Raw genomic sequence first — 57,671 nt, forward strand, 5'->3', positions numbered from 1 at the left:
AAGCACTCAAAGGTTCTTCAAAGTGCCCACACAGTTTGTCTTCTATCTTCTTAATGAACCTGCCCCGAAGGCGTGCTGCGTATTCTACTGATTTCACTCTCAGTGTCAAACACTTTTTTCATTTTTTCTAAAAAAAATGATGACACTCTGTTTATTGTAAATGCAGCTTGGCAATTCTACGTTTACCAACTTGTATTATATAGGTCTTATTTGTTGATAATACAAGCGTGGGATCCTCAATTTTATCTCCATCTATTTTAACTGCACCTTGTTTTACCAGACGAATCGCTTCTGAAGTACTTTGGGTTAAATTCATTTGCTTTAATAATTGAGCTAAAGAAAGCGGCTCTTTGGTGGTTATGGTTTGTTCCTCTAAATCTTCAGGGATAATGCCTTTTTGAAATCGCTCTATAAATTCTTTGTGTGCATGTTCCGCTTGGGATTGGTCGTGGAAACGTGCAACAATTTCTTTAGCAAAATCAATTTTTACATCCCTAGGATTCGCACCATTCAGTACTGAAGTCTTTGAAGCCTGAATTTCCTTACCTGTTTTAAAGCTTAATAAATCTATATAGCGCCACATTAATTCATCCGATATCGACATAATTTTACCGAACATATCGGATGCTGGCTCACTAATACCAATATAATTATCCAGTGACTTAGACATTTTCTTCACCCCATCTAAGCCTTCAATCAATGGAGTCATCATCACAACTTGTGGCTCAAGCCCATAATGCTTTTGCAATTCACGGCCCATTAATAAATTAAATTTCTGATCCGAACCACCCAGCTCAATATCGGCTTTGAGCGCAACAGAATCATATCCCTGAAGTAAAGGATATAAAAACTCATGAATTGCGATGGGCTGACCTGTGGTGTAGCGCTTATTAAAATCATCACGCTCTAACATACGAGCTACTGTATGGGTAGCGGCCAAACGAATTAAATCTGTGGCATTAAATTTTGCAAGCCAATGAGAGTTAAATGCTACTCGTGTTTTATGAGGATCTAAAATTTTAAAAACCTGCTCTTGATAGGTCTTAGCATTATTAAGAACCGTTTCTGGGCTAAGCGGCAAACGAGTTACATTCTTCCCAGTTGGATCGCCAATCATCGCCGTAAAATCACCAATTAAAAAAATGACCTCATGACCATATTGTTGAAATTGCCGTAGTTTATTAAGTAATACAGTATGTCCCAAATGCAAATCAGGTGCAGTGGGATCAAAGCCTGCTTTTATTTTTAAGGGAGTTCCTTTTTGTAATTTTTTTTCCAATTCATGCTGGGGAAGTACCTCTTCACAGCCCCTTACAAGCTCGGAACAAACTGAATCTTCAACTATCATGACATCAAAACCTTTATAAATGATTGACCTATCTTCTCACACCGAGTATCTTAGCCCGGTTGGCAATTTCCTGCCATACCTAATAGGTGATTTAAGATAATTTGTCACCCGAAATTTAATAAATGCAGACAATAGCATGATTCCGGATGGCAATGTATAGGCAAACAATGGATAAAAAACCTTATATATATATCGAAAAAAGAAAAACGAATAAAAATAAAAAATCTAATCCATCTAAGGTATTAATGGGTTTTGCCTTGATTATTGCCTTTTCGCTACCCTATTTCCTTGTAAAAAAGTTTTCCCATAATCCACACCAGATCCCTACAACTCAGTCTATTGCCTTACCCGATCTTGATGAGGATGAAGAGTATCAAGATGAAACTTATTCAGAAAATCCATTTCAGAATGAAGCAGAACAAATTGTTGAAGAGTCAAAGCCCGATCTTACGGAAGAAACCGCTAAAACTGTTGTAGAAAACGCTGTTAAAACGGTTCAGCCCGTTAAAAAGATTACCAAGGACAATGAATGGCAAACCCTCAGGCCTCGATCTGGTGACTCCATGGCCACTATTTTTAAGCGTCTTGGGTTAACTGCCCAAAATCTACAATTAGTTATGCAAAAAAACCCCTATGCTAAAGCTCTAACCGCAATAAAACCCAGTCAAGAATTGAAATTTCTAATTAATAAGAATAAGTTGGAAAAATTAATTATCCCGATGAACACAATACAAACACTTACAGTGTATAGGGATGGAGCCGTTTATAAAACAAAAGTTGATTCCAAAAAAGTAAAAACCCAAGAGCGTTATGTTACAGGTGTAGTCAAAGGTTCCTTATTCGGCACAGCCCAACAGTTAGGGATCCCCAGAAAATTAATTCAGCAAATGACTACAATCTTACGTAAAGAAATAGATTTTTCGCGTTCTGTTCGTAGTGGAGATAAATTTTCTATTGCCTATGAAACGTTATATGTAGAAGAGAAAATGGTGGGTATAGGCGATGTTGTTGCCGTGAGCTATACCAACCAAGGTAAAACCGCTGAGGCTGTACGCCATATTAGTAGAAATGGTACGCGAGACTACTATACTCCTAAAGGAGAAAGCTTTAAAAAAGCATTCTCACGATATCCCATTAAATTTAGCCATATCAGTTCAACTTTTACCACTTCAAGATATCATCCCATATTACACTACAAGAGAGCCCACAAAGGAATCGATCTTGCAGCGCCCATAGGAACTCCTATTCAATCGGTTGGTGATGGGACAATTGTTAATATCGGTAGACATAATGGCTACGGTAATATGATTGAGGTCAAACATGATAAAACATATAGCACGCTTTATGGGCACATGCTTCGATTTGCAAAAGGTCTATCTAAAGGAAGCAGAATAAGACGAGGACAAGTTATTGGCTATGTAGGTCAAACTGGTCTTGCCACCGGGCCTCATTGCCATTATGAACTCCATGTCCATAATCAACCAAGAAACCCAACGACAACCTATTTGCCTACAGCATCCCCTGTTCCTGCGCGGGAAATGGCTCAATTCAAGGCAAAGGTGCGTAATGTGTTTGCTCATATGAAATCAATGGAAAAAACCAAGTATGCCCGCAAAAGCAAAAGTAAAGGCAAGAAAAAAACAAAAATGGGCTAATCTACAGAGCGCATGAGTCGGCGTGCGCCAACTCTTCGAGCTTGCCATTTAGCTCTGCATGGGGTGCTGTCAATGAAAAAACTCTTAGGGTTTCTCATCCGAATAAATAGCGACAAACTACTACTGACGCAATAATTCCGGCCAGATCAGCCAGTAAACCAGCGGGGATAGCATGTCGTGTGCGTCGGATTCCTACAGAGCCAAAATATACGGCAATAACATAAAATGTGGTTTCGGTACTTCCCATCATCGTTGCTGCAATTTTGGCAATGAGTGAATCTCCCCCATGTTGGTGAATCAATTCTGCCATCATCCCTGTTGAAGCACTTCCAGAAAAGGGCCGAATCAAAGCCAAGGGTAATACTTCTGGCGGCATGCCAATCATCGCTAAAAGTGGCGCCAGAAGATTGGCCATTAAACTAAAGAAACCTGAGGCCCTGAGCATACCTATAGCAACTATCATTGCGATCAAATAAGGTACTACGCTTAAAATCGTATCAAAACCTTGTTTCGCACCCACAATAAATGCGTCAAATACGTTAATTTTTTTTACTGCTGCAGCATATAAAGGAATTCCAACAACAAAAACTAAAAGCATCCAATTGGACAATTGATTGGCAAACCCACTCATAAGCTATTTTTCCCTTCAACACGAAACATCGGTAATTTTGCCAATTGTTTTACAGAAATAATGGCAACCAAAGTAGAAATGCTCGTTGCGATCAATGAACTGACTATAACGCTGCTTGGATTCGTACTTCCATTTGTCGCCAAATAGGCAATTGCCGTCGCAGGAATTAATTGTACGCTCGAAGTGTTTATTGCTAAGAAAGTACACATAGAATTTGTCGCAATTTTGGTGTGCTGATTCAGTGTTTGTAGTTCTTTCATTGCTTGAAGTCCAAATGGAGTTGCTGCGTTGGCAAGACCCAGCATATTTGCAGCAATATTCATAGTCATCGCCCCCATTGCGGGATGTTCCGTAGGAATATCTGGGAATAATCGTCTTAAAATCGGTCGAAGTATTTTTCCCAATAAGGAAACCAGGCCGGACTCATTTGCTATAGACATAATCCCCAGCCATAACGACATAATTCCTGCTAGACCAAGAGCGATTTCAAAGCCTATTTTTGCCGATTCTGTGACAGCACGTGCGACCTCATCAATACGTCCTTCAATTACGCCAACAACTACAGAAAGTAGTATCATTCCTAGCCAAATTAAATTGAGCATCCTTGCCTCCACACTTTGGAACGGGTTAAAATGTAGTCTTTACTTGGCTTGAGATAGAAATAACGAATGAAGTACACACTTACTCCCTTAAAACATCTGACAGTTATAGCCTGTTTTTTCATTTCTTTTCCAAGTCATGCTTTTGACTCAGATAGTACTCAAAAACAAGCTAACTCCTCAATAGAAGAACTATATCATAGACTGGGCAGCATGCCGAATAGTTCCATGTCTGACAGAATAGATTGGGTCAGTAGCCAATTTTTAGGCGTACCATATGTCCTTGGCTCCTTAGGGGAAGGACCAGAGGCTCGATACGATCAATACCCACAATACCGTGTTGATGCGTTCGATTGTGATACCTACGTTAACACAGTTGTCTCATTAGCGATGGCCAATTCGCTTACATCGTTTCAACAATGCATAAAAAATATACGCTATAAGAACGGGACTGTTTCTTATCTACAACGTAACCATTTTACCGGCCTGGATTGGAATCATAATAATCAGCGAAATGGAATTCTCAGAGACATTACACTTACTATAAAAGATCAAAATAACCAACCCGTAGCCAAAGTTGCTGATGCACTCGTTAATAAACCCAATTGGTATGCCTATAAAACTGTTGGAACCATCAGATTAGCAAACGGTGATAAGGGGAAAGAAGAGGAACGATTAGTTGAATTAAAAAGGAAGGGAGCCCAATTGGAAACTATTTCCGAAGAAGTTCCTTATCTTCCCCTCACTACTTTATTTTTGGAAAAAAATAAACCCAATATGTATTTATTCGCCCAAATTCCTAATGGTGCCATCATCGAAATCGTAAGACCAAATTGGGATATAAGTCAAAAAATCGGTACTGCATTAAATATTTCGCATTTAGGTTTTGCAATTCGAAATAAGGGTCAATTATATTTTCGACAAGCTTCGTCAGAATACGGAAAAGTAGTTGATGTTCCATTGATTGAATATCTTGAAAAAGTAATAGATAGCCCAACCATTAAAGGAATAAACGTCCAAATTGTTGTACCAGCACAACCATTAAAAGACTGTAAGCTGCCTGTTTGAAATCAAACATAATTTGAGTACACTATCCTCACTTTTTTTGTAGTATTTTTCGAGTTATTATAGGGAACATTTTTATATTAGTGTCATTGCTTATAGTGCCATTCCGCCCTGGCGGGAATAAATCCCACAAATTAATTCCGTACTTTGTTTTATGAGATATTCCCAGCCAGCGCGAAAAATGACACTGTGTTTAAAAAATGACGACAGTTCAGGTAAACTACAATCAAAACGTAGTCTGGGTGAGCGCAGCCCAGGTTAATTAAATTCCCGGGTTGCATTGCGCTTTACCCAGGTATCCAGACATCAGGGATCCATAAAATGAATTACGGATTAACGCAAAAACCAAATTTCTCAAGTAGTGAATGCCTTGTTCTTGGAGTATTTTCTGATGCTGAACTATCTAATCTTGCCCTAAGTAAGGAACATTATGGTTTAGTCAGTAGACTGATTAAAAAAACACCTGAACCGGGTGATATGCTATGGCATCATGATCTGGAGGGTAGTTTATTAATCATTCAATGTGGTGAACAAGCCAAATTTACGCCCTCTCAGCTTAAAAAAAGAGTTACTGAGATTACTGGAGCTTTAATCAAACATCGGGTTCGTTCTGCCACAATATGTTTGCCACAGATACCTCAATATTCAGCAGATTGGCAACTGGAGCAAATGATTATTCAGATCGACAATCAACGCTACCAATTACTCGATTTTAAAAAGAAAAAAGCCAAACCACATCAATTGGAAACAATAACTTTTTATTTGCCAAATGCGAGTGAAGAAGGATTAAAATTAGGTCAATCCATTGCAGCAGGTGTTGAATTAACCCGCCATCTGGCTAATATGCCCGCCAATATATGTACTCCTACCTATTTGGGGGAGCAAGCAATACAATTAGCTAAAGAATTTGCACAAAATATGAACTGCAAAGTGATGGGACCGGATGAAATGCATCAGATGGGTATGGAAACCTTATTAGCAGTAGCACAGGGTTCAGCCCAACCTCCAAGACTCATAGATATCCATTACAAAGGAGCAAATGATGCACCTCCAATAATTCTGGTAGGCAAAGGAATAACTTTTGATTCCGGTGGATTATCCATCAAGCCAGCCAATGCAATGGACGAAATGAAATATGATATGTCTGGCGCTGCCAGTGTGCTAGGTACTTTAAAAGCATGCGCTTTGCTAAAGCTACCTGTTCACGTGATTGGTTTAATTGCCAGCGCGGAAAATATGGTGAGTGGCACTTCCGTTAAATCCGGTGATATTGTTACCAGCATGTCGGGACAGACAGTAGAAATCATTAATACCGATGCAGAGGGTCGTTTGGTTTTGGCCGATGCACTGACTTATGCAGAGCGTTATCACCCGCAATTTGTCATCGATGTGGCAACGCTTACAGGCGGAATTATTGTGGCGTTGGGTACTGTTGCATCAGGTTTTATGACTCAGGATGAAGAGCTAGCAAAATTGATTGAGGATGCTGCTAAGGAAAGTAATGATAGAGTCTGGCGTATGCCTTTAGATGATGAATATCAAGACGCCCTGGATAGCCCTCTAGCTGATATGATCAATGCAGGCTTTGATCGTACTGCAAGTAGCATCACAGCTGCTTGTTTTTTGTCTCGGTTTACAGAAAAGTATCGCTGGGCCCATTTAGATATAGCAGGTACAGCATGGATTTTTGGAAAAAATCGTAATGCCACGGGCAGACCAGTTCCTTTACTAACTCAGATAATACGCCATGCCATCAATTCGCATTGATTTTTATTTATTAGCGAGCGACCAAAATGATCTACGTTGGTCGGTTGCTTGTCGACTTTTGGAAAAAGCTTATGCTAAAGGCCATAAGGTTTACGTATTGTGTAACAACAAACATGATGCAGAACTTCTCGATGAACTCCTGTGGACTTTTAAAGACGACAGCTTTATTCCACATAATTTACAAGGCGAAGGCCCTGAGCCCCCGCCTCCAATTCAGATCGGTTATGAACGCGAACCTCGAGGATTCAACGACATCTTGCTGAATCTTGCGGATTATATTCCAGATTTTTACTCCAAATTCAAACGAGTTATGCAAATTGTTGCCAATGTAGAAACGGAGAAAGAATTAAGTCGCGCACAGTACCGAGAGTATCGAGCTAAAGGATGTGAATTGCATACGCATCAAATTGAATTGAAGTAACGCTATCCTGTCATTCCTAGGGCTGGCGCAAGGGTAGCATCCACAAGTGGTGTCAGTATAATTCTAGTATGAGCATTTAGCCTGAGGTGAAGCGCAGGGACCGGCGGATGAAGAATTTCATCCAAAAAAGCTGGGTCCGCTGCTGAACCAAGGCCACACATAATTCACTTTAATCCCAAAGTACATCTTTATCTTTTTTTATAGCAGCTTGCAGTAAATTTATTAAAGGAACGGCTCGCTTTGACAAACTTATTTCCGGTTCATTTTCATCATCATCTTCGACAACTTTTTTTTCTTTTGTAAGTCCAGTCTGTAACTTTGCCAAAGCTTCAGGAAGATTTTCCGATTTGATAGCCCCAGGAATAGTACCGCTATGTCCCATTAAAGAAAGCAGACGCTTAGCTACCTCTTCAAAATAAGTTATATCTTCATAAGCATCTGTATGAAATGTTATTAACATCAAAATCTCCTTTTAAACTCAACTTTTACGTTATCCATAAACCTTTAGTAAATATTCTGCAACCGTATGTAAGCCCATTGCTTCCCCACCTTCGGGTTTTCCTGGTCGATTACCTAAATTCCATGCCATAATATCAAAATGCATCCAAGGTATAGATTTCCCTACGAAACGTTGCAGAAATAATCCTGCGACAATCGCCCCTGCATAAGGGTGATCACTAGAGTTCGCTAAATCAGCTACATTTGAGCGAAGCAACTCTTCATAAGGTGCAAATAAAGGCAATCGCCAGATGGGATCAACCACTTTATAAGAAGCCTCTGTTACTTCTGCAGCTAAGTGATCGTCATTCGTAAACAGCGCGGCAATCTCCGTACCGACTGAAACACGAGCAGCTCCTGTTAAAGTCGCAAAATCTATCAGTAAATCCGGTTGTTCTTCGCATGCTTTGACTAAAGCATCTGCTAAAACCAACCGTCCTTCCGCATCTGTATTATGTACTTCCACAGTTAAACCGTTACGCATGGTTAAAACGTCACCAGGCCTAAATGCGTCCGGTCCAATAGAGTTTTCTACAGCAGGTATAAACATTTGGAGGCGTATGGGTAAATTCCGCGTCATAATCCATTGCGCAAGACCTATCACATGGGCAGCACCTCCCATATCTTTTTTCATTAATCGCATCCCCGAGGCGGATTTAATATCCAGACCACCGCTATCGAAACAAACCCCTTTACCTACAAGAGTGATACGAGGATTTTTTTCCTCGCCCCAAGTTAATGACAACAAGCGGGGTTCTGATTTAGAGGCACGCCCAACAGCATGAATTGCTGGAAAATTATTCTTAAGTAATTCCTCACCGACCCATTGTGTGAATTGAGCTTTATGTGTTTCAGCTAATTGCTCAACCACCTCAGCTAATTCTTTGGGGCCTAAATCACTTGTGGGTTTGTTAATCAAATCCCTTACTAAAAAATGAGCCTGTGCTAATGCCAAAATTGGATTTAAATCATCTGGATGAACGATTAATCGACGTGGTTGAGTTTCTTGCTTTTTATATGCTTCAAAACGATATTGCGCCAAAGCCCAACTTATTGCTCCTTCTTGGGAACATACCCCTTGTACCTGATAAACATTAGGAGGAACAACTAATGCCGCATTGGCTAAAGCCTGGCTCTGATTCCCATCACCGGTGCCTATATAGACTTTATCAATCAAACCATCTGCATTCTGGATAAAACAAGAATCACATATTTTTCCTTTAAATTGGTACAAGGAAAGGCAATTCTGTATCGCCGGAGGAAGTATACAAAGCTCCTCTTCCCATTGACTTTGTGAAATCAAATAAAGTGGAATAGCTCTTTCAAATTGAGTCTCATAAAATAAGTTTGCTTGCATGTTTTATTCCTTCACTTGACCACGAAAATGGGCAGGTCTAAGCCCTGTTAATCCCAGAACGAACAAATAAATGATTACTGCAGTTACAACATGGGCAGACAGCACGCTTAAACGCATTACAGGCGAAAAACTAAGCCAGTAACTCACTGTACCACTCATTAAAATTAAATAAATGCCAATTGCTATATTAGCAATAAGTAATTGCATACTGTACTTTAACCATCCAGGAGAAGGTTTGAAAACCTCTCGTTTAATCAATAAATATAATAAAGTACCGCAATTAACATAACCTGCCAATGCGGAAGCTAAAGTCAGACCAGCATGGGCAAAATGCCAAATAAAAATAGAGCATAATACGGTATTTACGATCATAGATATCGCACCTACCTTAACTGGAGTGCTAATGTCTTGTCGGGCATAAAACCCAGAGGCCAATACTTTGACCATCATAAAAGCAGGTACACCGGCTCCCAGGGTAATTAAGCTTTTTTGAGTTTGAATTACGTCATAAGCAGTAAATTTTCCATAGGCAAAGCAACTCGCAATTAATGGCATAGAGAATAAGCACAAACCTAACCCTGCTGGAATTCCTATAAGCAAAATGGAACGCAATCCCCAATCTAAGGCACTTGAATATTGGCTAATACTTTGTTCCGTATGCCTCCGAGATAGATGGGGAAGAATCACAGTTGCAATCGCCACACCAAAGACTCCCAATGGAAAATCGGTAAGGCGGTCGGTGTAATATAACCAGGACACACTTCCAACTTTTAAAAAGGATGCAAAAATACTATCAACCATTAAATTAAGTTGAGCAATAGAAACACCAAACAAAGCAGGAATCATCAACTTAAGCACTTTATTCACTCCAGCATCATTTCTGACTAACTGAGGTTTTACTAATAAACTGCGTTGATGCAAAAATGGAATTTGAAAAAGCAATTGCGCAATGCCAGCAATAAGAACGCCCCAAGCCAAACCTATTACAGGTGTGGGCAAATGAGGACATAAATAGATCGCTGCAAGAATCATACTGATATTCAGTAATACCGGGGTAAATGCAGGGATTGCAAAATAGCCATAAGTATTTAATACCGCACCAGCCATTGCTGTTAGCGAAACGAGCATTAAGAAGGGAAAAGTTATACGCAACATTTCCGTAGCCAATACTGCACGGTCACTGTCATGACTAAAACCAGGAGCAAATAAAAAAATAATCACGGGTGCAGCAAATATCCCGATTAAAGTGACAACACTAAGAATTGTGCCCAAATATCCTGAAATACGCGCTATAAAAATCCGCACATCGGTGGGAGATCGAGTTTTTTGATACTCAGCAAGGACAGGAACAAACGCTTGAGCAAATGCTCCTTCTGCAAAAAGACGACGCATAAAGTTAGGAATGCGGAATGCGACAAAAAAAGCATCCATCCCAGCTTGAGCACCAAAAAAATTGGCGAGCACCATATCACGTACAAAACCTACAATACGTGAAATAAAGGTCATTACTGAAACCAATGTTGTTGAACGTAATAAGCTCTGCCTTTTAGGGACCATAATCTCTGTTTCTGTTGCGGACATAATTTTTTATACTGGGCAAATACCTTATAATATCCTAAATAAATCAACTGTCATAATTCTAAATGGTAAGTTTCGGTCATTAAACTGACTTTCCAGGGATAATTGGAACTTGCTATCGCCGCATTAATTTGAGCATAATTGACACATACCGTCATAGAGTGAATCAATTTATACTTTAGAAACAAAGAAGTCTATTGACAAATTCTAACTCATTGTGCATGATCATCATCTTTTTGTACCATCTGAATGAGTGGAGATTTTTAAGTGGCAAATATTAAATCAGCGATCAAACGTGCTCGCCAAAACGTAAAACTACGTCAACACAACGCCAGTGCACGTTCTATGTTCCGCACTTACATCAAAAATGTAATTAAAGCTGTTGAATCAGGTGATAAAGAAGCCGCGAATGCAGCATTCACCAAAGCGCAACCTATTATTGATAAAGCGGCTTGTAAAGGTTTAATTCATAAAAATAAAGCTGCTCGTATTAAAAGTCGTCTAGTAGCTCGTGTTAAGGCAATGGCTGCTTAATCAATAATCCGAATCTATCGAACTGGTAATTCCGGTTCGATTTCTTTTCCTCCTTCAATAATAGTGCAATCCTAATAGCGTCTCTTTTTATCTTATTCTATGATTTTATAGCAGACATATTTACAACACTGAATTACCCGGGTTATAGCATGCGCCTCACCCAGGGTCGGATCATGCTAATTAATAACAGATAATGTCACCATTTCAGGGGGTTCTTCATTCTGCAAATAAGATCTTCCAATTATCTTGCATAAACTGATTTTATCTTCGGTCGATAAATAAGCAGCTAAGGCTTCCAGCACATTATAATCTTCTGCGTCTTCTATTGTAGACGTCTCAGAAGGATATTCATCATAGATCGACCAATCATCTACTACTGCCATATAAAGAGAATTAAAAAGCAATTTCGCCCTCTTAATTTTATCTTGTAATTTTTTTTCTTCACAACTTCTCGGTAGAGAAAAGAAACTAAGAATTGAGCCTTGCCAACCTGTTGCTTTAGTTTCATTCTTGAGCTGAACAGTAGCAAATGCCTTATAACAGGAAATAATACGCTGGATTAAACTCTCTTGATATTCTTTGTACTTTTCAGGTAAAGATGCATTTCTTATTAACCACTCCAAACGCTGCAACCGACTGACAATGTTTTTCACTTCATCACGATATGTTTCATCTATTTTAAATAGATTTTCAGTATCCTCTGATAATTTATCAAAACATTGTGGGGGTACACTCCAATATAATTTAACTTCTTTATCTTGTTTCTTATCTCGATAAAAAACTTCTTTACCTGATGCTTTTTTATGAGTGTGTAAGGGGCCTTCGCTATGCAAAAGAATAGGTTCTAAACCGGGGATCAATCGTGGCAAAGAGGAGTTTTTAAATGGAGCAAGTTGTTCCTCAGATAATATTCCTTCCAAAAGCGAAACTGCCCTCGTTTTGCAGGTATTGGAATTTTTCAGACTGGGTCCTGCTAAATCAAAGGATAAACGGAAATCAAAAGGCTTGAGCCTAGAAGGACGTCCTTCAATTCTTGCTTTTATCTGTTCGATTTCAAAAATTTGTCTCGAATAGGCCTCTTCTTGATAAACTCTTCCTTTTTTTGAAGGATCTGTTTTAAAATTTTGGCCATCCCCTATTACTTCTTTAATAGCCGCCTCCTGCTCTGCTACAGCCTTTGCACATCTTTTTTGTAACAGTTCAAAATTATCCTGATCCAGCTCAAAAGTATATCCGTGTAATCCATGCCCAAGATCCATGAAACGTACTTCCTCGTTGATTAACATCCCATGATTTCCTTGAAAATCAACATCTAAATGGTATTTGTTTTTGAATTGCTCGAACCAACTACTTTTATCTCCAGTACTGGTAACTCCATAAAAGCCCCAAGCCTCAACAACCTCGAGCAATTGTTTGTTTTCATCCAGCATCGATAGAAAAAAAGAGCCATGCCAAAAAGGATTCCCGCCTACAGTATGATCAAATACGCAAAAAGTTATCGTATATTTCATGGTGACACTCCTGTCAATTGTTAGACTTTCTATTAAAAACTAGATAAATCAAAAGCTATTTTGAGTAAAATTTATAAAATTTGCAAGATTTTATCCCAAGGAAAGTAGAGTAAATTAAAGGGGCTTTTCTATTGAGAATAACGAGACAGTGTGTTCATAGACGATAAATAAAACTTCCCGGGTCATGGTAACGGCCCGGGAATTTAAGAATAGATTAACCATAAATACTGACTAATTTTGCCTGGTTCAACCGCTCAAAAGCTCGTTTTGCCGGTACAAAATTAGGATATTGAGTCACTAAACGTTGTAAAATCATTCGGGATAAAATCTCATCCCCCTGATTCCATTCATTTAATGCTTGCAGATACATAAAATCTGCATTTTGCTCCATAATTAAAGGAGCTTTATTCATTACCACAGGTTCAATAAAGCTTACACGAGCCTGATTTTGGGCTTCCATTCTTTGTAAAACTTTACGTGCCTGTACGCTGCCATTATCACTGGCTTGTTGTAATAATTCCTTGCCCTTAGCCAGAGAACGCTCACCAGCAGTACCTTCCAAATAATAAGTACCCAATTGATATTGCGCATAAGCGTTTTGACGTGCAGCCAGTTTTTCATAAAAACTTGCAGCCATTTTGGGGTTTTTCTCAACACCCACCCCGTAATGATACATCCTTGCTAAAGCCAACATTGCCTTCTCATTCCCTTTATCTGCAGATTGTTGGTAATAGTTAATCGCATCATTAAAATCAAGCTTGGTAATAACTCCTGTTTCTGATAACAAGCCCAACTGGTAAAGAGCATTGTCATTTCCTAAAGCCGCTGCTTTTTTATACCAGGCTAAAGCTTGTTGTGTATCACGAGACTGCCCGAGGCCATTGAAATAAATTGCCCCTAATTGATTCATTGCTTCATGAACTTGATGAGTTGAGGCTTCAACAAACAAATCCCTAGCTTTTTGATAGTTGACTGGCGTTCCTTTACCGTATAAGTACATTAACGCCAAATCATATATCCCTAAAGCATCTCCTTTTGCAGCCGCTTGCTGATAAGACTTTATAGCCTGGGAATAATTATCATTGACTGTTTCATCAATAAAACCTAACGCAACGGAAGCTTCAGGTAAGACTGAAGCAGCTTTCTCATACCACTGCTTCGCCAAATTATAATCTGGCTCACCATTTTCACCCAGCTGATAAAACTGCCCTAACTGATACTGAGCAAGAGAATTTCCTTGTTCTGCAGATGCAGTATACCAGCGTTGTGCCTCTGCTAGATTAGGTTCAGAGCCCAAACCTTTTTCGAGCATAAAAGCCAATTTCAATTGGGCATACTGGTCTCCTTTTTCAGCTAAACCGGTATAAATTTGTTTTGCTTCTTCCATTTTCTCTGGATCAGAATTTTCAGCCAAATAGAAATCTGCCAAAACGATTCCAGCATGACTATTTCCTAACTTATAAGATCGTATTAGATTAGGTAAGAAATCTTGTCCATTTTCTTTTTGCAAAACAGCCATATTAAAATCTGCATAAGAAAATTTGTCATCAACGGATTTTTGTAATAGTTCCATTCCCTTGGTCTTGTCTTGCGCAATACCCTTCCCTTCTGCAGTGTATGTCCCTAAGATAAAATCGCTCACTGAGTTTTGCCCCGCTTGCTGATACCAGGCGATCGCTTGTCCAGGATCCGCTTTTACCCCGACGCCTCGATCATAAAGTAATCCTAGCAATAATGCGGCGTTTTCATCACCAGAGGCTGCCTGATCCTTCGCAATCAGAAAAGCTTCGGCTTGTCTTGCTTTATCCTTATCCATAGCATTATAAAATGCAAGGGGCAACAATGCTTGAGAAATACCTCTATCTGCTGCTCCTTGATATAATTGTCGAATCATTGCTATTTTGTGCGCCCTAACGTTGACACTTAAACCGTTATCCTTTTGACGCGCCAAACTATCAGCGAGTTCATATTCTGCAGGGCCATAATTATTGGCCGCAGCTAGATATAACATAGAGGTTGCTTGTTCTGGATTAGGTTGGATGTATACGGTACCATCAGAACCCGTTATCCCCTGAGATAGGATTCTTGCCAAAACATACTGAGACTTTTTATTTCCTTTAAATGCTGCATCCGTTAAATCATTTAATGCGAGCTGATAATCATTTTTATCCTTTGCGTGTTGCAAATATAAAAGTCCCAAGTTGTATTCAGCGCCTAAATGTTGCTGTTGTGCCGCGTTTTGATAAAAAATAATGGCGGAAGAATCACTTTGTGCTACACCTATGCCATATTGGAACATTTGTCCTATTTGAAACTGCGATTGAGCATCACCTAATATAGCTCTGAAATATAAATGATTAAACATACACATATAGTTAAGTTGAGCTTGCCAACCCTGAGTCCACAAATCCATGAGGTTTGCCTGTGAGTGATCATCATAATCATAATAATTAGCATCTATATAAGGCACGGGTAAATTCAACTGGGCAAATATGGGTGAATTCGCCCGTTCTAATGCAGAAAGTTGTGGGTCTAAAGGATAAATAGGATAGGTCCATTGATTTGCCTGGAAGGTTGGGATTTTACTCAAGAGTGCATCGTAATAACTGGTGATTGGAACATCATTAGGTTGAACTAATTCAAATTGGGGCTGAAAAATAGACTGACGCAATATTTTTTTCAGTTGAGGTGCTTGATTATAAGCAAAATCGCCTAAAACTGCAGGATTGTTCCAAGCACTGAGTATTCCTTTCATTTGAAAATCAGTTTGTTCCAATTTATCGGTTGTACCGTTGCTTAACCACAAGGCGGCTTGCGCTAAAGCGGCCTCCTGATTTTTTGAACTTTCATCTTGATTCGCCTGAGCCAACCATTGTTTTGCCAAATTTTGATCCGCCTCAACGCCTATTCCTTTTTGATACATTTCGCCTAATTCACGTTTCGCTTGTGGCAACCCATCTTGAGCTGCTTTCAAAGTCCACATAAATGCAGTTTTCGGATCATAAATTGGACTTTTTTGCTGTAAATAAAGATGGGCCAAGTCCAAGTATGCTTCATCACTTGATTGATTACCGGCTTTATTAAACCACTGTAACGCTTGTTCTTTTTGATTTTGATCTAAAGCTAATTTCCCTAAAGCGACCATTGCAGGTGCAAAACCTTGAGCTGCAGCTTGATTTAATAGTTCTTCGCCTTTCTTCTCATCTTTATCGACTAGCTGTCCTTCAAGATAAAGCTCGCCCAATCGAGTTATGGCTTGAGGATTGCCATTAGCAGCTGCCTTATTTAACCAAATAAGACCTAATTTACGATTTGAGGAATTACGACTATCAATAAAATTCTTTGCTAAGGTAAATTGTGCCAGGGAATTACCACTTTTTGCCGCATTAATATAATATCGAGTTGCTGTATCGACATTTTTCTTAACTCCAACTCCATACATGTAAGCGGCTGCCGTAAACATTTGGGCATCTACATCCCCTGCATCGGCTGCTTTTTTAAACCAAGTAAAAGCTTGCTGGGGATCCTTTTCATGCAATAAGGTATATTTCGCCATCAGTTGGATTGCGGGGAGATATCCCTTTTGTGCGGATTGGGTAAAATAACGTATTGCTAACAAACTATTTTTTAACTGCCCATATCCATAGAGATAAATCCGTCCTAAGTAGTAATCAGCTACTGCATTTTTCCCTGATTGACTCATTAAAGGCTCTATCGCATTATTATAATTCCCTAATCGATAAGCACTGAAATCATCAGCAAAAGTATTTTGGCTAGCTGATGCAACGAATAAACATACCCAAGGTACTAGCGATTTCATGAAAATTCTCCCTCTTTGCATGGCAATTTAACCTGATTTTTATCATTATATTTTCAGATTTATACCCCAGGTATTATGCCATAATGCACGACTTCATTAACGGCCCCATTTCTCGTTGTGCCATCGACTATCCAAAAATTACCTTTATTATTCAAACCAAATTTAACATTAACGTATTCACAAACTTTGATTGTATCCGCGCAATCAATAATTTTGCCATAGGAAGTTTTACCATCTCCTGCAGTACAAATAAATTTGACTAAGGGTTCTCCTGTAGCTAATGCCGCCCATTGCCGACCACCTATTGAATGATTATATCGTGTTGTGTACTGGCTATTTTCATCACGCATTTGGTATAAACTGACCGTTTGTGGTGATTTGTTAAAGAAAAAATACAAAGATTGTAAAGCCCCTTCTTTCCCCGGATAAAGAGATAATACTTTTAAACTTTCTTTATATCCTACTGGTCTACATCCTATGGGAAATCGCGCCTCCTCTTTTTCCGCTTTGGCTTGCGCCTCTTGAGGATCATTTTTTTTGGGTTTGGCAGCTGCTTCAAGTTGTGCAGACATGAGTCCTAAAAAAAGCATCAATGAAATTGAAGTGATTTTATTTATTGTATTCATTATATTTCTCACTCACTGTCATTTATTGGGCGTACAATAATTGTTGTACCCATAAAATTATTTCGTTCACTTGATAATTCTACAAAGCTTTGATTTAACCATTTAGCATCTTGGGTGAACATTCGCACACATCCATGACTCGCTCTTACTCCTGGAATATCATCGGAGCCATGTAATGCGAAACCTTTATGGAAAAACATACAGAAAGGCATCTTTGCGCCACCTTTCCCTATAGGGAAAACATCGGAGACGCATTTTTCATTTTCTTTACTGAAAACCCGATAAATCCCAGTTAAAGTGCGGCAAGAACGATTGGCATCAGGGCATCGGTCTCTTCCTGATGAAATTGGGCCCCATTTCACCAGATTACCTTCAGCGTCATAAGCACCAAAGGCTAATTTATCCTGATCAACAATAATTTGCTTTTGGTGTTCATTCTGAATTTTTAATGGGAATGGTGCTACATCAAAAACAGTGAGATAAGCTAAATTTTTTGGAACAGCGATAATCTTGCCAGCCCATAAAGGGTTATAAGTACGATTGACCCTTTGAACAATATCGCGTTGATTTGGATCTGGGAATAAGGTTTCCCAGCTTTGACCCGATTCCACCTTAATACAATCGTATTGTGGGTATCCACATAATCCCGTGCCATAAAAGCTACCCGCATCCGCTATGGCAACCACGAGCATCATCACTGCAGCTGAAAGTAATTTATACATATGCCCCCCTCTCACCTTACTTTTTATTTTTACATGCAAGATTTGTGCTTAAATATCAATTTATTCTAATTATTATTCGAGCATATCTAAAATAAGTTTAGTACGAATATTAGAGTTTTTGCTAGGGTTATGAATAATATTCCGCTTTATTCATCGATAACTTAGGATTTGGAAAGGGAAACTTGAGGACTCGAACAGCAATAAAGCCCGGTCTTGCAACATTGTACCCAGAATCTAACCACTTTATGGCAATATGTTTTCGCCATGAAAAAATTGAAAAATACGTTTTGCTAAATGTTCACTAATTCCTGATACTTTGGCAATTTCTTCCAGAGGAGCCTTAGCAAGCTCGCGTATCCCTCCAAAACGATGCAGTAATGCTTGTCTTCGTTTTGCACCCACTCCTTCTATATCCTCAAGAGTAGATTCTAATCTCTTTTTTTGTCTTTTTTTCCGATGAGCAGTAATGGCGAAACGATGCGCTTCATTACGAATATGTTGTAACAAATGCAGGGCTTTGGAGTCATCTGGTAGCGTCAATTCGTGTGCTTCGTGTACTAAAATTAATTTTTCCCATCCCGCTTTGCGTGCAGGTCCTTTCGCTACTCCTAACAAGGTTACCGTTGCAACGTTTAATGACATAAGCACTTTCTGGGCCACCGCTACTTGCCCTTTGCCTCCGTCAATAATTAAAACATCAGGTAAAGATTGAGCTTCCACTAAACGCTTAAAGCGACGAGTAATTGCCTGCTCCATTGCAGCATAATCATCCCCTGGAGTAATGCCTTCGATGTTAAAACGGCGATACTCATTGGGAGTAGGACCTTCATGATCAAACACCACACAGGATGCAACGGTTGCCTCACCTTGAGTGTGACTAATATCAAAGCATTCCATTCGTGTTATTGGCTTATTCAGTCGCAAAAGCCGCTCTAATTCTTGGAAACGAGATTTCATTGTTGAATGTTTTGTAACATATTCTGCAACTGAAACACGTAAATTATTGCGTGCAAAATCCATCCAGCGAGACTTAACACCGCGAGGATTCACTTGAATTTTACACGATTTCCCACGCTGTTGAGATAAGGCCTCCTCTAAGGACTGATGATCATCTAAATTTTGATGGGTAATGATTAAAGCAGGAATTTTCTCTGGAGCATCCAAATAATAGAATCCTATAAATGCCTCAAAAGTTTGTTGCCACAAATCGTTCATATCCAGTTCATCTTCTAAACCTTTCTGAGGAACCGATGGAAAATAACAATGACTGGCTATTACTTGGCCTTCACGAATAGTCACGCATTGGACGCATGCAAATCCAGGACTAACCTCAATGGCAATAGCATCTGCATCCCCACGTAATTGTAAAACCCCCTGTTGTTCCTGCACCAATCGCAAACTTTTAATTTGGTCGCGCAGAAGCGCTGCTTCTTCAAAATTCAATTCGTTTACAGCTTTATCCATTCGCTTGGCAAGCTCATCAAGAATTAATTGAGATTTACCCTGTAAAAATCGCATAGCATCCTGCACTGAGCGCTTGTAATCCTCAGGAGTAATATAATTGACACAAGGTGCGGTACATCGTTTAATTTGGTACTGCAAGCAAGGTCTCGAGCGTGCATTAAAATAACTGTCTCGACAATTTCTGAGTTTAAAGACTTTTTGAATCGTTACTATGGTTTCTTTTACCCCGGCGCTACTTGGATAAGGTCCAAAAAAATCACCGGAAAGAGGTTTTTTTTTAGAGCGATAGCTCTCTATCCGCGGAAAATAAGGATGATTGGACAGATGAATATAGGGATAAGACTTATCATCACGTAATAAAACATTGTATTTGGGTTTTAATGTTTTAATCAGATTACTTTCTAATAATAAAGCCTCTGTTTCGCTACGGGTAACAGAAATTTCTATGGACGCAATTTGATTCACTAAAGATCGGGTTTTAATACCTGTATTTTGTTTATTAAAATAGCTTGTAACTCGTTTTTTCAGATTGGAAGCTTTACCTACATAAAGAAGATTACCCGTTCCATCAAGCATACGATAGACTCCGGGTTCATTAGGTATTTTAGTGAGAAACAAAGCTAATTCTGTAGAAATATTCATTTAATAATAATAGCAATCATTTTGGCTTAAAAAGTGTTTTCTGGGGACAATGCTGCACCTGTTACCAACTCAGAGAGTTTTGGAGAGAAGTCAGACACTGCGCCCAGGTACTAGAACCCTTTTAATCTTCTGACGTCAAGTCGATTGGATTTTCTATAATTCCATGTTTTAGAGCTAAATAAGTCAACTCTACATCATTTTTAATGCCTAATTTTTCAAATGTTCGATAGCGGTAGCCATTAATTGTCTTGGTGCTAAGAAAAAGCCTATCACTAATTTCTTGCACATTCATGCCACTAGTAATCATCAACATCACTTGCATTTCACGTTCAGACAATACATCAAAGGGTGAACCTTGTACTTCTTCCAAGCTATTAATCGCGACTCTTTGAGCAATTTCAGCGCTGAGGTACTTTTCGCCTTTGGCCACTTTACGTATCGCTGCAGCCATTTCTTCAGCACCTGATTCTTTAGTCAGATACCCCATAGCTCCTAATTGCAAAACGCGAGTCGGTAACAAATCAGAACACATCGCGGTTACAGCTATAACCTTAACATGTGGATTTGATTTTTTTAGGCGACGTGTTACTTCCCAGCCATCGATTCCAGGCATTTTCATATCTAAAAGGACCACGTCAGGAGAATGTTTTTTTACCAGTGCTAAAGCTTCTTCACCGCTTTCTGCATCAGCAACTACCTCTACATCCGACATATCTTCGAGTAATCGTCGAATACCCATTCGAACCAGTGCATGGTCATCAACAATTAGTACTTTAATCAAATAATGCTCCTTGACCTTAAAGCCAATGAACAAACTAGGTTGGTCGATGTTAACAAGACTAGCTGTTCATTACAATACATAGATTAACATGCCCTAATATGGATATTAGGGTTATCTGGATCCACTTTGAAAAAAGGTGGAAACTCCCCTAGTTCTCGAGTTCGAGCTAAGAGTTTACCTATGTCTGATAAAACAAAATCGTACAAAACCTGATAATCTTTGATTACAAAATATACTGGTTGCAACATATCGATGCGGTATGGCATTCGGAATGCTGCAACTGGCTCAAAAATCACTCTTAATGGAATATCGCTTTCTACGCTATATACTGTTTCACTAATGGAAGACAATATTCCGCCACCATAGGCTCGGAGTCCATTTGCGCTTCTCACTAAACCAAACTCCACGGTAAACCAAAACAACCGTTGGAGTAAGGGCCAATCTGATTCAGGAAACGTTAGTACTTTTTGAGCATAGTCATAAACAAACTCTGCATACACCGTATCAGTCAACATAGGACAATGGCCAAACACTTCATGAAAAATATCCGGCTCTTTAACATAATCCAACTCTTCCTCACTTCGAATAAAAGTAGCTACCGGAAAATGTTTGGTTGCCAACAGTTCAAAAAATTCTCGAGCAGAAATTAACGCCGCAACTGCAGACACTTGCCAACCTGTTTCAGCTTTAAGTCTTTGATTTAGATCAGGAATTTGTGGAATTTTTTCAGATGTTAAAGCTAAAGTTTTTAATCCAGCTATGAATTCATCACAAGCCCTTCCGGGTATTAATTTTATTTGTCTTTCAAATAAAATATTCCAGATCTTATGTTCTTCTGCAGAATAATTAACAAACCCTTGAGCGTCTGGAACATGCGCTACATAACGGCTTGAAAATTCCATAATTTCTCCTTTACATACAAATAATCATACACATCAATCGCAAGAATAGTATTTATCTTAAAAAAAAACACCTTTTCTAGTTATTAGGCAATTTCAGAATAAATGTCAATAACTATTACAGATTTTTCAAATTATGCTATAAAATCATACGAATATGATCCTAGGAAAATCAACTATGACAGTAGCCATTTTAGCAACCGGTGATGAAATTGTTCATGGTGATACTTTAAATACCAATGGGCGCGATATCGCCCATGCCCTAAGCTCAGAAGGTTTATCTTTAGGCTTACATCTCTCTTGCAGCGACAAGAAAGGTGATATAGTCAACTGCCTAAAGTTCTTGACCAAAAAGCATGACATTATCATTACCATTGGGGGACTCGGCCCAACGACCGACGATCTCACTCGTTTTGCCTTATCCCAATTTACAGGCGAGGCATTGGTACAACATTCAGAAGCTCTTGAACACATTAAAAAACGACTACGGGATGCAAATTTAATCCTCAATGCAGGAAATTTACAACAATGTCTTTTTCCTGAGCGAGCTCAACTTTTACCTAATCCAGTGGGTAGCGCCTTAGGATGCTATTATCAGTGGGATAATAAAATCTTTTTTTTATTACCTGGCCCTCCCCGCGAATGTTTGCCCATGTTTAATAATTATGCCCTACCTCTCCTGCAGCAAACCACCCATAGCCAAAAGCAAATACTCAAGTGGCGAATTTTTGGTTTAGCAGAAAGTGAAATAGCCCAAATATTAGAAGAAGCGCTCCAAGGAGTTGATTGTCATACAGGCTATCGCTTGGAATCACCTTATATTGAATTTAAGGTTCGTTGTGCCCCAAATTTGATGGATAAAATCAAAGCCATTGTCAATCCCATCCTCGAGCCACATATTATCAGTTCTGTAGAAAAAAAAGCTTCTGATCACTTACGTGAATTAATTGCGAGTATTAATGAACCAATAACAATAATCGACGAAGCAACAGGTGGATTACTGCAATTATTACTGACCAAACCTAACATCCATCACTTACTACATTTTAGTGGTTTACATCAAAATATGCTGTATTTCCATATACGTGGTTTAACAGAATATTGGCAGCAACAACCGACAAATGGGACAACACAATTAATCATTGATTATAGTAACCACTATCAAAAAGGTCGTGAAACCCATAACATACCCTATCGTAATGTTTCCGTAGTAGAACATGCTGCAGAATGGCTATGCTGCAGACTCTTTCATCTCATCAATCAACTGCATCAATGAATAGCATAATTGTTGTGTTCCCTCACCACTAATTGCAGAGATGGCAAACACCTTATCCTTCCAGTCCAGACCCTTTACGATTGTCTGTATTCTTTCTTCTCGACTCGCCACATCAGGTAACATATCCATTTTGTTCAACACCAGCCATCGAGGTTTTTGTAAAAGCTCAGGATTGTATTCTGCTAACTCATGAATAATAGCTTTAGCGGATGCAACCGGATCACTGCCATCTAAGGGAGCGACATCAATTACATGGAGTAACACACAGGTACGTGAAAGATGTTTTAAAAATCTATGCCCGAGTCCAGCTCCTGTAGAGGCTCCTTCAATGAGGCCAGGAATATCTGCCATCACAAAGCTTTTGTGCGCAGAAACACTTACAACACCCAAACCTGGATGCAAGGTTGTAAAAGGATAATCCGCTACTTTTGCTTTGGAACTTGACACTGCCCGGATTAAAGTAGATTTGCCAGCGTTAGGCAACCCTAATAAGCCTACATCAGCCAAAACACGCAATTCCATACGTAAATGCCGTGATTCACCTGGACTTCCTTGAGTAGTTTGTCTTGGAGAGCGATTCACACTACTTTTATAGCGGGTATTTCCTAGACCATGAAATCCACCTTGAGCGATCAATACGGGTACGCCTGGTTCTCTGATATCAGCAAGTAATTCTCCAGTATCTACATCATAAACCATAGTGCCAACAGGAACCTTTATCGTTAAATCATCGCCTTTTTTCCCAGTACAATTTCCACCCATACCGTGCTGACCATTGCGGGCTTTATAATGACGCATATAACGAAAATCAACCAAGGTATTTAAATCCGTACTGGCTTCAAAGTAAACGCTGCCTCCATCACCCCCATCACCCCCATCAGGACCCCCACGTGGTATGAATTTTTCGCGTCGGAAGCTTAGACAACCATTTCCACCATGGCCTGCTTCTACTTTTATCACTGCTTCATCAACGAATTTCATGACCAACCTCAAAATAAAAAAAAACCCCGTTGCCGGGGTTAAATAACGACATTGTGTTTGGGTATAACATATAGCCTGAATAAAGTACATCGTATTCAGAATATGTCAAAAACACCAAGCCGCTTTGAGCGGCAATCGGTTTCCAGTATGAATTAGTTAGCAGCTTCTTCTTTTGCTTCTGCAACTATAGTCACATACTTACGGTTTTTATCACCCTTGACAACAAATTGTACTAAACCTTCAACTAAGGCAAACAAGGTATGATCACGACCACAACCTACGCCAGGCCCTGGATGAAAACGTGTACCACGTTGTCTTACGATTATTTCACCCGCATTAACAAATTGACCGCCATAACGCTTTACACCAAGATACTTGGGATTCGAGTCGCGGCCGTTACGAGTACTACCACCTGCTTTCTTATGAGCCATTGCTATCCTCTCTTACTTGCTTATCGCAGTAATTTTAACTTGCGAATAATATTGTCTGTGCCCCATTTGTTTCATGTGGTGCTTACGACGACGGAACTTAATAATTTTAACTTTTTTGTGACGACCATGATCGAGCACTTCAGCTTTCACTATTGCCTTGGCAACTAATGGGGTACCACAAACGATTTTATCACCATCAGCCAACATTAATACTTCTTCAAATTGTATTTCATTGCCAACATCTTCAGGCAGTAATTCAATTTTTAATACATCACCTTCCTTCACGGTGTATTGCTTACCGCCAGTTTTGATTACCGCATACATAATATTTCTCCAATTCGCCTGATTGGCTATCACAAATTCAATAAAGTCGCATATTCTATGAAATTATGACTATGACTTCAAGTTCATTTTAAAATATTGTATACTTCGCCACCCTTTCCGAATATTTTAATTCATTATTCGGTGTTTAATCTGGTCGCGGATTAAATTTTAAAGGAACTGAAACGATTCGACACCTCTACTCTTGCAAAAAACAGGTTGAGTGAAATGTGCTGAATAGTTATCAAGAACTTATATAAAATTTTTGGAGTATATAATGTCAAATATCCTTTTAGAAGCACAAGCAAGAACGGATATGGGGAAAGGTGCGAGCCGCCGCCTACGTCGTCTTGAAAATAAAGTACCCGCTGTAATTTACGGTGGCGATAAAAAGCCAATGTCTATTCATTTTCAACATAACAAAGTAGTTAAAGCACTGGAAACTGAAAGTATTTATTCAAGTGTTTTTGATATTACAGTGGATGGCAAAGTTGAACATGTTATTTTAAAAGCGTTGCAACGTCATCCTTACAAACCTGTTGTAATGCATATGGATTTACAACGCGTTTCTAAAACTGACATACTCGTTAAATTAGTACCTATTCACTTCATCAATGAAGAGAAAGCTCCAGGTATTAAAGCTGGCGGTATCATTAACCACACAATGACTCAAGTGGAAATTCGTTGCCAAGCAAAAGATCTTCCTGAGTTTATTTCAGTAGATATGTCAGAAGTTAAAATGGACGATATTATTCATTTGTCTCATTTAAAATTACCAAAAGGCGTACAACTAACTGTTGATGTTACTGATGGAAGTCATGACGCACCTGTTGTTAGCATTCATATGCCAAGAGGAAACGTAACAGAAGAAGAAGCAAACGAAGCGGCCGAAGTTTCAGCCTCTGCTGTACCTACTGTTAACGCTGAGAAAAATGAAGAGTAATCTTCAAGTTTGAAAATGTAACCCGTAGCCTGGGTGATGCGGACAGCAGAACCCCAGGTATCATTCCGCTTTACCCAGGCTACATAAGCTCCAGAATTACGACCTCTATCAAAGAGCTATATCATGGCTATAAAACTTATCATTGGTTTGCGCAATCCCGGATCAGCCTATGAACATACACGTCATAATGCCGGTGGATGGTTGGTCTCTGCCTTAGCTCAGCGACATGGTGTTTTTTTCAAATTGGAAAAAAAAATGCAAGCCGAATTGGCTGATTTAGAATTAAATCAGCATTCAGGTAAATTGATCTTGCCCCTTTCTTTTATGAATCATAGCGGTCAACCTACCCGGATTCTTAGTCAATTTTATAAAATTCAACCCGAAGAAATACTGGTGATTCATGATGAATTGGATTTACCTCCAGGACGAATTAAACTTAAAACGGGTGGCGGTCATGGCGGTCATAATGGTTTAAGAGATATAATAGCTCAACTAGGCAGCCCAGAATTTCATCGCTTACGAATTGGAATTGGCCATCCTGGTCATAGAGATTTAGTTCATCAATTTGTGCTCAGTAAACCCTCGGCACAAGACAGACAATTAATTTATGATGCAATTGATAGAGGTATAGCGGTAATGCCTTTAGTCTTATGTGGTGATTTAGCTAGAGCCATGAATCAATTGAACGTTTAGATATTGTTTCTCCGCAATTTAAAAATCCATGTAGATTTTGAATAGGTCGCAGAGTAACAGTTTAATTTAGTTTAAAATGCGTTCGAAATAAAAAAGAAGGTATTCTTTTTTATCGAACTAAATTATTTAGGATCGATCCCATTTAAAATGCAGCAAATTTTATGGGGTAAAGTTCGTTTAAGGACATAAAAAGAAAACCAGCTTTTTTTCTTTTTATCCGAAATTAACGTTAGTTTTAACATTTAGAGGTATTACTCATGGGATTTAAATGCGGCATAGTGGGCTTGCCCAATGTTGGTAAATCAACTCTGTTCAATGCACTTACCAAAGCAGGTATTGAAGCAGCAAACTACCCTTTCTGCACTATTGAACCCAATGTTGGGATAGTTACTGTTCCCGATCCCCGGCTTGATGCTTTGAGTGAGATAGTAAAACCGCAACAAGTGCTTCCAGCAACCATGCAATTTGTTGATATCGCGGGTATCGTAAAAGGAGCATCCAAAGGTGAAGGCTTAGGGAATCAGTTTCTAGCCAATATTCGCGAAACCGATGCCATTGCTCATGTAGTGCGTTGTTTTGAAAATACGGATGTAGTCCATGTAGAGGGTCATGTTAATCCATTAAGTGATATCGAAGTAATTAATACAGAACTGGCTTTAGCAGATATGGAAACTCTTGAAAAAGCCATTTTAAAAGCAGGAAAAAATAGTCGTAGCGGTAATAAAGAAGCAATTTTTGAAATGAAAACCTTGGAAAAAATCAAGGCACATCTTGATGAAGGGTTTCCTGTTCGTACTCTTGAATTAAGTGCTGAAGAGGAACCTCTAGTACGCCGTCTATTTCTACTCACCGCCAAACCTGTGCTCTATATTGCCAATGTGGATGACAATGGTTATGAAAACAATCCACTACTGGATAAGGTTCGTAACTTAGCGCTGCAGGAAAAAGCCAGTATTGTTGCTCTATGTGCAGCAACAGAAGCGGAATTAGTCGAATTGGATGAAGCGGATCGCCAAGAGTTTATGGAAGATTTAGGATTAAGCGAACCTGGACTACATCGAGTAATTCGTGCAGGTTATGAATTGTTAGGATTACAAACTTATTTCACCGCGGGTGTAAAAGAAGTAAGAGCCTGGACCATTCCTAAAGGAGCTACAGCACCTCAAGCTGCAGGTGTTATTCACTCCGATTTTGAAAAAGGATTCATTCGCGCAGAGGTCATAGCATACGATGCATTCATCGCCTGTAAAGGGGAACAAGGAGCTAAAGAAGCCGGAAAGTTACGTCTAGAAGGCAAGGATTATATCGTGTGTGATGGAGACGTGATGCATTTCCGATTTAATGTATAAGTTCAAGTTAAACCCAGTTTTGCTTGACAATTCGTATGCTCAAACCTTAGCATTTGTTGATTGAATCGTAGAGGACAAACAATGGCGATTGATAGTATACGCGCGCTAATTAGTGACGATTTTAATGCAGTTAATACTTTAATTATTAATAAAATTGAATCGCAAATTGGCTTAATTGATGATATGTCCCACCATATAATACAAAGTGGCGGCAAAAGATTACGGCCATTGTTGGTTCTTTTAGCAAGTAATGCATGTGGTTACCAAGGTAAAGAGCATATTACTCTGGCTGCGATGGTTGAATTTTTCCACACAGCCACGTTACTTCATGATGACGTCATTGACGAATCTACATTAAGAAGAGGACGTCAAACTGCAAACGACATCTGGGGTAGCAAAGCAAGTATTTTAGTTGGTGATTATCTCTTTACCCAATCAATCGAACTTATTGTTGATTCCGGAAATTCAGAAGTACTCAAACTCTTTGCTAAAACCGCACTCGAGATCAGCTGTGGGGAAGTAAAACAACTATCTAACCGCCATAATCCTGCCTTAACCTTTGATGAATATTTCGATGTAATTCGTGCGAAGACGGCTCTTTTATTTGCAGCTGCGGCCTGTATAGGGCCGATGATTAGCAACGCCTCTAAAGACCTTCAAGACAGCCTCTATGCTTATGGCCTCCATCTAGGAAATGCCTTCCAGCTTATAGATGATGCTCTGGATTATTGTTCTGATGCCAAAACTATAGGTAAAAACATAGGAGACGACTTAGCGGATGGGAAAGCCACATTACCTTTAATTCATGCTTTACAACATGGCACTGAAATGCAAAAACAGCAAATCATGAGCAGTCTAAAACAAGGAAGCCTAGATTTCTTACCCGAAATTCTTAAAGCTTTGGAAGAAACCAAAGCAATTGAATATACCAAAAACATAGCCGCTCAAGAAATCGACAAAGCATTATCTTCATTAGTGATATTACCCGATTCAAATTACAAAGAAGCGCTTATCAATTTGGCACATTTTGCTTTGCAAAGAAGCTATTAATTGAGCACGGAGTGTAGCTCAGCCTGGTAGAGCACTGCCTTCGGGAGGCAGGGGTCGCAAGTTCGATTCTTGTCACTCCGACCAATAACAGCAAGGGTTCTTGAGGTTTTCAAAAACCGAATTGTCATCACAAGGTGCATATAGGGTGCAAATTGAATATTCAATTGCTGATAGCTTGTTATCCGTGGAATGAAAACAGCAAGAGAATTTAAACGATTTTCCTGATTTAAAGAAATGGGTTTATAACAATTAAGGAATGCCCTACTACTCAACGGGCTTATGATATAGCAAAAGGAATGAACGTCCTACAAACCTCAAATGATACTGCCAAAAGATATTATTTAATTAAGCTCCAAAAAAAATGGAAATTAAAACTTTTTATACAGTAAACTTGCTTCCAAAAAAATACCTATCGAGGTTTATCACCATTTACTATGTTATTTCGGTAATTCTGAAAATTACCGAAAACCTACAAAAATTCTATACTAGGTCAGCAAATTAACCTCGCTCTGCGGTAGTTAACTTTGACCTATTCCAACCTATATTAAAGTACCTAAATATTGAACTTACACTTTGAAATTATTTGCAAAACAGTTGCATAAATTTTCACTCAGCTAGAGTGGAGCTATTTACATTAGAACCTTCTGCTCCATTTTCTCTAAAGTCTCTTGCATAGTCTCAATTAATTTAGCCGCTTCATTTTTGAAAAAACTGTAACTTACTTTATTCGTATTTTTATTAGTATCTGGATAGAAATAAGATATAGGATTAAAGTAAGAAATAAAGCCATAAAAATCTGTTTCAGAAATGTCACACGAAGATTCAAGGACGAAACTTTAGGTTTTTGTTAAATGGGTATTAGGTTGTTCAACTTTCATATAATGGCATTGATTTCATATAATTCTGTGATAATATTTAACACATTTGCTCAAATATAAGCATTTTGTATGTTAACAGCAATTTTTCTATCCGTTGGGATAATCGTTTTTATAGTTATTTATCTGATTAATAAACTATTTTATTTTAGTCTTGTAGAGAACACTATCAAAATATGTGAAGCAAAAGAAGACTATGTTACTTTACGGGGTGTAATTAAAACATTTGCCTATATTTTATCCCCATTATCGAAACAACCTTGTTGCGGTTATTTATATTTAGTGATAGACAAACATGATTCAGATCGAATTGTACATATAGAAAGTAATATAGTAGATTTTTTACTGGATGATAAAACAGGAAAATGCATTGTACATCCCCAATCCGTGGGAACTTTTCATAATAATGCCCAATGGCCTCCCTATATTCGATTTGGAGATTCCATTAGTCCATTTAACTTAAATTCAAATCCAGGGAATAAGCGCTATCGGCATATGGAATATAGGCGACAAGAGGGTGAAGAAATATTTCTACAAGGTTATTATCGAAGAGCAAATGCGATTCCTAACGATTTTCCTGTGCTAATAGGAACGATTTGCGGAAAGGAAGACAGGCCTTTAGAAATTATTCCCGCCTACAAAGGTTCCGAAGTTTCAACTTCAAATGAGGGCAGCTGGTTTATTCAATTAATAGACCCGTTTTTAACATTTTGCGTGAAATTCATCTATCATCAATAAGCCAATCCGAATAACTTGATAGTCCAATCAAGTCGCTTAGCATCTAAAACTTACAATATAGCTTTATGGAGATAGAGAATCCGATCTTGCCATTTAGCTACTAATTCTTGAGTATTGAAGTCCAAATAAGGCATTTTTTCTCAGTATTGCTCCACTAACAATCAATTTAAATCACAACCATTATGAAAATAGTATCATCAAAGAGGTTCTTTATAGTTCATACGAAAACATAGGGAGAAAAGCGATTTCCTGGGAATTGATTTGAAATATCATATAACTTATGATCTTTCCTCAAAATCAATCCAAGGTATGAAGTAATGCCAAATGTAACAAAATGTTTCATTATAGCGCTGATTACGCTGATTCCTAGCCTGTCTTTTGCCACTCTAAAAAAATTTACCAACAGAGATTGCCCTGCTTTAGGGATGCCTAAAACAGTATTATTGGTCCATGCCTCATGGTGCTCACACTGCAAGGCTTTTTTGCCCGTGTATGAACAAGTTTCTGATAAGGAAAAGTACAAAGATTGGATTTTCTATCAAATGGTAAATGATAAATTTGCAAAGGTTTGTGGTATAGCAATCAAGGGCGTTCCTATCACTTTTAAAAATAACATGAAAAAGAACATCATGGGAAACAGGACGCAAGCAGCCCTTGAAGAATTTCTAGACTCGACTATTTAAAATGATGACTTATACATCATTTGATGTCGCAATAAGCTTAGTCGATGCCCACCTGAAGTATCGTCACGTTATTTGAAGCACAATGTCATTCCGGTACAGGGAGAAATCCATCTCCAAACAGATGCGTAATTATTTGAGGGAAAGATCCCCACCTACGCGGGGATGACATTAGACCGCAGGATAACATTATAAATCGCGGGAGTGGTCAATCAGTTCTCCTAGTATAGTAGCAATGCATAAAAATGGATGGATCAGAATGGATTCCCCTCAGGTGTATTCTCCATCTCCCTTTTTTGCTCTTCAACCCAAGCTAAAAAGGCCTCTCGATCAGCTTCAGACAAACTTTTAAATTTATTTTTAACTGATTCAATAGGTGGTAGCTGTTTCCTTGGGGTTGGTGAAAGCAATACATCTTTTAACGCTACTTTACCGTGTACTACCTTATTGTATGTCTCTTTATCGTAGTTCCTTAATTTAAGAAGCTGGCCATCATCTGATTTAGATCTTGAGGGTAAATAGGTGATTGTTTGCTCAACTTCAGGATTTGTAGTTTTACTATCTAGTGCAAATAGATTTTTATCCAACTCTTTAATTGGAATTTTATTTTTTTTAGCATAAGTCCTGACTGAGCCATCCACTTCATTTAGAACATCACCCCATTCAAGGGCATGCTTGCCATGAATGTCCATTGCACACTTTAAAAGCCATAATCTTTGATTATTAGTAATACTTAAACCGCTAGATGAGTGTTTCAGTGCATACTCTCCAAAATTTTTATAGTTTTTTTCTTCCCACACCTTCTGGTCTATAATTTGTTCGATGATTTTGGGCAGTTTTTGAAATACAAGCTCTTGTGCTTCCAAAATACATTTATTGGCTTGTGTATGGACGTCTTCTTCCGATGATTTCCATGAATCCATCGTTGTACTGTTCGGTGTTTTTACAAAATTTTCCATTGCAACCCTATTTTTTTAAAGTAATAACCTATCCACTCCCCTGCTAAACAGAGGTTGTTTCTTAAAAGAGAACATGAATTTTACTAAAAATCAATTTCAATCCAACAATAACGAAACTGGTTAAAAAGGTAATAGATATTTATTGAGTATTTGATGGCTGTTCTTGTGTAATATATACTCACAAGCGATAAATTATTAACACCAACCCACACAAAAGAATAATGGACTTATATTTAGAGGCTACAAATGACCACAGAAACAACTAAAGCGAAACCTAATTATCTCATTCATATGATCTATGCCGCAGCTTTTGTACTCGCAGTACAGATAGTTGTTGTTTATCTTATATGGAACAATATTCAAATAAATAATGAGAGAAAGGCAATAGACGAGAAAACCCGGCAGGCTCAAGAAGCTCAGGCACTTAAAGAAAAAGAACGAAAGTTAATCCTTTCAACGTGTCAAAAAATTGTCTCTAACTTGCATAAAAAATCATTGACGGAGGCTTGTATTACTCAAAATAATGATAGTATGAAAAGATACAAAAATTGTTTAAATGAGGCTAAAAACTGGGCAGACTACAATGCCTATTATCCCCATAACAATGCACTTTATGCTTATGAAGTTAATGAATGTAAAAGAAGATATAGCATGAGCGCAAAATCTAATTCGAATTGTGTTTTACCTAAATCAATAGCAAATAAAATAAATGCTGATTTCAATAAAATGCAACAAAGTTGCTATAAGATCACCTAAAAAGATTTGAAGTCGTAACCCAAGAAATAACTCAGATCAATTAAGCATTAACTTAATCAACTTTAATCAAGTCATAAAGGGTTGAGTCAAAATCACTGAGATAGTATTAATTTACTGTGTCATTCCCGCCTGTGCGGGAATGACTAAAGGAATACCCTTGATATAAAATAGATGCCAAATCGTAGGTCACAAAAGTCTTTTTTTCGATTCGAAAGCCTGTATTTACTTTAATACATCGGGTCTTTTTTCTGTTTGCATTTCCTCAAAGAAATCTAAACTCTTTCCTCCTGAGAGGTAAGAAATTAGTGCCGATGTGTGCTCCTCAGTATAATCAAGCTCCTTAGCCATACTTAGATAGAAATCCAACTCTTGTTTCCCATACTTTTTAACTTCATCTGGATCAGGTGTTTTAGTTTGAATCAGATCATAAAATTTATGTAAAACTTGTTCATATTCTCTTTTCAGTTCTGAGGATAATAATTTTTGATCCACGTATAGTGGATTATATTCAATCTTCCAGGCAAGCAAATTTTTGCGATCCACTCTCGCGAGACAAGAAGATATATGGGCCGCACTTAAAGTGCACTCATTTTCATGACTATAATCGGTTTCATTACCCGTAGAACTCATTCCCATTGCACCTTGAATATATATTTGATGGTATCGTTCTTGTTCGGGAATGTTTTCTAAATTCATTACCATTATTTCATGATCTTTAGCCAAATAATTAGCAAAACTTTTCGCTGAGGATAAGGTCAGTGAAGTAGAAACTCCCTTGATATTGCCACGTTGATGCTCAAGCATCTCATTTTCTTTTTCTTTGAGCCTAAATGATCCAGGATTTCTTCCTACCAGCCCATGCATTTTTTGATTATGTTCACAATCAGCCTCTAATTTTGACATCCCTCTAAATGCTAAATTATAGGTTCGAGGCATAGAAAAAAGGTTGAAGAGATTAAACTCATGCAACTTTTTGCCACCAAAAGTACTCGTTGGAAAACAACAAATCTCAATTGTCCACTGTGAGCTGAATGTTGTTGGATACGATTGAGCTCGAGTCCATAAAGCTCTATTTGATGGACCACGTTTTACGTTAGAAGCAAACAGCGGAGTTCTACTGTGCATATACCACCACCTTGATGGTTAATAATCATACTTAAAGTGTAGAACAAATAATCTTTTGGTACGCAATTAGGACATGTTTATTTAGGAATTAACAACGAGTGAATAAGTATTTGCAAAATCATAAGCCTTGATAATACTAGGAATTTCGATCAAGTTCAGAAGATAAAACTCATACTGATTAAATTTTTGGAATTAGCATGAAGTGTGTTTTAAGTAAAACTTTGCAGCCTCCTCTAGGCTCAGAGTAGGTATCAATATTATAGGTTATGCCGAATTATTTCTTATAATGCATAGCCCGATATAGAAATCATGTATGTCCTTGTGAATCATGGACAACAGCGATTCAAAGCAAAACAAACAACGTTTATAGAAGATATTTAACAAACCCAAGGGTCGTCTAACTCCTGAGTTTACGCAGCTAAAAATTTCAGTTGAATAGAACATATGAACTTAAAAAGAGGAAAACCTTTGATAGATTAGGTAATATTATTAAAGACCATTTTTTTAAAGAAACAAAGCAAAACGATCTGTTCAAGACCGCTCAAAAGGAAACGTTTGATAAAAGGAATATTATGTTAATTGGCGCTTTTGTTTTTTTGGCTGTAGCAATTCTGATGGCTATTTATAGATTTAAAGGAAGTAATCCTACCCTTATCCTTTTAGCTAAAATCTTTTTATATCTTTCCCTGGCTGCTTTTATTAGCCTATTAATGGTGCATGTTCTTAGCTCTGCACCACCAAATTCCAATGAAAAACACAATCTCCCCCTATAAGAACAGGAGAAATGGTGTAGCATGTACGGTAAAAACTAGGGGACCGTTTTCATTTAGTGGAAATTAATACTCCAATTGCATTACCGAAAAATACCAGGATTGAAAAAATGAATATATAAACTACTTCTATCATGATAAATGAACCAATTTTTACCAGGAAAAATAAATATATGAATTGACCGAGTACAATACCAAGATAAGAAGAAATAAACATACGGTTACAAATCAATCCAACAATTAATCCATAACAAAATAGGCAAAAATAATACAAAATGATGTTTTGCATCAATTCTATGTTGAGCAGTGAATTAAAAAAAAACCACAAACAGAGTCCAAAAGAACATCCCACTATAAAATGCCCAACGGTTTTCTTCAAATTCATAGTCCATTTTCATAATGGCACTCACCAAGAGAATATCCCTTTCGCTCATCCCTCTAAGGGGACTAGAGTGCTTTTTTAGCCAACCGATTTAAAATATGTTTGGGAAGCAGCAGCCAATAATGACCCTCGTTTTTCATATGTTCACCTAAAAACGTGGCAAACTTACCTGAACCCCAATAAATATCGCCTCGCATAAATCCCCGAATCGCACCCCCTGTATCTTGCGCGATCATAAGGCGTTGAAATTGCTTTTCATGGGTTTGATTTTTACCTGGTCGTTTCGTGTCCAACCAAAGCGGAGCACCCAGCGGAATCCATTTTTTGTCTACAGCCAAAGAATATCCCGGTGTAAGAGCCATCCCTTGAGCGCCAAGAGCCATGGGTTCCTTTAAATCTTCGAAAAAGACAAAGGACTTATTTTTCTGAATAATTGATTTGGCTTTTTCAGGATGATTCTCTAAATAGCGGATAATCGCGGCTTTAGAAGCATTATGCCGGCTCATGATCCCTTTATTAATCATCACTTTCGCGATTGAAGTGTAAGGTGCACCATTCTCACCTGCATAACCTAAGTATATATTTTCACCATTAGGTAATTGAATAACACCCGAGCCTTCAATCTCTAAGAAAAGCCGTTCAGCGGGACTATGGATCCATGCAATTACCCGTGCCTTTTTCTTAAGCGCTCCATTATCAATTTGCTGGCGAGTGTAGGAAGTTGAATATCTACCCTTGGGTAACCCATAAATAGGCGTATTGTACTTGGTGCTTTTCGTTAAATTCCCTTTGATTTTGGGCATGTAGTAGCCGGTAAATAACCCATGGACGGGTTTTTTTTGTGCAAACTCAATTGGACGAAACCACTTCTCAAAAAATTCTTTTGCTGAATCGTCTGATATTGAATCCAATGCCAAGGCTGCTTTACATGCCGGATGCCAATCTCGAGCTTTCAATTTAATATGTTGGGTCCGGATCGTATGAGATGGGGACTGTTTCAAGAACGTCTCACATGATTTCTGAAAAGCGATTAAAGATTTCTTAACATCTGCAGTATCCCAGCCTGGTAATTCCTCAAACGACACCTTTGTTAGGGCAATATTATGGCTTTTCATAATAACCTCTCTTGGGGTGTGCTTAGGCCGAGAGCTTTCTCTTGCATTAGCAACTGCTTTATGAGCACCCTTAGGTGTCATAGTTGCTACTTTTCCAGCACTCTGATGTGGGCTACTATTTTTTGCCGTAGAGTTCCTTACCGGTTCAGTATTAATAACTTGCTTATTGGGAATATATGGCTTCTCGTGAACCTTAGCTTTCTTATAAAGCGACAGTCCGACCAAACCGAATATAAGGCAACTAATACAGATTATTGTGTAAATTAATTTCCTACTCATAGTGCGCAAGGTTTACATAAGATGAAATTGAAATCAACACTTTTTAACTTTTTTTACACATCAATAGACCATTTTGGTAAAAATTGTCTCTATTTTTATGAAATAAATACAGATAATCTCTTTAAATAGAGGATAAAATTCCTCGAGGACAAGTAAGAAATAAGTACACATTGGGTTATTTAAAACCCAATGTAATCACTTAAGATTTGACATTTTCTACAGCGCTAAACCAGAGATTAATGCCTTCAACTAATGTAGGATGGGCAAACATGACATCACGAAGTTTTTGATAAGTGATGCCTAACTCCATAGCCAATTGGATCACTCCGAGAATTTCGCCCGCTTCAGCACAAAAAATAGAAACACCCAAAATCTGATCGGTTTTTGCATCAATAACAGCCTTTAAAATACCTGTAGTTTCCCCTTGTGTTTTGGCTCTAGGAATAACTGCAGCAGGAATTTTTGCTATTTTTAGAGAGTAGCCCTGGGCAATGGCTTGTGCTTCTGTCATTCCAATACGAGCTAATTCCGGATCCAGAAATACCGTATAAGGAATGAGCCGTCCCTGAATGGAATGCTTATTTTGTGGATTTTGGAGATTATGCTTGACTAAACGATAATCATCTAATGATAAATGGGTAAACTGGGCTCCCCCCTTTACATCACCTAAAGCCCAGATCCCTTTAATATTTGTTTCAAGGTACTCATTTACTTTAATAAAACCCCGTTCATCTAGCTCAACACCCGTTTTATCTAAATTTAATCCTGCTGTATTCGGGAGGCGACCCACAGCAATTAACACATCACTTCCCCGAATTTGTTCAGTGACCCCATTCTGATTGGTATGGATCACGATGTCACCTTTCTCTTCTTGGATACTATCGATTTTGGTATTTAGTGAACAACGAATTCCTTCTTTAGCTAATGTATCTAGAACCTGTTCAGCAATATCCCGGTCTTCTCGTCCCAAAAACTTACTATCCGCTTCTATCACCGTGACATCTGCACCTAAACGACGAAATAACTGGGCAAACTCTAAACCAATATAACCCCCACCGACGATAAGCAAATGTTTAGGAACAGCATCAACATTCATTAAGCTGTCATTGGTATGATATTTGATTTTATCAAGTCCCGGTATAGGCGGAACAAAGGGTAAGGCACCCGTATTAATAAAAATTTGATCGGCAGTAATTTCCACTACTTTTTGATTATCCCGAGGTGAAGAGAGACTCACTTCAATTTTCTTCGGGCCAACAAAATGACCCCGCCCCAATAGAAGATCCATTCCAGAATTTAAAAATTGTTTCAAATTAGCCTCGCGCATAGCATGCACAATTGCATCTTTGCGAGCCCGTATCTCTTTAAAGTCAATAGGTGCCAGAGCAGCCTCTAAACCATAAGCCGATGCAGAACGACAAAAATGGGCAATCTTGGCGGATTGAACCAGTGCTTTTGTGGGGATACATGCCACATTGATGCACGTACCACCAATTTGATTGTCCTCGACCATGGCAACCTTTCGACCTGCCTTTGCTAAATCGACAGCTAGGGTTTTACCACCCTTGCCACCACCTAATACGATCACATCATATTTTAATGTCATGATTTTTCCTATTGCATCAATAAATTACATCCATTAATAAACTATAGAATTAAATTATCCTATTTTGAAATTTCTAACTTAGGCTTGTTATTTAATTGTATAGACATAGTGTTTAGTTCGGTAAAAACTTTTTTAAGAGGTACATCTGAAACTTTAAAGAACCCCGAAAAGGGAAAACTTAAAACCGTAATAGCAGTCATGTAAATAGCGAGAAAAATACATAAAATAATAAGAAATAAGTGTCCCTTTGAAGTGGTTTCAAGTGAATAGATCCCAATTATAAAAAAAGCACCGATAAATATAATTAGGTACCAGGCAGTAGGAATTTGTGAATAAAGCATATTCAAACGAAAATTTCGATTTTCTATTGCCTGGTTGAATGATGAAACTGCATTATTGTAATAGGTGGAGACGATATCTGAAGGTTTAAATTTCAAAGGTTCATCATCCAACCTATCACTTGCTTCTTGTGTTTTTTTACCTTCTTGTCCGCGAGACATAGCCTCTAATTCATCATTTAAAATCGAGGAGATATACTGAGTTAAGTTATTTACAATGCCTTGATGAACCTCAGGAGGAAAAGCCCGTGAACTTTCACCAATAATATATAATTGAGTTGCTTCAGCAGTAACAAATTCAGCAGATTTTTGATGATTAGACCATAGAATATAAACAATAAATCCTAAAAAGATACTGTAAAAGCTACTAATGCTTCCCACAACGTCCATTGCAGTTTCTACGTCTTGTTTATTCTTAGAGATCTTATATCTATAATGAGAAACGGTGTGACTTAACAAGAAAAAAACCAGTAAGAACGTTGGAAAACAATTGTTAATCAAAGCATAAAGCATTGAAAAACTCCTATAAACATTATGTGATTGATTTTTTAATCGTTACCGTGATGCATTAAAGATTTATTCTGTATTTCTAATTCTAGACATAAAATGAATTAGTCGCTTCGTTACTTGCTGATTTTTTTAAAATATAATTTAGCAAATAAGAAATGAAATTATCTTGATAATCTAAATCTGGATTCGGTTTTTGTTTCGATACAAGTTAAGGTATGCTAATTGTTACGGGAGTACAGTGCTCGACTAATTGGCTTTTATGCCATAATTAGAAAAATAATTATGGCATACCGCTATTAATCTCCCTTCTCGAGGGCAAAATTTCCAGTAAGATTGATGGTGCTTATTCCAAAAGAATTGTTACTCGAATTCGTAGTAGAAGAAGAATTATTGTTATTATTACTAAAGTTAAATGTAGAAACGTAACGAAAATCTAAACCAATGGTAGTAAAATCATCAATATAATAATTAAATCCAATGATGCCCTGTGCTGCGAAACCAAAATTTGAGGTATCGAAGCTTTCGTTGACGATTGGCGAACAAGTCCCCAAGGCGATGCATTGTTCATTACTTTGAAATACGGCATGATTCAGAATATCAGCGCCGCCCACACCCACCCCTAAATAGGGTACAAAATTTACATTAGGGTCAGAAGATAGAAAATCATAAAACGCATTGAAGAATCCATACAATCCTATTGTATAACCATTAAAACCTAAGCCCACGTCGACAACCTCAGCAGGACATGTTCCTTCAGGGCCTAAAACGGCGGGACTTATAAGTGTACAAGAGCCTGCAGTTAACTGACCATAGTTATTGATATTAAAAAGAAACTCCCCTTCTAATCGGAAGTTTTGTATTTTATATCCAAGAGAAGCTCCCAACCCGCCTCCGACAGGACCTAATTGTACAGCCCCTACAGTTCCTAACGAAGGAAGTTGGGTCAATGAAAAATCAAGATCAAGATTTGTGGCATGACTCACTTGTCCCAGTAAACCCAAATATAGCCCCTGAACCGGTTCATAACAGAACGCACTGCTACTAGCCGCCAAACCCAATATAAATCCAAATTTAATTATCTGTCTCATTCTATATCCTATATATTAATCCAAAGGACAAAGTGCGATGTTTTCTACACAAGTTGAAAAGGCTATATGAAAACATACTTCCCATGCAAATTTTTTATTTTAAGATGTTGGCAGCTACCTCGAAAACTCTTCTTTGAGCGGAAAATTTATCTTGGAATAACTTAAGCCCCTCTTCACGCATCTTCAGTGCAAATTCAGTAAAATACACATTTAGGGACTCTCTATTTTCCAATTGATATTGAACTGTTAATTGTTCCTGAGTTGTACTTTCATGTTCAGGTTTTAAAATACTTGCTTGAATAAAACCAGGAAGCTGAAGCATTTCTTTAACATGCTTTTTTAGCCATAATTGAAATTGAGGATAAATATCTGCATCAATGACCAAATTTACTTCGTAGATAACCATAACTCTTTCCTAAATTAAGATCGAAATTAAAGCAACATAAAGACACTTCGCTTTTAGGTCAATACGAAGGGTACAATTAAATTGGCTGTTAATCCAGTAAATCAAACAGGATAAGAAATAAAAATTTTTGAGCAGTATTTTTCCCGAAAAATAAAGAATTTACAATTTTTTGAGTAATTCAAACTGCATATGAAGCGATGTGCCAAAGCTCATGAACATCTATTTTTTGAATACCTTTTTCTTTGTTGGAATTCCAAAGGTATATAATTTGCAAAAAAAGCTCGAAATGTGAGATCACTTCAATAGATTTTCAAAACTCCTAACGACCTCGCAAGTGGAAGTCAGATCCGATACCCGCACCTAAAGCGTCCTGAGCACGTTCCACACTTCCCCCTGATCAGTTTAGTAGAGAGCAGGCTGCAAAAGTATGCTGAAAACAAACGAATGCAATAAAGAAGAGCGAAACTAAAAATGAAACAATCATTTTTTCACATGGATTACTATGCTTACTTCTCAACGGTTGACAATGAAATTCCGCTTTTATAGAAGTTAAAGAAGTTAGAGAAGAGGAAGTTGATTTTTGAACCAGGAACCATTTTGCAATTCATAGTTTATTCGTGACCCTTTTAAGAAATCGTTTTTATTAATTTTTAAAATCTGGCATACATTTGGGATGATTTCCATGACGCCAAACGATAAAGGAATTCCATCAGACGTCTCGGAGTTGCTTAAATAATAATTCTGCCAATATTCTTCCAAATAATTTTGCCAATAGAGACTCACTACAGGAAGATTGCTCTGACTTGTATCTAATTTTGCTGTACCTTCCACAATAATTTGACCAAATTCAGGATTTACCAAACAAATGCTTAGATTAGAACACTGATTTAAATGATTCCATTTCGGTGAACGAGTATTAGTAAGAAAAATAAAGGAACCCCTGGGAGTAAAATGATAAAGATCCATAGTTCTAACAGATGGTTGTTGCTTCATGACCGTAGTGACCTGGGCAAATACTTTATTTCTAGGAAAAGAAAACCACTGGTTTAAATAATGTTCAACGGTGTGAATTAATTCTGAAATATCAGTAAGCATAATTTCTTTAATTAAAAATAAAAACACATCATAAAAATAAATACGCATAGAGTCAAAAATTATCTTAACCCGCTGAAAGATAATCAAAAATACAGTGAGATCAAAATAAATGCACTTTTCACAAAAACTACTATACTTTTAAAACTTGGACGAACAGGAATTGAGTGATATGGATGCTATTCAATTAGCACGGGATATACGTTTGAAAAGGACTAGTTCAAATTCACATAGATTTTTTTTCAAACCACAAGACCTATCAAAAGCAAGGGCCCACCCTTTACTTACTTTCTATTTGGAATTGCTCAAAAAAATCAATATCGCTCTTAATAAAAGAGGTGTGCTACATCTGAATGAGCAAAAAAATAATGAATTAAGATTCTTATTGAAATTTAACTTATTAGTTTTTCTGACGGTTACACGACAATTTAATCTCATTGACCACGTGTTTAAAACGCCAGCCTTTATCGCGAGACAACGTCATTCAATGGTTTTTGCTAAAAAAATTCATCGCAATGCAAAACAAAAGAAAAAAAATCGATTAATGGCATTATTTGCACCAAAGATCACAAGTTATCCCTTTGGAAAAAAGAACAATAATCTTCATGATTTATCAGAGATGAATCAGCTAAATAGATCTCATCACTTATCTCCTGAGCTCAAGATTAAAAAAGTAAAAACTCTTGAAGACGAAGTGAATGAATCGATGCTCGAGTACTATGAAGATGAATTGTGTTTTGAGAAATCTCTTCATTCAGCAGGATATGTTCATAATAATTTAACGTTTTTTACAAAATGCGCAAAACAATCTATAAATATAAAAAATCGTCCTTTTATGGCTCAACGGCTCACATTCTTTTCCTCATCGCCTCAGTATAAGCATAGAAAAACCAAGCTATCGGAACTAAGCTTTAATTTAAACGATCAAAAAGAAAATAATATGAGGTGTAACTAAAAGGTTTATTTTTGTAGGATTGTTTCAGCAAAGTTGCAACGCAACAATCCTACAAAAATAAAGAAACGGGGTTTTAAACCGCACATTCAATGCACTCTACTCCCCCCATATAGGGTTTTAAAGCCGGGGGAATGTGAATGGTTCCTTTTTCATCCTGATAATTTTCCATCAAAGCAACTAATGTTCTACCCACTGCAAGCCCAGAGCCATTGAGCGTATGTACCAGCTCAATTTCACGGGTTTGCTCTTGTCTGTAACGCGCTTTCATACGACGTGCCTGGAACGACTCCATATTTGAACACGAGGAGATTTCTCGATAAGTATTTTGACTGGGCAACCAAACCTCCAAGTCATACGTCTTTGCTGAGCTGGGGCTCATATCCCCGGTACAAAGAGTGATAACACGGTAGGGAAGTTCTAAACGTTGCAAAATTGCTTCTGCGTGACTAACCAGTTGCTCCAACGCAGCGTAAGATTCTTCAGGTTTAGTAATCCAAACCAGTTCTACTTTTTCAAACTGATGCTGTCTGATCATTCCTTTGGTATCTTTACCATAAGAACCCGCTTCACTACGAAAACAAGGCGAATGGCATGCATAACGAATAGGCAAAACAGACTCTTCTAAAAGAGTATCACGAACTGTATTGGTGACAGGAATTTCTGCTGTAGGAATCAGATAGTATCCATGCTCCCCAGTTAATTTAAATAAATCTTCTTCGAATTTTGGTAATTGTCCAGTTCCTAGCAAACTATCCGCATTGACAATGTAAGGCACATAAATTTCTTGATAACCATGTTGTTGGGTATGGATATCCAACATAAATTGGATCAAAGCTCGGTGCAATCGAGCTATTTGATTTTTCATAACTACAAACCGACTACCGGTCAGTTTCGCAGCTAAGGAAAAGTCCATTTGGCCTAGATTATCACCCAATTCATCATGGGATTTAACTTCAAAATCAAAAGTTGGAATGTCTCCCCAACGTCTCACTTCCTGGTTATGCCGCTCGTCTTCACCAACGGGAACAGACTCATGGGGTATATTTGGCATCCTTAAAGCAATGGCTTCAATTTGCTCTAGCAAGTCATCTAATTCTTTTTTCTTTTCATCTAACTCTTTAGCAAGACGATTCATGTCTTCGCGCATTGGCTCAATATTTTCACCACGAGCTTTTGCCTCACCAATGCCTTTGGAACGTAAATTACGTTCATTTTGCAATGCCTGCGTTGCAACTTGTAACGCCTTACGTTTTTCTTCTAAAGCAGTAAAAGATGAAACATCAAATTTAAAACCTCGCTTTAATAATTGCGAAGCGACAAATTGAGGATCATCACGTAATAATTGAATGTCTAGCATAGGATATCACTCTAACTTATTAAACCTTCTTAGTTACCTAACAATTCCACGTGTGGATTGATTTAAAGCATCAATCATCAAAACCACTTCAGGACATTCATTTTGCATCAATTCTAATTCAGTAACCGCTTGTTGTACCGTTAATCCCTTGCGGAAAATTATCTTATAAGCACGTCGTAAGCCATCGATCGCTTCAGATGAAAATCCTCTCCGACGCAAACCCACGGTGTTAATGCCACAAGCTGAGGTTGTATCACCAGAAATCATTAGATAAGGTAATACATCTTTACTTACATAAGAAGCTCTAGCAATAAATGCATAGGCGCCCACATGGCAGAATTGATGTACCGCTGCATAACCACCAATATTTGCATAGTCACCGATGGTTACATGCCCTGATAAAGCAGCATAACTTACTAAAATAATTTGATTGCCAATGATGCAATCGTGTCCTACATGTGAATAAGCCATTAAAAAGTTTTTATTACCTATACGAGTAACCCCTCCCCCTTTAACGGTGCCACGACTGATCATACAATATTCACGAATGATATTATCGTCGCCAATTTCTAGCCGAGTTGGTTCGCCTTTATAAGTAATGTCTTGGGGAGCATCCCCGACTGAAGCAAATTGGAAAATTTTATTATTTTTTCCAATCGTGGTTGGTCCTTCAATAATTACATAAGGTCCAATCCAGGTATTTTCACCTATCTCCACGTCAGCCCCAATTACACTGCCAGGACCTACTGATACCCCTTTTGCCAATTTTGCAGTGGGGTGAATTATCGCTCGTTCATCTATCACTTTTGAATTTCCTTTGCAGCACTTAATAAATCCGCGGAACAGGCCAGTTTATCACCCACATAAGCTTCGCCATGCACACGCCAAAATTCTCTTTTTCTTGCTAATATTTTTACTTCCAAGCGTAGCTGATCTCCCGGAGTAACTACATGTTTAAATTTTGCATTATCTATACCCGCAAAAAAATGCAAAATACCATAATTTTCTTCGGGTGTTTGAGATAATCCCGCTAAAAGTCCGCTCGCCTGGGCCAATGCTTCAAGCATTAAAACTCCTGGCATAATTGGATTTTCTGGGAAATGGCCAGAAAAAAAATTCTCGTTAATTGTGACATTTTTTATCGCCGTCAAACAATCAAATGGAGTGTAATCTAACACCCTGTCTACCAAAATCATTGGGTAGCGGTGGGGTAATATACTAAAAATCTGTTTTATATCTACAGGTTCACTCATACGCAGTTTCTCGCTTAAATAAGTATGCTTAGCATGGTCCAAAAGTGAGGTCAAAAAAAAAACCATTATCCTAATTTAAAAGGTTCAAATCAATTGCTAATGTTAAAAACAAATGCTCATTCAATACTACTTAATTTTTTCTCTAAAGCACCAAGCTTTATTATATAATCGTCCAATCTTCGAAATCGGGCTGCATTCCGACGCCAACGCCGGTGCTCATGTACTAAAGTTCCAGAAGAATAAATTCCAGATTTGGCAAGCGATTTACTTACAGTTGACATACCTGTAATCACTACGTCATCTGCCAAATGGACATGAGCTGCAATACAACTAGCACCGCCAATGATACAATCAGCACCAATTCGCGCATAAGCACCTATAGCAGCACAACCCGCAATTATGGTATTTTTACCTACCAACACATCGTGTGCAACCTGAACTAGATTATCAATACAAACCCCCTCCGCTAAATAAGTATCACTTAAAGAACCTCGGTCAATTACCGTATTAGCTCCTACGTGCACATTATTTTCAATAATAACAGCACCAACGCTATGGCCTTGTTGCCAGTGCCCTTGTGCCTTTAAATAATTGAATGGAGACGCGCCAATGACGCAGCCAGCATTTAGAACCACAGAGGCGCCCAACTGACAACCTGAATGGATTATTACTTGATGTCCAATTCTACTGCGTTCCCCTATTCGGACCAAAGATTCAATAACAGTGTGAGCTCCAATCGTAACTCCATCCGCTATATGAGCGTCCGCACCTATCACGCTGTGAGGACCTATCGATACCTTTTGACCTAATTGAACCGATGGGTGAATTATGGCAGTAGGATCAATCCCAGAGATTGGAGTGTTGGGTGCTGATAAAAGCTGGGAAGCTTGCATCATCGCTTGTAAGGGATGAGCCACGACAATACAGTTACCCTTGTATAAATGCTGATGTTCCGCTTTGAGTAAGACTGCCCCTGCTGATGTAGTATCTAGAGCCTTGCGTACTATGGTGTTATCATAATAAGCGACATCTTTTGACGTAGCACGACTAAGAGAAGTAAAACAAAAAATGGCGTGATCCGCATTTCCATGCCACACGCCATTTAAAAGATTCGCAAGTTCTGCTAAAGTCAGCAAGTTATTCGCCGAATTAGTTAATTGCTTTAACAACTTTATCAGTTACATCAAGAGTTGTTGCACTGAAAGGAGCTGCATCTTTTTGTACAATAAGGTCGTATTTGTCATCTTTAGCAACTTTTGCAATAGCTGCACGCACTTTAGCATACAATGCTTCCATTGCTTCATTATTTGCAGTACTTAATTCTTGTTGATATTGTTGACCATCACGCTCAAATTGTTGTTGTGCACTAACAATTTTCTTTTCTATTTCTTTCTTTTGGGTAGCGCTTAGGACTGCACTATCACGCTTGAATTTTTCCATATCCGCTTTGATACCTGCTTCAACGGCTACAAGTTTATCGCGACGGGGTTTAAATTCTTTTTCCAGTTTCTTTTGGATTTCTTTTATTTGACTGGAGGTTTGCATGATCTTTTGTAGATCAACTACTCCAATTTTTGCTGTATCAGCAAATACGTTTGCCCCAAACACGCTGAAAACAAGGGCCATTATGACCAGACCTAACCGCTTCATAACTAATCTCCTAAATTAAAGAGCATGATGCTAGCATAATTCGAAATAGGTTGCGATATATACAGCATGATTTTCTATAATTTTGTAATAAACAAGAAATTCTAGTTAACCTCACACTCATTTGTGAGCATGAGGCTAAAAAATTTCGTTTAAAATCCTGAAGATAAAGCAAATTGGAAGACTTGCGTTTGATCGAATTGCTGAGGATTCAGTGCCTTAGCCAAGCTAAATGCCAAGGGTCCAAATGGAGAGCGCCATTCAAGCGAAAGACCTGCTGAGTATCGTAACGGACCTTCATATTTTCCAGTTAAGGTAGGTAAGGTATTCACCCCAAAGACGTTACCCGCATCAACAAAAACTGTTGTACGTACGTTATCTCGGCTTAAAGGATATGGGAGTATAATTCCTGCAGTTCCAGTAAGTAATAAGTTACCTCCTACAGAATTACGGTAATTGTCTAATGGACCTAAAGAGAAACTGTCATATCCGCGCACTTGGCCAGGCTGGGCAGTACCCCCCGCATAATAATTCTCGAAAAATGGCAATCCCTTATTGTTAAATGAATTTCCATAGCCTGCAAACCCTTGCAACGAGAAGATCCATCCTCGTGTTATAGGCTGATACAAGCGCGCTTGATAAGACCCTTTATAGTAGGACAAGGAGTTCGAACTAGCCGGCAATGCAATTACGCCAGAAAGTTGTTGGTTGATGCCTCTAGTAGGGTATGGAAATTGGTCATAGCTGTTTCGATTCCATCCTGTAGATAAACGAATTTCTTGAAAATGAGTTCCATACATTTGCACAAAATTCTTGATAGGTACTACATTACCCACGCTTTTGATTTCTACATCCTGATAGCCATAACCCAATTGCCATCTGCTTGTTTCACCAAGAGGGATACTATAATTCACGTCACCGCCGAAACGGTTGGAATTGTATGTACTAACATTAAGGTTTCTGGGATCGACGCGAGCATAATAAAGATTGAGGCCGCGGCCTATGCCTGTATCAGTATAAAAAGGATTATAGTAATTAATCGTGTAATCTTGTCCCCATTTACTTGCCGTAAATGCAGCTCCCATGGAGCGCCCTGTACCCATAAAGTTGTGTTGGTTTACTGAAGCATTCAATTGATAACCATTGGTACCATAGCCAATGGAAGCACTTGCCTCAGCAGAAGGCGCTTCTTCTACTTGTACATCTAAATCAACCTGGTTGTTTGCTTCAGGTACCGGGGTAGTTTTTACATCAACATTTTTTAAATACCCTAATAAGCGCAATTGTCTTTCAGATTCTTTGATATTATGAAGCGATAATAATCCCCCTTCATCCTGGCGAATGACACTTCTCAATACATAATCACTTGTTTTTGTATTGCCATGGAATTTAATACGGCGAACGTATACATGCCGACCTGGCTGTACAATAAAATTAATGAATACTGTTTTGTTCTCTTCATCGATTTGCGGGTCCGCATTAATGGCAGGGAATCCGTAACCGATATCTCCTAAAGCCAAGCCAATAGCAGAAATTGAATCCGTCACTTTTTTACGTGAGAAAACAGCACCTTGTTTAACTTGAATGAGCGAATTAACTTTTTCTGGCGGCAATATCGGTTTGCCTACTACTTTATAGCCTGAAAAATGATATTGGGGTCCTTCTTCAATATGAACGTTGATGTAAACGTCTTTTCTATCTGGTGATAACAATACTTGTGAGGATATAATTTTAAACTTCAAATAACCTCTATCCATATAGAAGGAGCGCAATGCCTCTAAAGACGCATCCATACCTGACTTGGAATACTGATCTTTTTTAGTAAAATAAGTGAAAATGCTGGATTTTGATAAAGCAAACTCTGGTAATAATTCGTTTGTAGAGAAATCGTGATTGCCTATTATTTTGATTTGTTTAATTCGTGAGACACGCCCCTCAGAAATCGTAACGGTAATACCCACTCTGTTATCAGTTAAAGGACTAACTCGAGTTTCTATACGCGCGTTGTATTTTCCTCTGGCGTTATAGGCTTGCTTTAATTCTTTCTCCAAACGCTCTAAAGTGGATGTTTGAAATACTCGCCCTTTGGCTAAGCCTAAGTCCTTAAGGAATTCTTTCATCTTGTCGCTAGGAATTTCTTTATTTCCTACAACACTAATTGAACCTATGGTTGCCCGTTCCACCACATTGACAATTAAAGTATTGCCTTGTCGCTCCAAGGAAACAGACTGGAAAAAACCAGTATCATAAAGAGTTCGAATAATCTCAGCAGTTGATTCAGGGCTTATTTCCTCTCCCACTTGAACGGGAATATAGTTGAGTACTGTTCCAGTGGTGACACGTTGCAAACCTGTAACTTTAATACTTCGCACAACAAAAGTATCGGCTGCTATTGTTTGTGAAGACCAGGCTATGAGCGAGGAACAACAAACACCTAATATAAATTTACTGCTGATTTTTTTCATTATTATTTTACGCCCAGTACTACGTGTACTTTACTCAAACTCTGTACACCGAAAATTGAAACACTTTTTATAGGAAGTAGAAACTACTGTCAAGTTTTTGTTCCCTGACTTTGCCAATACTTTGCTATTGGGATCTGATTCACACTCACTTATCCTGCAAGTCTTGATAAGTCGTTTGATAAAGCAATAAACATAAGCGCTGCCAATAGCAATAATCCTAGATAGGCTCCTGCAGATTTTAAACCATCGGATAAGGGCTTACGTCGGATCGTTTCAAGTAGATAATAAAACAAATGTCCCCCATCGAGCATGGGAATGGGCAATAAATTTAATGCTCCTAAGCTGATGCTCACTAAAGCCAGGAAAAATAAGTAGGAGGCTAATCCACTTCGTCCAGAATCCCCTGCCCCCTGAGCAATCCCTACTGGACCACTTATATTATTTAATCCAAGCTTGCCAGTAACCAACCTCCCCATCAAAGTAAATGTGGTACCGGTCAATTGTACTGTTTGTTTTAATGCAGTACCTACGGCTGTTAAAGGATCTTGTCGTTCCAAACGCAACCAATGTGCAGGCCATTGGACTTTTTGGGATCGTACACCTAAAAATCCTTCAATTTTATCTTTATTTTTTTGGCTTCCTGTGTGGACAATTACTTTATGTATATGGCCTTTCCTATTTACAGATAAAGTTAACTGTTTGTCTGGGCGTGTCTGAACGTAATCAACTAAAAATAACCAGTCGTTAAACGGTTTACCATCGACGCTCAATATCTTATCGCCATTTTCTAATCCTGCTTTTGCTGCCGGAGAATTAGGAACAACCTCTCCCACTATTGGAGGGATTGAAGGAATAAAGGGTTCAATACCTAGGCTTTGCAGAGCATCTGGTTTTTTACTATCTATTTTCCAATTAGTTAAAGGCAAAGAAACTGTATGAATATGCCCATCAACCAAAGACTTCAATGTTAATTGTATTGTTTCCTGAGAACCAACAAGAGGCATGATCGCATATTGAAAATCACGCCAGCTGTTTATTTTTGTATCATTCAGCGCGATGATTTCTTCCTTCGCTTTTAATCCTGCTTGTCCCGCAATACTATTAGGTTTTACTGATTCAATCATCGGTGCCAAAGATTGCATTCCGATAACCAATACCCACCATAAAGCGACAAACGCAAAAAGAAAATTAAAAAACGGACCTGCAAGAACAATTGCAGCTCGTTTCCAAATAGATTGATTATTAAATGCTAAATGTCGCTCGTTCTCCGGAACTTCTCCCTCGGATTCATCTAACATTTTGACATAGCCACCAAGAGGAAATAAGGACCAGGCATATTCGGTTCCTTTCTTATCACACCAACGAGCCAAAATGGGGCCAAAACCAAAAGAAAAACGTAGTACTTTAACGCCGCACCAACGCGCCACTTGAAAATGGCCATACTCATGTACTGTAACTAATAAGACTAAGGCCAAAAGAAAATACAGCAATGTTGAAAGCATAGTGCTATCCCAAATGAAGTAATACTCGAGAATTATTCTCCCAGAATTCTCCGGCCCTAGAATAAAGTGCTTTTACTAGCACATTCGCGAAAAAAACGTCCTGTTTTATCGATTTATAAGCTCGGAATGGTTTGAATAACCCATATTAAGTAGTTACAAAGTTAGTCCGAAATAAAATAAAGGTAAAGCTGCAATTAAACTGTCCAAACGGTCTAAAATACCCCCATGACCAGGTATAATAGCGCCTGTGTCCTTTAAATGACAACGACGCTTTAATATACTGATGAATAAATCACCAAAGATCGCAATAATTATAGTACATAAGGCTAAAATGAACCAATGAACACCGGCAACTGGATGAAAATAACTATAGCCAGCCCAGGCAATTAACATCGACATAACAACGCCACCAACAACCCCCTCCCAAGACTTTCCAGGGCTAACTTGAGGAATTAACTTATGTTTCCCCATAAGTTTTCCGCTAAGATAAGCGCCTGTATCTGAAACCCAGATTAAAAATAACAAATAAACCAGGAATGCTTTACCATTCGCTAAAGAATATAAATGAATAAGACTTTGAGCGAATAAAGGGAGGAGTATTAAACATACAGCTGCGACAATGCCAGGGTATCCCCAGTATTTCTGTGATCCTGGAAAACTAAGAATGGCAAGAATATTCAATGCCCAAATAATTAATCCAGCATATAACCAATAGGAAAAAAAATAACCACAAGCCCATAAACACACCAGCATCAATACCATAAATCCAACTTTCAACTGCCAATTCTCTAAAGGGATCAGTTGAAAACACTCTCTTGCTGCAGCAAGAAAAATTACCAAAACGATACTCAACAAAAGCCATTGATTACCATAAAAAATAAGCGATAAAACCAAAGGTACTAAAATGAGGGTTGTAATCAAACGTTGTAAGAACATCTCTTGGTCCTTAAAGTTAGGATCTGTTTACATTTCTATCAATGTAATTAGTCTCTAGAGTTATTAGGAAATTTGCCCAAATCTTCTTTTTCTTTTATTAAAGGCAGCCAAGGCCAATTCAAATTCATGCTCACCAAAATCTGGCCAATGTATTTCAGTAAAATAAAGCTCTGTATAGGCAAGCTGCCAAAGGAAAAAATTACTAATTCGTAACTCACCGCTGGTACGAATAAATAAATCCGGATCAGGTAATCCTACTGTGTCTAAATACTGAGCAAAACAGGTTTCATTTATATCATCAACGTTCAATTCACCATTTAAAACCGCTTTGGTTATTTTTTTTGCGGCATTTACCAAATCCCACTTACCACCATAATTAACAACCACATTAAGAATTAATTGTTCATTTTTTGCGGTCAAAAATTCTGCTTCCCGCATTTGTTTTTGCAATACTGGTGAAAGTAAATCTCGGTCCCCAGTAAATCGTAAGTGAATCCCGTGTTGATCCAATTCAGGAAGTTCCTTTCTTAATGACTCGAGAAACAATTCCATTAAAAAATTAACTTCTTCAACAGGCCGAGACCAATTTTCTGAACTAAAAGCAAATAAACTAAGACAAGGAATACCTTTAGTCATACAACAACGAATCATTTTCTTTACTGATTCAACACCCGCTTTATGACCTTCTATACGCGGTAACCCTCGACTTTCAGCCCAACGACCGTTTCCATCCATAATAATGGCAACATGCTGAGGAATTTTTTGTTCCAAAACTACTCTTCCCAATCTAATAAATGGTGCATAGTCTAACCTCTTTAATACAAAAATGTCACTACTGATAGGAGGAACGATCGAAGTAAAGAGGTACTAAATTTTCCATGGCCTTAACATTGTATAGGACTTGGTTCATCCTATTTCGATCAAGCATTCCTTAATCTAGACAAGAAGCTAATCGTGACATTTCAGTCAAATGTTTCTCGATGTTTTACGAGGGTTATCTGTTTTACTTTAAGCTTGGTGAAAAAAATCCACTCTGGAGGTGTTTTATTTCTTCAAGAAACATGACAGAAGTCGAGAGAATGGATTACGAAATATTTATTAAGTAAGGTATAATTCGTCCATAAAATTTGGATTGCGTCCTGGAGGACTTCATGCAAAAAAAAGCAACCTTGTTGCTCATGATCTTAGATGGCTGGGGGTATAACGAAAATAATAAATATAATGCGATTGCCCAAGCCAACACACCACAATGGGACGAATGGTGGAAAAATTGCCCTCATATTCTTGTGCAAGCATCCGGATTTGCAGTAGGTTTACCTGATGCGCAAATGGGCAATTCCGAAGTTGGACACATGCATATTGGCGCAGGCAGAGTGATACAACAAGATTTCACACGAATCAATGAGAGTATAAATCATGGAGAGTTCGCCAAAAATCCTGTTTTTCACGAGGTAATTCCAACATTACAAAAAACCGGGAAATCATTGCATCTTATGGGATTATTTTCTCCAGGGGGAGTCCACAGCCATGAACACCATCTGTTTGCCTTGCTCGACTTATGTGCCCAGCTAAAATTTACTTCCGTTTATTTACATTTATTTTTAGATGGACGAGATACGCCCCCCCAAAGTGCATTACAAAGTTTAGAGCGCCTCAAAACAAAGTTAAAAATACATCCGGTAGCTCGAATATGCTCGATTAGTGGACGCTACTATGCGATGGACAGAGACAACCGCTGGGAAAGGTTAGAGCCCGTCTATACTTTATTAACTCAAGGCAACAGCGAACATCATTTTGAGGATGCAGAAACAGCAATAAAGTCTTATTATCAACAAAATCTTTCGGATGAGTTCATCCCCCCTACTCTTATTGGAGAGAAAAAAGTAATTGAAGATGGTGATACCGTCTTATTTTTTAATTTCCGTGCCGACAGAGCTCGACAATTAACCACCGCTTTTATTGATCCAACGTTTAAAAAATTTAATCGAGCAGTGCAACCCCAATTATCCTATTTTGTCAGTATGACTCAATACGATAAAAATTTACCAACCACCCAAGTCTTTCCTCCTATTCCTTTAAATAATACTTTAGGAGAAGTGCTTTCGGCTCATGGCCTAAGTCAATTACGCATTGCAGAAACGGAAAAATATGCTCACGTAACTTTTTTCTTTAACGGTGGAAATGAGAATATTTTTACTAATGAAGAACGGATTTTAATTCCCTCTCCTCAAGTCGCTACCTATGACTTGCAACCTGAAATGAGCGCCCCTCAATTGACAGATCGTTTGGTAGAGGCAATTAATAGCCAGGATTATGATGTGATTATTTGCAACTACGCCAATGCGGACATGGTAGGTCATAGCGGAGATTTTAATGCCACAATTCGTGCAATCGAATGTCTTGATCAATGCATGAGTAAAGTTTGGCAGGCACTAGCTAGGCAAGGAGGAAAATTACTCATTACGGCTGATCATGGCAATGCCGAGGAAATGTTTGACGAAACAACACATCAAGCACATACAGCTCATACGAGTGATCCAGTCCCATTAGTATACGTGGGAGGTAATTGGCATTTTACTCAAAGTGAAGGAAACTTGATTGATATCGCCCCAACTATTTTGGGCTTGCTAGGTATTACTCCCCCGGCAGAAATGACAGGTCATCAATTGTTAGAAAAAAATACTCATGAATAAACGGAATAACAAAATTTCTTTTAATTTATGTCTCGCGGATGTAAAAAAGTACTGCTTACACAACCCAAAACCAATCGCACAAAAATTAAAAGGCAATCAATCTCTTTGGCAACAGGGTTTTGAGAATGAGATTAGAACAGACACCCATAATGATAGGGACATCATATCAATGAAGAACTATTCTCAAGAAATAGGCCACACGAGTTCTTTTTCGGAACATAGAACAACTTATTTTACTGGATTATTCTTTAGTATATTGCTTTGCTTCGGGGGATATGCCAAATCCGCATCAACTGTAGTTCAAACACAAAATAAATTAAAACAATTAGATGCACAAATAAACAGTCTTCAAAAGACATTGAACTCAGCGCACGATAAACAAGGTCTTTTAAATAAGGAATTGTCTGAAACCGAAAAGCAAATTGGTGCAGGGATTCATAAATTACGCTCGATCCAAGAGGATATAAAAAATAAAGAAAATAAAATCGCCGACCTACAAGAACAAGTAAATCAATTAAATCAACAGCTAATTACTCAACAGCAATTATTAGCCAAACATGTACGTGCCCGTTACCAAATGGGGGAATACCAACCACTTAAATTGCTTCTGAATCAGGATGATCCCAATAGAGTCAGTCGAACATTAACTTATTATCAATACATCGTTAAATCACGGCAACAACTTATCGAGAAAATTGATAAAACACGCGCGAGTCTTAGTGAGAGTAAAGAACAACTCAGAACAGAGCTTATAGCCAATAAACAATTAAAAACAGAACTTACTCAACATCAGGAGGAGCTACAACAAAATAAAAGTTATCATACGGCTTTAATTAAATCATTAAATAATGAAATTCAAGATAAACAAAACACTTTACGGGAGGTACGAAGAAATAAAGAAAATTTGGCACGTTTACTCAAATCATTAGCCACCCAGCAAAGTATTACCCCTGCAAGCACACCTTTTAATCAGATGCGCAAAAAATTGCCGCTACCAATCCACAGCCAGAGCCACTCTCTGCGAAAAATGAACCAAGGAGTGACATTTTTTGCCGAAGAAGGCGCTGTAGTCACTGCTGTTTACCCAGGTAAAGTAGTGTTCAGTGACTGGCTTAAAGGCTATGGTTTACTTCTTATCATTGATCACGGACAAGGCTTTATGACCTTGTATGCTCATAACCAATCTCTATTCAAAAGCAAGGGCCAGTATGTACGTCAAAATGAACAAATAGCGAGTGTTGGTCATAGCGGCGGAATTAAACAAAACGGTCTATACTTTGAAATAAGACTAAGGGGAAAAGCTATTCCACCACTTAACTGGTTGTCTTAGGTTAACCCTGGCACCTTAATTGCATTTCAATAATTATAATAAAAGAAGATGGCTTATTTTGTGGCCTTGCATCTGAGGAGATCGCTATGTTGATAAGAAAACTATATCCATGCACGCTTGCGATAGTATACGCGTTTACTCTTATGTTGCCTCTCACAAGCTTTGCAGAGGATGAGGCTAATACAGATACGTCTACAACCTCAAGCTCTACGAATAAAGCGGTTCCTTTAGAAGATGTTCAACGTTTTTCCAATGCTATTGGTGAAATTAAAAAATATTATGTCAAACCTGTCAAGGATAAAGAACTCTTTGATAATGCCATTCGCGGTATGCTCAGTGGACTTGATCCTCACTCCAGTTACCTAGATGAAGAAGAGTTTAAAGACCTCCAAACATCCACCAGTGGTGAATTTGGTGGTTTAGGTTTGGAAGTTACTATGGAAGATGGAGTGGTTAAAGTAGTTACTCCTCTCGTTGATACGCCAGCCTTTAAAGCAGGAATCAAATCTGGTGACTACATTATTAAATTGGGAAAAGAATCCGTTCAGGGTCTTTCACTTAAAGATGCAGTCAACCTAATGCGTGGTAAAGCTGGAAGCACTATTCAGTTGACTATATTACGCAAAGGGGTTAATAAAGCGCTTACTTTTGATTTAATCCGAGAAATTATCCTCATTAAAAGTGTACAAAGCAAAATAATTGCCCCCGGATATGGTTATATTCGTTTAACCCAATTCCAAGCATTAACTGGGAAAGATATGTTGCTTGCTATCGAAAGGCTAAAACAACAATCTGGTGGAAATTTAAAAGGTTTAATTCTGGATTTACGTAACAACCCAGGAGGACTTCTTGATTCAGCAATACAAGTCTCTGATGCATTCCTTGGTAAAGATAAATCAGGCAAACCAGAAACAATTGTCTCTACTAAAGGGCGTTTACCTGGTTCAGATTTTACCGCTCTCTCCAAAGGAGTAGATGTCTTACACAATGCACCAATGGTTGTATTAATCAATAATGGCTCTGCATCTGCAGCTGAAATTGTAGCTGGCGCACTAAAAGATAATAAACGAGCTGTTGTTCTTGGCACAACAAGTTTTGGTAAAGGCTCCGTACAAACTGTATTGCCTCTAGATGAAAAAACAGGGATCAAGCTAACTACCGCTTTGTACTACACTCCATCAGGAACTTCAATTCAAGCTCAAGGAATTGTACCTGATATAGTAGTCAATGAAGTAGAAATTCCTAAAGCGGCTGCGAAACCTGTTGATCCTACAGGATATAGTGAAGCTAATCTTAATAAACACTTAATCAACAAAAATAATCAAGAAACTACAGCTAAGAATTTCAAAGCCCAAATGGATGAGCTCATGCATAATGATTATCAACTTTATGCTGCTTTGACGGTTTTGGAGGGTATGGCTTTAGCTAATAGATAATGGGACTCTGGTAAAAAAAAGGAGCCACTCAGGCTCCTTTTCTCTTATATCTGCAACCTAGAAGAAACAGTCTGACGCCCGATACAATCTTTCAAATTTACTCCGCGCCAGTTGAAATGCCACCTTAAAATTAGGCAATAAGCGTCTTCTTCTGATAAGAAATACCATTTTTGTCTAAGTTAAATACTCCCATGACTCCGGTTCCTGGCTTAATAGCTAACAGATGTGTTGCGATTGCTTGGCTAGAAAAATCCGAATGGGTTTTCATCGCAAGCAATGCACTATTATGAATTAAATGGAATACATCAAAAGCATAGCCAGCTTCACTGATAGGATGGCTAAGATATTCTTGTTTAAATTGTGCGATAAATTCAGGTTTCATTGATTTGGTTAAAACAGCGGCTTGCTTATGATTA

Annotated in this window: 52 protein-coding genes and 1 tRNA gene (1 of these 53 running past the window's edge); 19 read left to right on the plus strand and 34 right to left on the minus strand. The window is 38.2% G+C overall.

Annotation, left to right across the window (positions count from 1 at the left end; translation table 11 throughout):
- Positions 1-151 precede the first annotated feature (151 nt).
- Positions 152-1,348 carry a tyrosine--tRNA ligase gene (tyrS, locus tag ACWTE2_RS15025; RefSeq protein WP_454785994.1) on the minus strand — a complete coding sequence of 399 codons (1,197 nt, stop codon included), beginning with the start codon at positions 1,346-1,348 and terminating at the stop codon, positions 152-154.
- Positions 1,349-1,515: 167 nt separating this feature from the next.
- On the opposite strand from tyrS, the gene ACWTE2_RS15030 reads away from it, so the two are divergent.
- Entirely contained in the window at positions 1,516-3,003 is a 1,488-nt protein-coding gene (locus tag ACWTE2_RS15030) for a M23 family metallopeptidase (protein ID WP_454785995.1), read from the plus strand.
- 94 nt (positions 3,004-3,097) lie between these two features.
- Here the strand turns inward: ACWTE2_RS15030 and ACWTE2_RS15035 are convergent, their stop codons facing one another.
- Both ACWTE2_RS15035 and ACWTE2_RS15040 read right to left on the minus strand, forming a co-directional pair.
- Entirely contained in the window at positions 3,098-3,634 is a 537-nt protein-coding gene (locus tag ACWTE2_RS15035; RefSeq protein WP_454785996.1) for a spore maturation protein, read from the minus strand.
- Entirely contained in the window at positions 3,631-4,236 is a 606-nt protein-coding gene (locus tag ACWTE2_RS15040) for a nucleoside recognition domain-containing protein (RefSeq protein WP_182391412.1), read from the minus strand. Before ACWTE2_RS15040 ends, ACWTE2_RS15035 begins: the two co-directional genes overlap by 4 nt.
- A gap of 66 nt (positions 4,237-4,302) precedes the next feature.
- Between ACWTE2_RS15040 and ACWTE2_RS15045 the strand changes: the two genes are divergently transcribed.
- The 3 genes from ACWTE2_RS15045 to ACWTE2_RS15055 all read left to right on the plus strand — a co-directional run bounded on the left by ACWTE2_RS15045 (position 4,303) and on the right by ACWTE2_RS15055 (position 7,486).
- Positions 4,303-5,301, plus strand: a complete 999-nt coding sequence (locus ACWTE2_RS15045; protein WP_454785997.1) for an N-acetylmuramoyl-L-alanine amidase-like domain-containing protein — start codon at positions 4,303-4,305, stop codon at positions 5,299-5,301.
- A 318-nt stretch (positions 5,302-5,619) separates the two neighbouring features.
- Entirely contained in the window at positions 5,620-7,065 is a 1,446-nt protein-coding gene (locus ACWTE2_RS15050; RefSeq protein ID WP_454785998.1) for a leucyl aminopeptidase, read from the plus strand.
- Positions 7,046-7,486, plus strand: coding sequence for a DNA polymerase III subunit chi (locus ACWTE2_RS15055; RefSeq protein ID WP_454785999.1), 441 nt, complete (start codon positions 7,046-7,048; stop codon positions 7,484-7,486). The genes ACWTE2_RS15050 and ACWTE2_RS15055 overlap by 20 nt, the downstream gene beginning before the upstream one ends.
- Before the next feature lie 169 nt (positions 7,487-7,655).
- Here ACWTE2_RS15055 and ACWTE2_RS15060 read toward each other — a convergent pair whose 3' ends face one another.
- From ACWTE2_RS15060 to murJ, 3 genes are read right to left on the minus strand one after another with little or no spacing between them, the layout of a single operon-like run.
- Complete coding sequence (locus tag ACWTE2_RS15060; RefSeq protein WP_182391416.1) at positions 7,656-7,946, minus strand: DUF1840 domain-containing protein; 291 nt, start codon at positions 7,944-7,946, stop codon at positions 7,656-7,658.
- Positions 7,947-7,976: 30 nt separating this feature from the next.
- Positions 7,977-9,341 carry a leucyl aminopeptidase family protein gene (locus tag ACWTE2_RS15065; RefSeq protein WP_454786000.1) on the minus strand — a complete coding sequence of 455 codons (1,365 nt, stop codon included), beginning with the start codon at positions 9,339-9,341 and terminating at the stop codon, positions 7,977-7,979.
- 3 nt (positions 9,342-9,344) lie between these two features.
- Positions 9,345-10,922 (minus strand): murein biosynthesis integral membrane protein MurJ, encoded by a 1,578-nt coding sequence (gene murJ, locus ACWTE2_RS15070; protein WP_454786001.1) that lies wholly within the window; start codon positions 10,920-10,922, stop codon positions 9,345-9,347.
- Between the two features lie 264 nt (positions 10,923-11,186).
- Between murJ and rpsT the strand changes: the two genes are divergently transcribed.
- Entirely contained in the window at positions 11,187-11,453 is a 267-nt protein-coding gene (gene rpsT, locus ACWTE2_RS15075; protein ID WP_182391419.1) for a 30S ribosomal protein S20, read from the plus strand.
- A 176-nt stretch (positions 11,454-11,629) separates the two neighbouring features.
- On the opposite strand, the gene ACWTE2_RS15080 is transcribed toward rpsT, so the two are convergent.
- From ACWTE2_RS15080 to phhA, 7 genes are all read right to left on the minus strand, one after another.
- Positions 11,630-12,964 (minus strand): DUF4586 domain-containing protein, encoded by a 1,335-nt coding sequence (locus tag ACWTE2_RS15080; protein ID WP_454786002.1) that lies wholly within the window; start codon positions 12,962-12,964, stop codon positions 11,630-11,632.
- Between the two features lie 214 nt (positions 12,965-13,178).
- Positions 13,179-16,784, minus strand: coding sequence for an SEL1-like repeat protein (locus ACWTE2_RS15085; RefSeq protein ID WP_454786003.1), 3,606 nt, complete (start codon positions 16,782-16,784; stop codon positions 13,179-13,181).
- A gap of 59 nt (positions 16,785-16,843) precedes the next feature.
- Positions 16,844-17,410 (minus strand): endopeptidase IV, encoded by a 567-nt coding sequence (locus ACWTE2_RS15090; RefSeq protein ID WP_454786004.1) that lies wholly within the window; start codon positions 17,408-17,410, stop codon positions 16,844-16,846.
- 8 nt (positions 17,411-17,418) lie between these two features.
- Positions 17,419-18,132 carry a L,D-transpeptidase gene (locus ACWTE2_RS15095; protein WP_454786005.1) on the minus strand — a complete coding sequence of 238 codons (714 nt, stop codon included), beginning with the start codon at positions 18,130-18,132 and terminating at the stop codon, positions 17,419-17,421.
- Positions 18,133-18,375: 243 nt separating this feature from the next.
- The gene (uvrC, locus tag ACWTE2_RS15100; RefSeq protein WP_454786006.1) at positions 18,376-20,238 is read right to left on the minus strand and encodes an excinuclease ABC subunit UvrC; all 1,863 of its coding nucleotides are present in this window, start codon (positions 20,236-20,238) and stop codon (positions 18,376-18,378) included.
- 121 nt (positions 20,239-20,359) lie between these two features.
- Positions 20,360-21,019 carry a two-component system response regulator LetA gene (letA, locus tag ACWTE2_RS15105; protein WP_182391424.1) on the minus strand — a complete coding sequence of 220 codons (660 nt, stop codon included), beginning with the start codon at positions 21,017-21,019 and terminating at the stop codon, positions 20,360-20,362.
- Between the two features lie 83 nt (positions 21,020-21,102).
- Positions 21,103-21,921, minus strand: coding sequence for a phenylalanine 4-monooxygenase (gene phhA / locus ACWTE2_RS15110; RefSeq protein WP_182391425.1), 819 nt, complete (start codon positions 21,919-21,921; stop codon positions 21,103-21,105).
- Between the two features lie 175 nt (positions 21,922-22,096).
- Between phhA and ACWTE2_RS15115 the strand changes: the two genes are divergently transcribed.
- Positions 22,097-23,194 carry a competence/damage-inducible protein A gene (locus ACWTE2_RS15115; RefSeq protein WP_454786007.1) on the plus strand — a complete coding sequence of 366 codons (1,098 nt, stop codon included), beginning with the start codon at positions 22,097-22,099 and terminating at the stop codon, positions 23,192-23,194.
- Here the strand turns inward: ACWTE2_RS15115 and cgtA are convergent.
- From cgtA to rplU, 3 genes are all read right to left on the minus strand, one after another.
- Entirely contained in the window at positions 23,150-24,175 is a 1,026-nt protein-coding gene (gene cgtA / locus ACWTE2_RS15120; protein ID WP_182391427.1) for an Obg family GTPase CgtA, read from the minus strand. The two genes, ACWTE2_RS15115 and cgtA, sit on opposite strands and share 45 nt — an antisense overlap.
- A gap of 152 nt (positions 24,176-24,327) precedes the next feature.
- Positions 24,328-24,606 carry a 50S ribosomal protein L27 gene (rpmA, locus tag ACWTE2_RS15125; protein WP_182391428.1) on the minus strand — a complete coding sequence of 93 codons (279 nt, stop codon included), beginning with the start codon at positions 24,604-24,606 and terminating at the stop codon, positions 24,328-24,330.
- 12 nt (positions 24,607-24,618) lie between these two features.
- Positions 24,619-24,930 (minus strand): 50S ribosomal protein L21, encoded by a 312-nt coding sequence (rplU, locus tag ACWTE2_RS15130; RefSeq protein WP_182391429.1) that lies wholly within the window; start codon positions 24,928-24,930, stop codon positions 24,619-24,621.
- 274 nt (positions 24,931-25,204) lie between these two features.
- Between rplU and ACWTE2_RS15135 the strand changes: the two genes are divergently transcribed.
- The 7 genes from ACWTE2_RS15135 (at position 25,205) to ACWTE2_RS15165 (ending at position 31,258) form a co-directional block, all read left to right on the plus strand.
- Positions 25,205-25,870: a 50S ribosomal protein L25/general stress protein Ctc gene (locus ACWTE2_RS15135; RefSeq protein ID WP_454786008.1), complete on the plus strand. Its 666-nt coding sequence runs from the start codon at positions 25,205-25,207 to the stop codon at positions 25,868-25,870.
- 123 nt (positions 25,871-25,993) lie between these two features.
- Positions 25,994-26,563: an aminoacyl-tRNA hydrolase gene (pth, locus tag ACWTE2_RS15140; RefSeq protein ID WP_454786009.1), complete on the plus strand. Its 570-nt coding sequence runs from the start codon at positions 25,994-25,996 to the stop codon at positions 26,561-26,563.
- Between the two features lie 257 nt (positions 26,564-26,820).
- Positions 26,821-27,912: a redox-regulated ATPase YchF gene (gene ychF, locus ACWTE2_RS15145; protein WP_182391432.1), complete on the plus strand. Its 1,092-nt coding sequence runs from the start codon at positions 26,821-26,823 to the stop codon at positions 27,910-27,912.
- Between the two features lie 81 nt (positions 27,913-27,993).
- The gene (locus ACWTE2_RS15150; protein ID WP_454786010.1) at positions 27,994-28,962 is read left to right on the plus strand and encodes a polyprenyl synthetase family protein; all 969 of its coding nucleotides are present in this window, start codon (positions 27,994-27,996) and stop codon (positions 28,960-28,962) included.
- Between the two features lie 7 nt (positions 28,963-28,969).
- Positions 28,970-29,046: transfer RNA gene (locus ACWTE2_RS15155), tRNA-Pro, on the plus strand.
- A gap of 863 nt (positions 29,047-29,909) precedes the next feature.
- Entirely contained in the window at positions 29,910-30,575 is a 666-nt protein-coding gene (locus ACWTE2_RS15160; RefSeq protein ID WP_454786011.1) for a hypothetical protein, read from the plus strand.
- A gap of 317 nt (positions 30,576-30,892) precedes the next feature.
- Complete coding sequence (locus ACWTE2_RS15165) at positions 30,893-31,258, plus strand: thioredoxin domain-containing protein (RefSeq protein WP_454786012.1); 366 nt, start codon at positions 30,893-30,895, stop codon at positions 31,256-31,258.
- A gap of 251 nt (positions 31,259-31,509) precedes the next feature.
- On the opposite strand, the gene ACWTE2_RS15170 is transcribed toward ACWTE2_RS15165, so the two are convergent.
- Positions 31,510-32,214: a hypothetical protein gene (locus tag ACWTE2_RS15170; protein ID WP_454786013.1), complete on the minus strand. Its 705-nt coding sequence runs from the start codon at positions 32,212-32,214 to the stop codon at positions 31,510-31,512.
- A 246-nt stretch (positions 32,215-32,460) separates the two neighbouring features.
- Between ACWTE2_RS15170 and ACWTE2_RS15175 the strand changes: the two genes are divergently transcribed.
- On the plus strand, positions 32,461-32,970 hold the full coding sequence (locus ACWTE2_RS15175) for a hypothetical protein (protein WP_454786014.1): 510 nt from the start codon (positions 32,461-32,463) through the stop codon (positions 32,968-32,970).
- Between the two features lie 222 nt (positions 32,971-33,192).
- Here ACWTE2_RS15175 and ACWTE2_RS15180 read toward each other — a convergent pair whose 3' ends face one another.
- Positions 33,193-34,095: a hypothetical protein gene (locus tag ACWTE2_RS15180; RefSeq protein ID WP_454786015.1), complete on the minus strand. Its 903-nt coding sequence runs from the start codon at positions 34,093-34,095 to the stop codon at positions 33,193-33,195.
- A gap of 572 nt (positions 34,096-34,667) precedes the next feature.
- Here ACWTE2_RS15180 and ACWTE2_RS15185 point away from each other — a divergent pair.
- Complete coding sequence (locus ACWTE2_RS15185) at positions 34,668-34,868, plus strand: DUF1328 domain-containing protein (RefSeq protein ID WP_454786016.1); 201 nt, start codon at positions 34,668-34,670, stop codon at positions 34,866-34,868.
- A 444-nt stretch (positions 34,869-35,312) separates the two neighbouring features.
- Here ACWTE2_RS15185 and mltA read toward each other — a convergent pair whose 3' ends face one another.
- The 6 genes from mltA to ACWTE2_RS15215 all read right to left on the minus strand — a co-directional run bounded on the left by mltA (position 35,313) and on the right by ACWTE2_RS15215 (position 41,732).
- On the minus strand, positions 35,313-36,587 hold the full coding sequence (gene mltA, locus ACWTE2_RS15190) for a murein transglycosylase A (RefSeq protein ID WP_370530124.1): 1,275 nt from the start codon (positions 36,585-36,587) through the stop codon (positions 35,313-35,315).
- 253 nt (positions 36,588-36,840) lie between these two features.
- Complete coding sequence (locus ACWTE2_RS15195) at positions 36,841-38,247, minus strand: mercuric reductase (protein WP_454786017.1); 1,407 nt, start codon at positions 38,245-38,247, stop codon at positions 36,841-36,843.
- A gap of 59 nt (positions 38,248-38,306) precedes the next feature.
- Complete coding sequence (locus ACWTE2_RS15200; protein ID WP_454786018.1) at positions 38,307-39,098, minus strand: bestrophin-like domain; 792 nt, start codon at positions 39,096-39,098, stop codon at positions 38,307-38,309.
- Between the two features lie 293 nt (positions 39,099-39,391).
- Positions 39,392-40,183, minus strand: a complete 792-nt coding sequence (locus ACWTE2_RS15205) for an outer membrane beta-barrel protein (RefSeq protein ID WP_454786019.1) — start codon at positions 40,181-40,183, stop codon at positions 39,392-39,394.
- Positions 40,184-40,277: 94 nt separating this feature from the next.
- Positions 40,278-40,589, minus strand: coding sequence for a DUF4286 family protein (locus tag ACWTE2_RS15210; RefSeq protein WP_454786020.1), 312 nt, complete (start codon positions 40,587-40,589; stop codon positions 40,278-40,280).
- A gap of 558 nt (positions 40,590-41,147) precedes the next feature.
- Positions 41,148-41,732, minus strand: a complete 585-nt coding sequence (locus tag ACWTE2_RS15215) for a pyridoxamine 5'-phosphate oxidase family protein (RefSeq protein WP_454786021.1) — start codon at positions 41,730-41,732, stop codon at positions 41,148-41,150.
- Between the two features lie 289 nt (positions 41,733-42,021).
- Between ACWTE2_RS15215 and ACWTE2_RS15220 the strand changes: the two genes are divergently transcribed.
- Positions 42,022-42,636 carry a hypothetical protein gene (locus ACWTE2_RS15220; RefSeq protein ID WP_454786022.1) on the plus strand — a complete coding sequence of 205 codons (615 nt, stop codon included), beginning with the start codon at positions 42,022-42,024 and terminating at the stop codon, positions 42,634-42,636.
- A gap of 73 nt (positions 42,637-42,709) precedes the next feature.
- On the opposite strand, the gene serS is transcribed toward ACWTE2_RS15220, so the two are convergent.
- The 9 genes from serS to ACWTE2_RS15265 all read right to left on the minus strand — a co-directional run bounded on the left by serS (position 42,710) and on the right by ACWTE2_RS15265 (position 52,567).
- Positions 42,710-43,993, minus strand: a complete 1,284-nt coding sequence (gene serS, locus ACWTE2_RS15225) for a serine--tRNA ligase (RefSeq protein ID WP_182391446.1) — start codon at positions 43,991-43,993, stop codon at positions 42,710-42,712.
- Positions 43,994-44,026: 33 nt separating this feature from the next.
- Positions 44,027-44,797, minus strand: a complete 771-nt coding sequence (gene lpxA / locus ACWTE2_RS15230) for an acyl-ACP--UDP-N-acetylglucosamine O-acyltransferase (RefSeq protein ID WP_454786023.1) — start codon at positions 44,795-44,797, stop codon at positions 44,027-44,029.
- Positions 44,794-45,246, minus strand: coding sequence for a 3-hydroxyacyl-ACP dehydratase FabZ (gene fabZ, locus ACWTE2_RS15235; RefSeq protein WP_182391448.1), 453 nt, complete (start codon positions 45,244-45,246; stop codon positions 44,794-44,796). Before fabZ ends, lpxA begins: the two co-directional genes overlap by 4 nt.
- Before the next feature lie 116 nt (positions 45,247-45,362).
- Positions 45,363-46,382, minus strand: coding sequence for a UDP-3-O-(3-hydroxymyristoyl)glucosamine N-acyltransferase (gene lpxD / locus ACWTE2_RS15240; RefSeq protein ID WP_454786024.1), 1,020 nt, complete (start codon positions 46,380-46,382; stop codon positions 45,363-45,365).
- 13 nt (positions 46,383-46,395) lie between these two features.
- Entirely contained in the window at positions 46,396-46,896 is a 501-nt protein-coding gene (locus ACWTE2_RS15245; RefSeq protein WP_182391450.1) for an OmpH/Skp family outer membrane protein, read from the minus strand.
- A gap of 149 nt (positions 46,897-47,045) precedes the next feature.
- Positions 47,046-49,358 (minus strand): outer membrane protein assembly factor BamA, encoded by a 2,313-nt coding sequence (gene bamA / locus ACWTE2_RS15250; RefSeq protein WP_454786025.1) that lies wholly within the window; start codon positions 49,356-49,358, stop codon positions 47,046-47,048.
- Positions 49,359-49,507: 149 nt separating this feature from the next.
- The gene (gene rseP / locus ACWTE2_RS15255; RefSeq protein ID WP_454786026.1) at positions 49,508-50,860 is read right to left on the minus strand and encodes an RIP metalloprotease RseP; all 1,353 of its coding nucleotides are present in this window, start codon (positions 50,858-50,860) and stop codon (positions 49,508-49,510) included.
- A 153-nt stretch (positions 50,861-51,013) separates the two neighbouring features.
- Positions 51,014-51,796: a phosphatidate cytidylyltransferase gene (locus tag ACWTE2_RS15260; RefSeq protein WP_182391453.1), complete on the minus strand. Its 783-nt coding sequence runs from the start codon at positions 51,794-51,796 to the stop codon at positions 51,014-51,016.
- Between the two features lie 63 nt (positions 51,797-51,859).
- Positions 51,860-52,567, minus strand: coding sequence for an isoprenyl transferase (locus tag ACWTE2_RS15265; protein WP_182391454.1), 708 nt, complete (start codon positions 52,565-52,567; stop codon positions 51,860-51,862).
- A 380-nt stretch (positions 52,568-52,947) separates the two neighbouring features.
- Here ACWTE2_RS15265 and gpmI point away from each other — a divergent pair, with 380 nt between their 5' ends.
- The 3 genes from gpmI to ACWTE2_RS15280 all read left to right on the plus strand — a co-directional run bounded on the left by gpmI (position 52,948) and on the right by ACWTE2_RS15280 (position 57,255).
- Positions 52,948-54,489: a 2,3-bisphosphoglycerate-independent phosphoglycerate mutase gene (gpmI, locus tag ACWTE2_RS15270; protein ID WP_182391455.1), complete on the plus strand. Its 1,542-nt coding sequence runs from the start codon at positions 52,948-52,950 to the stop codon at positions 54,487-54,489.
- Positions 54,490-54,658: 169 nt separating this feature from the next.
- Positions 54,659-55,819 (plus strand): murein hydrolase activator EnvC family protein, encoded by a 1,161-nt coding sequence (locus ACWTE2_RS15275; protein WP_454786158.1) that lies wholly within the window; start codon positions 54,659-54,661, stop codon positions 55,817-55,819.
- 86 nt (positions 55,820-55,905) lie between these two features.
- Positions 55,906-57,255: a S41 family peptidase gene (locus tag ACWTE2_RS15280; protein ID WP_454786027.1), complete on the plus strand. Its 1,350-nt coding sequence runs from the start codon at positions 55,906-55,908 to the stop codon at positions 57,253-57,255.
- A gap of 130 nt (positions 57,256-57,385) precedes the next feature.
- On the opposite strand, the gene ACWTE2_RS15285 is transcribed toward ACWTE2_RS15280, so the two are convergent.
- On the minus strand, positions 57,386-57,671 hold the final stretch of the coding sequence (locus tag ACWTE2_RS15285) for a type 1 periplasmic-binding domain-containing protein (protein WP_454786028.1). It continues 455 nt past the right edge of the window; only the last 286 of its 741 coding nucleotides appear in the window; its start codon lies off the right edge, out of view — the gene reads right to left on this strand; the stop codon is at positions 57,386-57,388.

The sequence above is a fragment of the Legionella nigrisilvae genome (assembly GCF_977063395.2).

Excerpts from the sequence above, each read along its gene's own strand:
- tyrS (WP_454785994.1), bottom strand. The coding sequence starts at position 1,348 with ATGATAGTTGAAGATTCAGTTTGTTCCGAGCTTGTAAGGGGCTGTGAA.
- ACWTE2_RS15030 (WP_454785995.1), top strand. The coding sequence starts at position 1,516 with ATGGATAAAAAACCTTATATATATATCGAAAAAAGAAAAACGAATAAA.
- ACWTE2_RS15035 (WP_454785996.1), bottom strand. The coding sequence starts at position 3,634 with ATGAGTGGGTTTGCCAATCAATTGTCCAATTGGATGCTTTTAGTTTTT.
- ACWTE2_RS15040 (WP_182391412.1), bottom strand. The coding sequence starts at position 4,236 with ATGCTCAATTTAATTTGGCTAGGAATGATACTACTTTCTGTAGTTGTT.
- ACWTE2_RS15045 (WP_454785997.1), top strand. The coding sequence starts at position 4,303 with ATGAAGTACACACTTACTCCCTTAAAACATCTGACAGTTATAGCCTGT.
- ACWTE2_RS15050 (WP_454785998.1), top strand. The coding sequence starts at position 5,620 with ATGAATTACGGATTAACGCAAAAACCAAATTTCTCAAGTAGTGAATGC.
- ACWTE2_RS15055 (WP_454785999.1), top strand. The coding sequence starts at position 7,046 with ATGCCATCAATTCGCATTGATTTTTATTTATTAGCGAGCGACCAAAAT.
- ACWTE2_RS15060 (WP_182391416.1), bottom strand. The coding sequence starts at position 7,946 with ATGTTAATAACATTTCATACAGATGCTTATGAAGATATAACTTATTTT.
- ACWTE2_RS15065 (WP_454786000.1), bottom strand. The coding sequence starts at position 9,341 with ATGCAAGCAAACTTATTTTATGAGACTCAATTTGAAAGAGCTATTCCA.
- murJ (WP_454786001.1), bottom strand. The coding sequence starts at position 10,922 with ATGTCCGCAACAGAAACAGAGATTATGGTCCCTAAAAGGCAGAGCTTA.
- ACWTE2_RS15080 (WP_454786002.1), bottom strand. The coding sequence starts at position 12,964 with ATGAAATATACGATAACTTTTTGCGTATTTGATCATACTGTAGGCGGG.
- ACWTE2_RS15085 (WP_454786003.1), bottom strand. The coding sequence starts at position 16,784 with ATGAAATCGCTAGTACCTTGGGTATGTTTATTCGTTGCATCAGCTAGC.
- ACWTE2_RS15090 (WP_454786004.1), bottom strand. The coding sequence starts at position 17,410 with ATGAATACAATAAATAAAATCACTTCAATTTCATTGATGCTTTTTTTA.
- ACWTE2_RS15095 (WP_454786005.1), bottom strand. The coding sequence starts at position 18,132 with ATGTATAAATTACTTTCAGCTGCAGTGATGATGCTCGTGGTTGCCATA.
- uvrC (WP_454786006.1), bottom strand. The coding sequence starts at position 20,238 with ATGAATATTTCTACAGAATTAGCTTTGTTTCTCACTAAAATACCTAAT.
- phhA (WP_182391425.1), bottom strand. The coding sequence starts at position 21,921 with ATGGAATTTTCAAGCCGTTATGTAGCGCATGTTCCAGACGCTCAAGGG.
- ACWTE2_RS15115 (WP_454786007.1), top strand. The coding sequence starts at position 22,097 with ATGACAGTAGCCATTTTAGCAACCGGTGATGAAATTGTTCATGGTGAT.
- cgtA (WP_182391427.1), bottom strand. The coding sequence starts at position 24,175 with ATGAAATTCGTTGATGAAGCAGTGATAAAAGTAGAAGCAGGCCATGGT.
- rpmA (WP_182391428.1), bottom strand. The coding sequence starts at position 24,606 with ATGGCTCATAAGAAAGCAGGTGGTAGTACTCGTAACGGCCGCGACTCG.
- rplU (WP_182391429.1), bottom strand. The coding sequence starts at position 24,930 with ATGTATGCGGTAATCAAAACTGGCGGTAAGCAATACACCGTGAAGGAA.
- ACWTE2_RS15135 (WP_454786008.1), top strand. The coding sequence starts at position 25,205 with ATGTCAAATATCCTTTTAGAAGCACAAGCAAGAACGGATATGGGGAAA.
- pth (WP_454786009.1), top strand. The coding sequence starts at position 25,994 with ATGGCTATAAAACTTATCATTGGTTTGCGCAATCCCGGATCAGCCTAT.
- ychF (WP_182391432.1), top strand. The coding sequence starts at position 26,821 with ATGGGATTTAAATGCGGCATAGTGGGCTTGCCCAATGTTGGTAAATCA.
- ACWTE2_RS15150 (WP_454786010.1), top strand. The coding sequence starts at position 27,994 with ATGGCGATTGATAGTATACGCGCGCTAATTAGTGACGATTTTAATGCA.
- ACWTE2_RS15160 (WP_454786011.1), top strand. The coding sequence starts at position 29,910 with ATGTTAACAGCAATTTTTCTATCCGTTGGGATAATCGTTTTTATAGTT.
- ACWTE2_RS15165 (WP_454786012.1), top strand. The coding sequence starts at position 30,893 with ATGCCAAATGTAACAAAATGTTTCATTATAGCGCTGATTACGCTGATT.
- ACWTE2_RS15170 (WP_454786013.1), bottom strand. The coding sequence starts at position 32,214 with ATGGAAAATTTTGTAAAAACACCGAACAGTACAACGATGGATTCATGG.
- ACWTE2_RS15175 (WP_454786014.1), top strand. The coding sequence starts at position 32,461 with ATGACCACAGAAACAACTAAAGCGAAACCTAATTATCTCATTCATATG.
- ACWTE2_RS15180 (WP_454786015.1), bottom strand. The coding sequence starts at position 34,095 with ATGCACAGTAGAACTCCGCTGTTTGCTTCTAACGTAAAACGTGGTCCA.
- ACWTE2_RS15185 (WP_454786016.1), top strand. The coding sequence starts at position 34,668 with ATGTTAATTGGCGCTTTTGTTTTTTTGGCTGTAGCAATTCTGATGGCT.
- ACWTE2_RS15195 (WP_454786017.1), bottom strand. The coding sequence starts at position 38,247 with ATGACATTAAAATATGATGTGATCGTATTAGGTGGTGGCAAGGGTGGT.
- ACWTE2_RS15200 (WP_454786018.1), bottom strand. The coding sequence starts at position 39,098 with ATGCTTTATGCTTTGATTAACAATTGTTTTCCAACGTTCTTACTGGTT.
- ACWTE2_RS15205 (WP_454786019.1), bottom strand. The coding sequence starts at position 40,183 with ATGAGACAGATAATTAAATTTGGATTTATATTGGGTTTGGCGGCTAGT.
- ACWTE2_RS15210 (WP_454786020.1), bottom strand. The coding sequence starts at position 40,589 with ATGGTTATCTACGAAGTAAATTTGGTCATTGATGCAGATATTTATCCT.
- ACWTE2_RS15215 (WP_454786021.1), bottom strand. The coding sequence starts at position 41,732 with ATGCGTATTTATTTTTATGATGTGTTTTTATTTTTAATTAAAGAAATT.
- serS (WP_182391446.1), bottom strand. The coding sequence starts at position 43,993 with ATGCTAGACATTCAATTATTACGTGATGATCCTCAATTTGTCGCTTCG.
- fabZ (WP_182391448.1), bottom strand. The coding sequence starts at position 45,246 with ATGAGTGAACCTGTAGATATAAAACAGATTTTTAGTATATTACCCCAC.
- ACWTE2_RS15245 (WP_182391450.1), bottom strand. The coding sequence starts at position 46,896 with ATGAAGCGGTTAGGTCTGGTCATAATGGCCCTTGTTTTCAGCGTGTTT.
- bamA (WP_454786025.1), bottom strand. The coding sequence starts at position 49,358 with ATGAAAAAAATCAGCAGTAAATTTATATTAGGTGTTTGTTGTTCCTCG.
- rseP (WP_454786026.1), bottom strand. The coding sequence starts at position 50,860 with ATGCTTTCAACATTGCTGTATTTTCTTTTGGCCTTAGTCTTATTAGTT.
- ACWTE2_RS15260 (WP_182391453.1), bottom strand. The coding sequence starts at position 51,796 with ATGTTCTTACAACGTTTGATTACAACCCTCATTTTAGTACCTTTGGTT.
- gpmI (WP_182391455.1), top strand. The coding sequence starts at position 52,948 with ATGCAAAAAAAAGCAACCTTGTTGCTCATGATCTTAGATGGCTGGGGG.
- ACWTE2_RS15275 (WP_454786158.1), top strand. The coding sequence starts at position 54,659 with ATGAAGAACTATTCTCAAGAAATAGGCCACACGAGTTCTTTTTCGGAA.
- ACWTE2_RS15280 (WP_454786027.1), top strand. The coding sequence starts at position 55,906 with ATGTTGATAAGAAAACTATATCCATGCACGCTTGCGATAGTATACGCG.